Below are 55,373 nucleotides of genomic sequence, written 5' to 3'. Positions count from 1 at the left end.
GCTGACGCAGCGTCCGGATCCGGTCCCGCCGCCCCGTCAGGATCTTGTGCGGGTAGGCCTGGTGCCCGACATCCCACACGATCCGGTCGTCGGGCGTGTCGAACACGTGATGCAGCGCCACCGTCAGCTCGACCACGCCGAGCCCCGACCCGAGGTGACCGCCCGTCACCGACACCGCGTCGATCATCTCCAGACGCACAGCGTCCGCCACCGCCTGAAGCTGGCTCTCGGGAAGCGCGCGAAGAGCAGACGTCTCGTCAAGCCCGTCGAGGATCGAGGTTTCTATCCGTGACACCGAATCAACCTCACGTCCGGAGGGAAGATAAGCGCGCAACTTGTTGCGGCAGATGAATATTTTCGAAAGAGCCACAGATCATCACGACCTCCTGGGCTCAGCCGACATCGAGGGGAGCGACCCCCGCCGCGCGCCCATCGGGCCCCAGCGTGATCGTCTGGATCCGCGCCTCGGCCTTCCGCAGCAGGCCTTCGCAATGCCGCTTCAGGGCCTCGCCGCGCTCGTAGATCGTAACCGACTCGTCCAGGGGCACATCGCCCTTCTCGAGCCGACGTACGATCTCCTCGAGCTGTTCGAGCGCCTTCTCGAACGGCAGATCGAGCCCCTCACCGGACGCATTCGAATCGGTTGTCGCCGCCACGGCGGATCGCGCTGTGGTCATCCCAGGGTACCCCTCATCGTGCCGGTCTAAGCCTGCGCCCGCCCGCCCGACAAGCCCAAGGGGGCGTCAGCTGCTCTATCGGCGTGCAGTTCGTCAAGGGTGGCGTCGTTTCGGCCACACTCGATTCGGCACAATTCTAAGCTGGGCCGAGGCCTGTTCTTCACCCCAACGTGAGAACGAACGGGGTTCCCTCGAACGCATCCGCGCCCCGCCCGATCCCAGCGATGGCGGCCGACATCCGTCCCTCGCGCGCCAGTAGCCGGTCGGCGATGTCTACGAACAGGGCGTTGGGCGTCGCCGACGGCGATGCGGCGCGCAGAGCAAGGGCGATCTCGGCCTCGTCCCGTTCCGGGGACAGAGCGCAGGCGGCGATATAGGCCGCTGCCGTGGAGCGGCTGATCCCGGCATAGCAGTGGATCAGCAGCGGACGCTCCCGATCCCATGAAGCGGCAAAATCGAGGATTCGACGCACATGAACCTCGCCCGGAAGGACATGCCCGTCGAGGGGAGCGACGATGTCACTGACTTCGACCACGCAATGGCGCCCGTCGGCAATACTGTCGGGCCGGTCGATCGCGGTGCCGACCTTCATCAGCGTCATCAGATGGTTCGCCCCGATGCGTTCGAGGGTCTGGGGCAGTTGCGACAGAGGGCAGACGTGAATGTCCGACATCAGAAACCGTGGCTAAGAGACTGAAAACGAGCGAGGAACCGGGATTGCGCCTCGGCGATGGGCCACGGCTCGATCAAGGCCAGCGCCTCAGGCCCCGTTTCGTCGGGGTGGCCGAAGATGGTACCGGCTTCCTCCTCGGAAAAGCCGGCAAGGCGTGTGGCCTCGAGATAGGCCGCGACCGCATCGGCACGCTTGACGAGGCGAACCTCTTCCTCCGTGGGTTCCGCCAAGCCGAAGCGCCGGCGGATCGCCGCCATCAGGCGCAACTCCACGCTCTTGTAGGACGGGCCGATCGCCGCCTTGAACGGCGAGATGATGTCACCGATCACGTATTCCGGGGCGTCGTGCAGCAGGAATTCGAGACGCTGCATCCGGCTCCGGCCGGGCGCCAGATCCGCCCCGAGAGCCTCGACCAGCAAGGCGTGCTGGGCCACGGAAAACGCGTGCGGTCCGGCGGTCTGGCCGTTCCAGCGGGCGACGCGGGCGAGACCGTGGGCGATGTCGGCGATCTCGATATCCTGCGGCGAGGGGTCGAGGAGATCGAGGCGCCGGCCCGACAACATCCGCTGCCAGGCGCGGGGGGCGGTGCTCACCGATCCACCCCCATGGCGGCGCAGGGAGCCTGTCGATGGCAGCCCATCAGATGGTCGTTCACCATGCCCACCGCCTGCATGAAGGCATGCACGATGGTGGGGCCGCAGAAGCTGAACCCTTCTTTCTTGAGGGCGCGGGAGATGGTACGCGAGACCTCTGTCTCGGTGGCGATGCCGGCCCGGTCCGTCGCCCGGCCCTGGATCGGCCTGCCCTCGACGAAGTCCCACAGGAAGCGCGAGAAGCCGGGGCCGCGCTCCTCGATGGCGAGAAAGGCGCGGGCGCCCGCGATGGTCCCGACGATCTTGGCGCGGTTCCGGATGATCCCGGTATCCTGCATCAGCCGCTCGACATCGGCCTGCGTGAACCGTGCGATGGCCTCCGGCTCGAACCCGGCGAAGGCCCGGCGGAAGCCCTCGCGCCGCCGCAGGATGGTGATCCAGGACAGGCCGGCCTGGAACCCGTCGAGGATCAGTTTCTCGTACAAGGCCCGGCCGTCACGCTCGGGCACGCCCCATTCGGTGTCGTGATAAGCGACGTAGACCGGGTCGAGCCCGGCCCACCAGCAGCGCGGGCAGCCGTCGGGATGATGGATCAGGCCTGTGGAATCGTCTGACATGGGATAGAGCGTAATCGGAACGGATCAAGAACGCCAGGAGGCCCGGTCCTCGTCAGAAGCGATCAGGTGCGCATCCCCCCCCGCACGCGGGGAGAGGGCCGCGACGACCCCGTCGTCGGCGCGGCGAGGCGGCAGCCGAAGGTGCGGGGGCTCGGTCCAAGGAGCCTCTTCCGAAATCGCCCCCTCACCGTCGCTCCGGCTTCGCCTCCACTCACCGAAGGCACGACGGGGTGCCTTCGGTCCTCTCCCCGCAAGCGGGGAGAGGTGCGCTCACCGGGTGTCGTTGTCGCCCCCGATCACCCGGCCGGCGCCACCTCCGGGAAGGCGAAGGTGGCGAATGAGGGTTTCTCGACGCCGAGGATCGCCGCAGCGGCGCGCACCGGCTCGCCTGCGGCGACCGCATCGGCGAGGCGGTCGAGACGGAGCATGGCGAGGCCGCGCGCTCCCGACACGCTCCCGATCGTGCCGAGCCCCCGCGCTCCCGCAGTCACCTCCGCGCCGGAGGTCACGGCCTCCCCGTCGCGGGAGATCACCGGAACGATGCGGGTGCGGGCCGTGCCGCGATGCTGCATGCGTGACACGACTTCCTGGCCGACATAGCAACCCTTCTTGAAATCGACACCGCCGAGTTGGTCCATCAGCGCCTCGTGCGGGAAGGCATCGCCATAGGTGAAGTCGCGTCCGCCCTCGGGAATGCCGAGGGCGATGCGGTGGGCGTGGTAATCCGCCTCCGTGGCATCGGCCGAGAACGCACCCTCGGCAAAGACGAGGCGCTCGCCCAACGCCGCGAGGCGTCCGTCGCGCAGGCGCTCGGTCCCGGTGGTGGTTTCGGCCCCGTCCCAGGCGGCGGCGAGCCCCAGGGTCGGATCGACGGCGATCGTCACCTTGGCGCGCAGGCGGTAGAGCGTGAGGCGCTTGGCCAGGGCCGGGGCCTGCTCGGCCGGGCAATCCAGGCGGAAGCCGTCGCCGGAGCGCCAGATCAGGAAATCGAACAGGACCTTGCCCTGCGGGGTCAGCAGGCCGCCGAGGCGCGCTTCATCCGGTTCGAGGGTCTCGATATTGCAGGTCACCACGCCCTGGAGGAAGCTCGTAGCATCCTCGCCCGCGATGGCGATGACGGCGCGGTCCGGCAGCAGGGCGATCGGCATGGCAACTCCTCGAAGGTCATCCTGCAAAGCTCCTCCGGCGCGCATCGTGGCGATGCGCCGGTGGGCCTGGCGGCAGGGCACGGCGTTGCACGCCGCGCGAGGCTGACATAAGCCGCCGCCACCCGTGTCTCAACGCCGTTCAGGAGCGACCCCGATGGACCAGCCCTTCGATCTCCTCCTCACAGGCGGCACGATCGTCAATCACGACGGCGAGCACGCTGCCGATCTCGGCATCAGGAATGGGCGCGTTGCCGCCATCGGCGACCTGAGCCGGGCCGAGGGTGAGCGCCAGGATTGCACCGGCCTGCACCTGCTGCCGGGTGTCATCGACAGCCAGGTCCATTTCCGCGAACCGGGCCTCGATCACAAGGAAGACCTCGAATCGGGCTCTCGCGCGGCGGTGATGGGCGGCGTGACCGCCGTGTTCGAGATGCCCAACACCAACCCGCTGACCACCAGCGCCGAGACCCTGGCCGACAAGGTGGCGCGCGGGCACCACCGCATGCATTGCGACTTCGCCTTCTGGGTCGGCGGCACCCACGAGAACGCCCATGAGGTCGCCACCCTCGAGCGCCTGCCGGGTGCTGCGGGGATCAAGGTGTTCGTCGGCTCCTCCACGGGAGCGCTCCTGGTCGAGGACGATGCCGGCGTGACGGAGATCCTGAAGCGCACCCGGCGTCGGGCCGCCTTCCATGCCGAGGACGAACCTATGCTGCGCGAGCGCAAGGGCCTGCGGGTGCCGGGCGATCCGTCCTCGCACCCGGTCTGGCGCTCGCCCGAGGCCGCGCTGAAGGCGACGCAGCGCCTCGTGCGGATCGCGCAGGAGACGGGTGCCCGCATCCACATCCTGCACATCTCCACGGCGGAGGAGATGGTGTTTCTCGCCGACCATAAGGACGTGGCCAGCGTCGAGGTGACGCCGCACCACCTCACCCTCGACGGGACCGAGGCCTATGCCCGCCTCGGCACCCTGGTGCAGATGAACCCGCCGGTGCGCGACGCCGCGCATCGCGACGGGATCTGGCACGGGCTGACGCAGGGCGTCGCCGACATCCTCGGCTCGGACCACGCGCCGCACCTGCTGGAGGAGAAGGCCAAGCCCTATCCGGATTCTCCTTCCGGGATGACCGGCGTCCAGACGCTGGTCCCGATCATGCTCGACCATGTCGCCAACGGACGGCTGTCCCTCGCCCGCTTCGTCGACATGACCAGCGCCGGTCCGAAGCGCCTGTTCGGCATCAGCCGCAAGGGCCGGCTCTCGGCGGGCTACGATGCCGACGTGACGGTGGTGGACCTCAAGCGCCGCGAGACCATCCGCAACCCATGGATCGCGTCCAAATGCGGCTGGACCCCTTATGACGGCGTCACCGTCACCGGCTGGCCGGTGGGCACGATCGTGCGGGGAAAGCGGGTGATGTGGCAGGGCGAGCTCGTCGGGCCTTCGAGCGGCGAAGCAGTGGTGTTCGACGAGGCCCTGCCGACGAGGTGAGGCCCACGCTCCAAGGCCGACCCGGCCCATAAACGCATCGAGCCGCCCGGACATGCCCGAGCGGCTCGTTTTTGATCATAGGCTCATCGTCAATGGGCCAGGTGCGGCCCCGTAGCGTGTCTCAATGCTGCGGAGCGGTGGTGAAGGCGCCGCCGCGGATGCGCTCGGGAAAACCCTCGGCATAGCGCGCCGTGGCATCCTCGCCATAGGTCATCACCAATTCCTGGAACGCGGCGAACAGGGCCGCCTGCGCCATGCAATCACCGTCGAGACCGTCGAGACAGCCTTCCGCGAACGCTTCCGAGACGTAGCCGAGGGCTACGCGCTTGTCGTCGAGATCGGCCTCGAAGGGCGCGGGGGCGGTGTCGATCTGCATGGCGATAACATCGGTTGCGCCGAAGAATGGCTCGGCGGATGACCGAAACATAGGCTGAGCTTCGCGCGTCGGGAAGCCAAGAATTGCGAAGCGGTTAACGCCGGCGGTCGAATACGACGAATTTCCTTCAGCCTTGCGCGCTGTATCCCAAGCGCAACATCTCCGCCTCATCCTCCGAAACGGCTGGCCAGGGCGTGCGAAAGCCGTTCCCCTTCAGCGACATAGCGGGACGCAGCCTCGGTCGCCGAAGGCGTGCAGGCCCGGTAGGTGAGGGAGTAACCGCGATACCCTCGGTTATACGCCCCGGCGAGGCGGTCCCGCCGGCCGGGCGTCACTCCCTCGGCCTCCATTAACGCCTTCATCCGTGTCGGCCATTCGGCGGCGTCCGGTGCCGCGCAGAGGCCGCGCAGGAAGGAAAGGGAGCCGATGATCTCGGAGAGCCGCATCAGGTCCCGGTCATAGGGAGCCGGCGGCGGCTCGGCGGGGGCAGGGGGCTCCTTGTCCTTCTCGGGGGCCTTCTGCGCGGGTCGCCCTGGGTTGGCGCGCTGCTGAGCCGAAGCGAGATCGGGCATGCCCACCGCGAGGGCGGCGAACAGCAGCACAGGCGACAGGCATCGCCTCACCCACGACACAGCCACGCCCCGTCCTCCGTCGCCCCGAACCTCGTCCGTCAGGCTTACACCGTTTCCCGGCCAAGACGAGGCGCGCGTCGGTCTCATCGTGATTCCGCTTGGCCGCCGAAGCCTGCGACCTGCGCAAAGGCCTCGTCCACCGTGTCCCGCAATCCCGGCGTGGTGGCGAGATCCGCGAGCTCCTCGGGAAGAGCCCAGCGCACGCCGAGAGCTTCGGGACCGGGAGCCGGCTCGCCGCTTGCCCAGAGGGCGGCATGGGGATGGACGACGTAATGATGGCGCACGCGTCCGTCCTCGCCCTTCAGGATGATTTCCGTCGGGGTCAGGGAGCGAACGACCACAGCCGAGACGCCGACCTCCTCGTTCAGTTCGCGCAGGGCGGCCTGCGCCAGGGTCTCACCGGGCTCCACCAGCCCGCCGGGAAGCGTCCAGACTCCGCGAAGGGGCTCGTTGGCCCTGGCGGCCAGCAAGACCCGTCCGTCGCGGATGACGGCGATGGACGCGCCGACAAAGGGACGTGTCGGGAAAAGTCGCCCCTTTGAGCCGTCCTCGCTCGCTGTATCGCTCATGAGGCTCGCCGATTCACGGTTGCGGAGAGATGAGCGCGACCCGGCCGTCGGCAAGGCCGACGAGCAGGCGCGTGCGGGTGCCTTGGCCGATGGCGGCAACGCCAAAGGCGGCAAGGCCGGGCAGGGGAACGCGCTTGACCTCGCGGATGCCGTCCTTCAACGACAGGATCGCCAGGGCGCTCCGATCCGCCACCGGCACAGCGAGTTCCGGGACGCCATCCCCATCGGCATCGACAAGGGCCGACAGATCGGCCCCGCCCTCGCCTGGGGACAGGGTGGTGTAGCCTGGTGCCTCTCCGATCAGGCGAAGGGCTCCACCCTCATAGGCCCAAAGCTGGAGGATGCCGGCCCCGTCCGGAGCCGCCACGGCGACGATACGGGGCTGTCCGGCTTTCGACACGTCGCCGATCGCCGCGAGGGTCAGCGCCTGCCCGCCCGCTCCCGGCTCCTGGACGGGACTTCGGGCAAGGACGGTCCAGGCCTTGTCGGCTTCCGCCGGGGGCTTGCTTACTGCTGCTGCGGTCTTGCCCACAATGGCCAAAGCCGATCCGCCGCTTTGTGCGGTCACCGCGACAACGACCGGCCGACCATCGACGAGGACGGCAATCGGTCGGCGCAGGGCGAAGGCCGCCCCGGCCCCGGCGGCGACGGCGGTGGTCACGATGGGCACGGGCTTCGGGTCGGCGCTCATTCCCACCGGCTGGCGCTCGCGGATGGTGAGCGTGGCCGCGCGTTCGGGCTCGCTGGCATTGGGACGGACGGAATCGGACAGGTAGGCACTGACCGCACCGAGGGTCGCGCGCCGGGTGCCGGGAATGGCGCCGCGCGGCGTCTCGGAAGCGATGAGGCCGTCGATGGCCTCGACACCGAGCAGGGTTGTGGCGACCTTGCCGTCGGCGAGGGTCAGCGCCGCACCGCCCTCGTCGCCCCACAGGACGGCCAGCGGCACATCCTCCACCACCTCGCCCTTCAATCCCTTGGGACGGGCGAGCGGAAGGAAGCCGGAGGTCGCCACCGCAAGGGACACCTCGCTGCCGGGGCCGCGCAGGGCACGCGCCCTGAACGGCAGGTCGAGGATCGTCACCACCGGGTCGGCTCGGACCGGCTGCGGGCTCAGGGACGAAGCGACGAGAAGGGAAACCGCGAGGAGCGCCGAGCGCGCACCTCGTTCAGACATGCTGGCCGCCGTTGATGTGCAACTCGGCGCCGTTCACGTAGGACGAGGCCTCCGTGCAGAGGAAGTAGATCGCCTTGGCCACCTCGTCGGGCGTGCCGAGGCGCCGCTGCGGGATGCCGGCCACGATCTTGTCGGTGCCGGGCGACAGGATCGCCGTGTCGATCTCGCCGGGCGAGATCGCGTTCACCCGCACACCGAGGGGCCCGAAATCGCTGGCCATCTCGCGGGTCAGGCCGGCGAGCGCCGCCTTCGACGTGCCGTAGGCCGCACCGGCGAACGGATGGACGCGCGAGCCCGCGATCGAGGTGACGTTGACGATGGAACCCTTGGCGCGGGTGAGTTCCTGGCAGAGGCCGCGCGCCAGGAGCAGAGGGGCGAAGACGTTGACTTGGAAGACCTTGCGCCAGTCGCCGAATTCCGTGGCGATGGCGCCGAGGCGCTCGCCATTGGCGCCCTTGGGCGAGATGCCGGCATTGTTGACCAGGGCATGGAGCAGGCCGCCCTCATCCGCCAAGCGTCCGGCCACTTCGGCGACGCCGCGCATCGTATCTTCCGGGTCGGAGAGATCGACCTGGAGGTGATCCTCCGGCCCCATCTCCCACGGACAATTCTCCGGGAAGGCGTGACGCGAACAGGTGATCACCCGCCATCCGGCCGCGGAAAAGCGCTTGACCGTGGCGTGGCCGATTCCGCGGCTTGCGCCCGTCAGCAGCATGACGCGGCGGCGTTCATTGCTCGATATGGCCAAAGCCGTTCCTCAGGATTCGGAGGCGGTGGACAGCCGAGATCATCCCGCCGTGCCATGCCAAGGTCTAAGCCGCGGCGGCCGGGAAATCCAGGGTCGATCCCGCGTCGCAGCAAGACTGGAATCGCTCCAGGAAACTCTTGCCGCGAGGGAACCTGTCTGGCGGCGGAACTCCAGCCCTTAAGGATACAGTCTCGCCCCATTCCAGCCGCTGCCGTCCCTGGTGAAGCGGACGCGGTCATGGAGGCGGTAGGGGCCGTCCTGCCAGAACTCGATCGAGACCGGGGCGATGCGGAACCCGGTCCAGTTCTCCGGGCGCGGGACCGGCTGGTCCTCGTAGCGGGCCGACAGGGCGGCAACCTCCGCTTCCAGAGTAGCACGGTCCGTGAGGGGGCGTGACTGGCGGCTAGCATGGGCGCCAAGTCGGCTCTCGCGGCGACGGCTCGCGAAATAGGCATCCGCCTCTTCGAGCGACACGTGGCTCACCGGGCCCCGCGCGCGCACTTGGCGGCGCAGACTCTTCCAATGTAGGACCAGGGCGGCCTGCGGGTTCTGCGCCAGCTCCTCGCCCTTGGCCGAGTCGACATTGGTATAGAAGACGAAGCCGCGCTCATCGACGCCCTTCAGCAGCACCATCCGTACGTCCGGCAGCCCGTCGGAGCCGGCCGTGGCGAGGGCCATGGCGTTGGGATCCTCGGGCTCCGCGCGTTCGGCCTCGCCCATCCAAGTGGCGAACAATGCCCAGGGGTCTGTGGACAGCGTGAAGTCTCCACCGGCCCCGAGGGGGGACGAGGGGGGTGAGACAATGCCGGACGGGGCCGGCTCATCGATCCTTAACCGATCCAAGGCGTAATCCTGTGAGTGAGATCCGGGTCGGGGGCACCGACGTGGGACACGATTTGTCGTCGTTCAAGTCACGTCGTGAGAACAGGTGTAATGCGTCGGAGCGAGAGTAAAGCCCTACCCGCCGTCACCCGTGACGGCGCCGCACCCTGCTTCGCCCGCGTCCGATGCACCGCCATGCTGATGTCGGGGGGCGTGGCGGTGGCCTTGTCGCTCGCCGGCTGCGGCATTCCGATCCTCACTTTCCAAAGTGAGAGCAAGGCGGAACCGGAAGTGACTGTCCCGGAGCCCCTGGTCACGGGAAGCATCGACAAGCGCCCGAAGAGCTTCGGCAACGAGATGAGCGACGAGGATTGGCGCCGGGCCCATGCGGCTCTGGCGGTGGCCCTCGATCCACAGGGCAACGGCCGTCCGGTCAAATGGGACAACCCGGATTCGTCCCTGCGCGGATCGATCAGCCCAACGGGACTTCCCTATGTGGCCAACGAGCTGATCTGCCGCGACTTCCTCGCCTCGGTCATCGCCCCTGTCCGCAGCCGCTTCGTTCGCGGCACCGGGTGCAAGCCTTCAGGGGGAGAGTGGGAATTGACCCGCGTCCGCATGGCGAAAGCGAAAGGGTAGGGGCAAGATCGTCCGCCGCCAGGGATCGTCCGGCGGACCCATGGGTTGACGCCTGGATCGAACCGTCGAATCCTGTCGAACGACCGTTGCAAAGAAGCAACAGCCATTCCACATAGCGGAAGATTTCGACAGGGAGCGGGCATGAGCCCGGCCCCGTGCGGCACCGAGACCGATAACAGACGATGCGCAATCCCTACGACGTGCTGGGTGTGGCCAAGGGCGCCAGCGAGGCCGACATCAAGAAGGCCTATCGCAAGCTCGCCAAGGCCTACCACCCCGACACCAACAAGAACGATGCCAAGGCCAAGGACCGTTTCTCGGAGGCTAACAGCGCCTACGAGATCCTCGGCGACGCGACCAAGCGCGCCCAGTTCGATCGTGGCGAGATCGACTCCGACGGCAGGCCTCGTGCGCCATCCGGCTTCGATGGGTTCGGCGGCTTCGGTGGTGGCCCGGGCGGCGCCCGCTCCGCGGGCTTCGACTTCGAGAGCGCCGCGCGCAGCCGGGCCGGTGGCGGCGGGATCGGCGAGGATATCTTCTCGCACCTGTTCGGCGACACGTTCCGGGGCGGTGCCGGTGGCGGTCCGGGCGCGAGGGGACCGATGAAAGGCGAAGATCTCGCCGCCGAACTCTCCGTGACCCTCGAACAGGTGGCGAGCGAGGAGAAGCTGCGCATCTCCCTCGGCTCACGCGACGTGGACGTGGTGATCCCCAAAGGCGTCGTGGACGGGCAGACCATCCGCCTGCGCGGGCTCGGCAACCCGGGCGGCCCACGCTCCTCGCCGGGCGACGCCCTCCTGACCATCCGCATCCTGCCGCATCCGCGCTTCACCGTGGAGGGGGCGGATCTGCGCACCTCCGTCGACCTCGCCCTCGAGGATGCGATCCTCGGCGGCCCGATCCGCGTGCCCACCCTCACCGGCGCGGTCGAGATGCGTGTTCCGGCCATGACGAGTTCGGGCCGGACCTTCCGCCTAAAGGGCAAGGGCCTGCCGAAGAAGGATGGCACCCGCGGCGATCTGTTCGCCACCACGGCGATCTCGCTGCCCGCGAGCGAGGACGAGAACCTCATCGCCTATGCCAATGCGCGTCGAGCGGCCCGCACCGGCACTGGACAGGCGTAGGCCCGGACTTCCGTCACCGGCGCACCTCCGCTAAGGATGCCTCGGCGCGAGCGCTTCCCCCCAGGTCCGGACGGGTCCGCTCCGGCGCGCGACGGCCTCTCGCTCAGGTGACCCATGGCGGATACGAACCCGGTACACGATCACGTCGGCGGCCTGCTCGCCGGGAAATGCGGTCTGGTGCTCGGTGTCGCCAACAACCGGTCCATCGCCTGGGGCATCGCCAAGAGCGCCCATGCGCATGGCGCTAAGCTCGCCTTCAGCTACCAGGGAGATGCCCTGAAAAAGCGGGTCGAGCCGCTGGCGCGCGAGCTCGATGCCCATGTGGTGGGGCATTGCGACGTCACCGACGGCGCCTCCATCGATGCTGTCTTCGCTGAAGCCGGCCGTGTCTTCCCGCAGGGGATCGACTTCGTCGTCCATTGCATCGCCTTCTCCGACAAGGATGAGCTGACCGGCCGCTATGTCGAGACCTCGGAGGCGAACTTCACCAAGTCGCTGATGATCTCCTGCTACTCGTTCACCGCGGTGGCCCAGCGGGCCGAGAAGCTGATGCCCAATGGCGGCTCGCTCCTGACCCTGACCTATTACGGCGCAGAGAAGTGGATGCCGCATTACAACGTCATGGGCGTCGCCAAGGCGGCGCTGGAAGCCTCCGTGCGCTATCTCGCGGCCGATCTCGGCCCCTCGAAGATCCGCGTCAACGCCATTTCGGCGGGGCCGATCAAGACGCTCGCCGCCTCCGGCATCGGCGACTTCCGCTACATCCTCAAGTGGAACGAGTACAACGCGCCGCTGCGGCGCACGGTGACGATCGAGGAGGTCGGCGAGACCGCGTCCTATCTCATCTCCGACATGTCGCGCGGCATGACGGGCGAGATCCTCCATGTGGATGCCGGCTACCACGTGGTCGGCATGAAGAACCCGGACGCCCCGGATCTGAGGCTCGACAGCAAGGAGTGAGGTGGGCCGCGAGCGCTTCGCGCCGTCCGCCCCGGGCGAGCAGGGCGGAACACCGACCCGGTCCGGGGCCGCTTTCCGCCGAGGCCCCGTCATCGTGAAGACTCGCCCTGACTTCGATGACGCGGCCTCCGCCGGGATCATCACCTCCGACCAGGCACGCGCCCTCGCCGCCTTCTACGCCGCGCAGCCGGGCCGCGGCGCGGCCTTCGATCTCACCCATGTGCTCTGGTATGCCGGCGCCTTGGTGGTCATCGGGGCGATGGGCCTGTTCTCGACCCTAGCCTTCGGGATGATGGGCGGACCGGCCCTCACCGCCACCGCCCTGGTCTACGCGGCGGCCTTCGTCGCCGCCGGGCGGCACCTTCGCATCGCGCACGACCTGCCGGTCCCCGGCGGCCTTTTCATCGCCTGCGCCGTCGCCATGACGCCGCTCGCCGTCTACGGCCTGCAGGAGAGCTGCGGCTGGGGCGAGCAGGGCCGGCCGGGCGCCTATCGCGACGTCTTCGCCTGGATCAAGGGCGGCTGGGTGCCCATGGAAGCGGCGACGCTCCTGACCTCGGCCATCGCCCTGCGTGCTACGCGCTTCGGTTTCATCACGGTGATCGCGGCGGTGGCCCTATGGTTCCTGTCCATGGATATCGGCCTCTGGGCCACGGGGCCGGATCTCGACTGGGAAACCCGCCGGACGATCTCGCTCTGGTTCGGATTCGGCCTCATCGCCTTCGCCTGGGCCGTGGACCTACGCCAGAAGCGGACGGATTACGCGTTCTGGCTCCATGTTGCAGGCATCCTCACCTTTTGGGGCGCGGTGACGTGGCAATTCTCCGACAGCGAGGTTGCGAAGGCACTCTACGCCCTGATGAACGTCGCACTCATCGGCCTCGCCATTTTCCTCTCGCGGCGGATCTACGCGGTGTTCGGCGCCATCGGCGTGGCGCTCTATCTCGGCGATCTGGCGAGCCGGGTGTTCAAGGACTCGCTGCTCTTCCCCTTCGCGTTGTCGCTCATCGGTCTCGGCCTGATCGGCCTCGGTATCCTCTACCAGCGCCATGCCGACAGGATCGGCGGGGCGATGATACGGACGCTGCCGGGATCTCTCCGGCGCTGGCGGCCCGACCACGGCGATAGGGCATGACCAGCTGAGCATGAGAGCCCCAGTCACGCGTCGTCGGCTTCCGCGAACTCTCCCGACAGCTTGAGCCCCTCGATCCAGGTCGCCCCCTCCCGCTTGACCACCCGGCGGGGCGACACGCCGCCCTGCTTTCCGATGGCGTCGGCCAGCCGCTCCGAATGGGTTACCAGCCAGACCTGTGTGCGACGCGACGCGGTCACGATCATCCGTGCCAGGGGATCGAGCAGGTCCGGGTGGAGGCTCGTCTCCGGCTCGTTGAGGGCGATGAAGGGCGGGAGCCGGTAGGCGAGGAGGGCCCCGGCGAGGGCGAGGTAGCGAAGCGTCCCGTCCGACAGCTCGGCGGCCTCGAACACGCGCTTGGGGTAGTCGGGAAAGACCATCCCGAAGCTCGCCTCGCGGCCGGGCGACGGGATGACGAGGCGCGCGCCGGGGAAGGCATCGGCCACCGCCCCGTCGAGATCGACGGTGTCCTCGCGGATGTGCCGGAGGGTGGCGAAGACGGCGGCGAGGTCGGATCCGTCCGACGACAGGGTCGGCGTGGTGACGGCGAGGCAGGGTCGGCGCAGGGCCGAGGCCGCGTCGGTGCGGAAATCGTGGTGGAAGCGCCAATCCAGTAGCGCATGCCGGACGAGATGCAGTTCGGGAAACGCCACCGCGTCCTGAAGTGCCGCGAGCGCGGTTTCGGTGGCGAGGAGACTCGAGCCGAGCGAGCGCTTGCGGCCGTCATCGCCGCGCACGAAGCCGGAAGGCCCGTCACGCTCGAGCATGACCGCCGGCCGCCGGCCCGACAGGACGGTGAGCCGCTCCCGCTTGATCTGCGGTTCGAGCCGGAAGGCGGCTCCCCTGGGGCGGTCCTCCGACTGGGGCACCAGACCGACCTCGATCTCGTATCCGTAGGCGACGGAAGCCGCCTCGTCGCCGAGCTCGACGGACCATCCCACCCGCACCGGCCCCTTGCCGCTGCGTGGTCCGGCCCAGACGACCGAGTCCATCCCGCCTTCCGCCGCGAGATCACGCACCAGCGTGCCGGCGGCGGCGGCCTGCAGGCGTTCGAGCGCCCGGTAGAGGTTGGTCTTGCCGACACCGTTGCCACCGATGAACACGGAGAGAGCTTCCACCGGGAAGCCAATACGCCTGAGGGACCGATACCCGGTGGAGGAGATGTTACGGACGGTGAGCATGGGGCCGCCTTCGCCGAAGATGCGGGGCCAGTCGAAGCGCATGCGGCCATCGCGAGCAAGCGCTCGGGAGGGTCAGGCGGTGCTTGCATCTCCCTGCAGCCGGGGTTTCCAATCTTCCACCTGGCCCTTGTCGAGGCGTCGTGCGGCAAGGGTTCGCCAGGACGTCGACAGGGACGGCAGGGCGGCGATCTCAGCCAGCGCCGCCCGATCGAGCCGGTCGACATAGAAGACCCGCAGCAGCCGCGACAGCGGCCAGTCTGGGTGCGCCCGTTCCACCAGCGCGAGATCGTCTCCCGCCCCGACCGTGCCAGTCTCGATGATGCGGTAATACCACCCGGTCCGCCCGGTCTTCTGCACGCGCACGGCCATGTCGGTCACACCAAACCGGGCGTTCAGCTTCCAGCACGGCTGACGGGCCTGGCTCACCTGGAGCAGGGCGGTACCGGCGCGCCAAAGGTCACCGATGCAGATGTCGGCCTCGGTGAGCCCGTGGGTCGAGAGATTTTTGCCGAAAGCACCCGGCCGCTCGACCAGGGCTGGCGCTCCGGGAAGGTCGGCTCGCCAGGCAGGAGCATGATCGAGCGGATAGTGATGGACAGCCTTCTCCGGCCCGCCATGGTTACGACGATCCGCCTGCTCGTCGCCGTCCAGCCCCTCGAACCCGATCCGCACAAGGCCGGCCGAGGCCGACTTATCGATGCCACTGGGCTTCCCGGTCGGAGCCAGAGGCGCGATGCGCCCCACCAGCACGGCCTCGATCATCACACGCATGGTCACCCCACCGAAATCACCCCCGACAAACCATGAGACAACTTGTTGTCTAATGAATCCTTCGTTGTCCCTCGGTCTTCGATTTGTCAACGGCGCATCGCGTTGCCGACCCGGTGAAAGCCGGTCATGTGGGGGCATGTCGGTCGCACAACGCATCCGGGCGCTTCGACGCCGCAGCCATCTCACCCTCGATGCCCTCGCCGCCCGCGTCGGGGTCCACAAGGGCCACCTGTCGCGCATCGAGCGCGGTCAGAAGGCTCCATCCCTGGCCACGTTGGAGGCCATCGCGATGGGGCTCGGGGCGAGCATGTCCGAACTGTTCGGGGAGAAGGCCGCCGCAGACGACGTGATCGTCGCGCGCGCCGGGGCCAGGATCACGACCCGTGACGCCGGTTATGCGGTTCACGCTCTGCTGCCGGCCGAGGCGGGACGGGCCGCCGCTCTGTACATGGTCGAACCGGGCGAGACGTTCCTCACCGAGGATCGTCCTACCCATGGCGGCCAGGAGATCGCTTATGTCCTGGCAGGGGAGGTCGAACTTGTCGTGGCGGACCGCAGCGTCGCCCTCGGTATCGGCGACTGCGCCACCTACGATGGCGGCCTGCCGCACCGTCTCCGCCGCCTCGGCAGCGCACCGGCATCGGTGCTGGTGATCATTACCGGATGAGGCGACGCAGCGGCATCGTCCCCCTCAATCCGGCACCGTCAGCTCGGCGATGCCCGGCTGAGCGTCCGGATAGCGCGGGTCCATCGCCTCCAGGGTGTTGGCGATGGTGCGGGCGACGAGGAGGTTGCGGTACCATTTGCGGTTGGCCGGCACCACGTGCCAGGGCGCGTGCGGGGTGGAGCAACGGCTCAGGGCATCGGTGAAGGCGCTCTGATAGGCATCCCAGGATTGGCGCTCGACGAGGTCGGCCGCATCGAATTTCCAATGCTTCTCGGGGTCGGCGATCCGCGCCTCCAGGCGCTCCTTCTGCTCGTCCTTCGAGATGTGCAGGAAGAACTTCAGCACGGTGACGCCCGACAGGGTCAGCATCCGCTCGAAATCGTTGATGAGGTCGTAGCGCGGCCGCCATACGTCCTCCGGCTCCAGGGATTTCACCCGCACCACGAGCACGTCTTCGTAATGGCTGCGGTTGAATACGCCGATCATGCCGCGCCCCGGCACCTTGGCGTGGTAGCGCCAGAGAAAGTCGTGGTCGCGCTCCTCTGCGCTCGGGACCTTGAACGACCACACCCGGCACCCTTGCGGGTTCACCCCCTCGAAGACCGAGCGGATGGTGCCGTCCTTGCCACCGGTATCGATAGCTTGAAGCACCACGAGGAGGCTGCGCCGATGCTCGGCATAGAGCCGCTCCTGCAGTGCCTGGATGCGGCCATGCTCGACGAGAAGCGCCTGTTTGGACGCCTCCTTGTCGAGCCCGCCATCGGCATCGGCGTCGATCGCGGCCAGATCCAATGCTTCGCCCGCCTGAACCGTGACGATGCCCGCGGCGGCGCAGGAGGCGATGGAGGCCGTGTCGATCGGGCTCGCGCGGTCGGGATACCGCATCGCCGAACGAGCCCAGGCGGCGGAGGAGGGCGGCTTGTCCGATTCGGGCCGGCGGGCCGGCGGCTTGGGTTTATGTCGACCCATGTCGTCCGATTGGCCCGAATGCCGCTTGCCGCGCTTCTTCGACATGATCACAACTCACCTTATACGATATTCAATCGATGCAGCGGGCACCGCATGGGCGAGCCGCCTCTCCGGGAAGGCGACCCGCCGATGCCCGTAACGCGTGGAGCAACCTTGAGCGCGACAACGATCCGCGGCCTTGGCCGTTCCGGGGCAGCGCGGCACGCCGCCATGGCCGGCCGGCGCGCATGACGGTGTATTTCATCCGGCACGGCCAGACCGACTGGAACGCGGCCGGCCGACTCCAGGGCCAGCGCGACGTGCCCCTCAATGCCACGGGCCTGGGCCAAGCGGAAAGCGTGGCCGAGCGGCTGAAAGCCGTAGCGGGCGACAGCCTCAGCGAGGCCCGGTTCGTCGCGAGCCCGCTCCAGCGCACACGGCAGACGATGGAAGTCCTCCGGGCCCGCCTCGACCTCGGACCGCAGGACTACGCCGTCGATGCTCGGCTGAAGGAAATCAGCTTCGGCACCTGGGAAGGCTCGACCTGGGCCGAGATCCGTCGGCGTGACAGCGGCAGCGCCCTGGCGCGGGACCGCGACCGTTGGGGCTACCGCCCGCCCGGCGAGCATGGCGAAAGCTACGCCATGCTGGTGGAACGGGTGAGACCGGCGATCGCCGAGTTGCAGCGGCCGGCGGTCATCGTCGCTCATGGCGGCGTCGCCCGCGCGATTCTGGTGATCCTGGGCTATGCCAGCATCCGCGAAGCACCCCGGATGGCGATCCGCCAGGGCAGCGTCCTCGTCCTGGACCGGGCCCGCTGGCACTGGGCCTGACGTGCTTTCTCCGTGAAGACCAGTTCTAGGCGGCTCGGCAAACGTGCTAGAGGGCGCGACCACATCGGGGCGCCGCGTTTTCGGCACGATCCGGGCGCCTAACCCGGTCAAAAGGACGGCCTCGCAGCGGCGGGGCCGGCAGCGGAGCATCGGATGAGCAGTCTCGCCGAGACGACCCGGCCTCGGGCGGAGTCGTTTGTGGACAAGGCCGAATGGGGCGAGACCGGGTCGCATAGCGGCGGCGGAGCGCCGGAGCGGAAGGCCGTACTACGCGGGGAGAGCCGCCCGGACCTCATCCGGGACGAGGTTCTGGGAGAAGTCTTTTCCGACAGCGCCCGCCTGCGCCCGGACCATCCCGCCATCATCGACGGCGCGAGCCGGGACGCGGCCGGCCGTCATCCCGCCTTCTCCTATGCCGAGGTCGAGGCTCGCGCGGGCGCCATCGCCCGCGGCCTCGCGCATCGCGGAATCGGCCCCGGCGACGTCGTCGGACTCTGGATGGCGCGGGGACCCGACCTGCTGATCAGCCAGATCGGGATCACGATGTCGGGAGCGGCCTGGCTGCCCTTCGACGCCGAGGCACCGGCCGACCGCGTCGCCGTCTGCCTCGACGATGCGGAGGCGAAGCTGCTCCTGGTCTCGCCCGCCCTTGCGCCCCAGGCGCCGGCGGCCAAGCCGGCCCTGACCCCGGAGGCGCTTCTCGCCGAAGTGCCGGCGGATGCGCCCCGTCCCGACCCGCGCGGCGCCGGCCTGACCCCCGCGCATCCCGCCTACCTGATCTACACGTCCGGCTCGACCGGGGTGCCGAAAGGCATCGTCATCAGCCACGCCAACATCTGCCACTTCCTGCGCTCGGGGAACGCGCTCTACGGGATGCGGCCCGACGACGTGGTGTTCCAGGGCGCCTCGGTGGCGTTCGATCTCTCCATGGAGGAGATCTGGGTTCCCTATCTGGTCGGCGCGACGCTGTTCGTCGCCAGCCCGGCGATGATGGGCGATGTCGAGGCGCTGCCCGACATCCTGACACGGAACCGCGTCACCGTGCTCGACACGGTGCCGACGCTGCTCGCCATGCTGTCACAGACGCTGCCGAGCGTCCGCCTCGTGCTGCTGGGCGGCGAGGCCTTGCCGGAGCCCCTAGTCGCCCGCTGGGCCACGGGATCGCGGAAGCTGTTCAACACCTACGGTCCGACCGAGGCCACTGTCGTCGCCACCGCCGCCGAGATGCGGCCGGGCGAGCCCGTCACCATCGGCGGGCCGATCCCGAATTATTCCGTCTATGTGGCCAGCGAGAGCCTGGACCTGCTCGGCCCCGGCCAGCAGGGAGAACTCCTCATCGGCGGCCCGGGCGTGGCGGCGGGCTATCTCCAGCGGCCCGAGCTGACGGCGGAGAAATTCGTCGCGAACCCGTTCCCCTCCGACGGGACCGACCCGGTGCTCTACCGGTCGGGCGATGCGGTCTCCCTCGATGCGCAGGGGCGGATCGTCTTCCACGGTCGCATCGACGACCAGGTCAAGATCCGCGGATTCCGGGTGGAGCTCGGCGAGATCGAATCCCGCATCCAGGCACAGGCCGGTATCAATCAGGCGGCGGTGGTCCTGCGCCAGGACGATGGCGTCGACCGCCTCGTCGCCTTCTTGATCCCCGAGCGGGGAACGGAATTCGACAAGGCCGCCCTGCGCCACACCCTCGCCGAACAAATGCCGCCCTACATGGTGCCGGGGCATTTCGAGGTGGTGGAGGTGCTGCCGCGCCTGACCTCGGGCAAGGTCGATCGCAAGGCTTTGCGCATCGCGATCCTCACCGTCGCCGACCTGTCGGGCGAGCAGGAGCTGCCCAACAACGAGACCGAAGCGGCGATGCTGGCCGCCGCCAAACAGGTTTTCGGCAACCAGCCGATTCCGTTCGAGGCCGATTTCTTCGCCGATCTCGGCGGCCACTCGCTACTCGCGGCCCGGTTCGTCGGCGCCGTGCGCGAGGCGCCCGCCCTCGCGGCCATCACCCTGCAGGACGTCTATACCCGGCGCACCCTCCGGGCCATGTCGGAGGCGCTGATCGAGCGCACCGGCGGCGTCGGCACCCAGATGGCCGTGCGTGACCTCGGATTCGTGGCGCCGCCGCTCCTGCGCCGCATCCTCTGCGGGACCGCGCAGGCCATCGCCCTGCCATTCGTCATCGCGCTCGCCACGTCGCAATGGCTCGGAATCTTCGTCACCTACCTGCTGCTCACAGGCGGTTCGCTCGGCTTCTTCGGCGAGATCGCTGTGCTGCTGCTGGTTTATATCGGCATCAACGCCGTCACCGCCTGCATCGCGATCAGCGCCAAATGGCTGATCCTCGGGCGCACCAAGCCCGGCCGCTACCCGCTCTGGGGCGTTTATTATTACCGCTGGTGGCTGACGCAGCGGCTGACCCCGCTCGTCCACGTGAAATGGCTCCAGGGTTCGCCCGCCATCGCCATCTACCTGCGACTCCTCGGCGCGAAGATCGGTGCCGATGCCCTCATCTCCGATATCGAGGTCGGCGCGCCCGACCTGCTCAGCGTCGGGGAAGGGGCCTCCCTCGGCGGCCGCCTCGTCATCGCCAATGCCGAAGTGGTGGGCGACGAACTCATCATCGGCACCGTCAGCATCGGCGCCGATGTGGCCATCGGCACGTCCTGCGTCATCGGCCCGGACACGACGATCGGCGATTTTGCCGAGATCGCCGATCTCACCACGATCCCCACCGGCACGGTGGTGGAACGCGCCGAGCAATGGGACGGCTCACCCGGCCGCAAGGTCGGCATGGCCGACCCTTCCGTCCTGCCCGAGGCCGCCCGGGCCTCGCCCCGCCGGCGCGCCGGCTTCCTCGCCGTCTACGCCTTCCTGCTCGCCGCCATCCCGGCCGTGGGTCTGCTGCCGATCTTCCCCGCGTTCTACATCTTCGACCAGCTCAGCGATTCACTCAGCGACATCACCGATATCGACTACCACTGGTATCTGCCGCTGCTGACCTGGCCCACCGCCATGCTGATGACGGCGGGCACGGTGCTCCTCATCGCCGGCATCCGCTGGCTGGTGCTGCCGCGGGTCTCGTCCGGCACCTACTCGGTGCATAGCGGATTCTACCTGCGCAAATGGGCCGTGGCGCTCGCCGCCGAGGTGACGCTGGAGACACTCTCCTCACTCTTCGCCACCGTCTACATGCGGGCCTGGTACCGGCTGATGGGCGCGCGGATGGGGCAGGGGGCGGAGATCTCCACCAACCTCGCCGGACGCTACGATCTGGCGGATGTCGGCGCGCGCAACTTCATCGCCGACGAGGTCGTGTTCGGTGAGGAGGAAATCCGCCGAGGCTGGATGCACATGCATCCCGTGAGCACCGGGGCCCGCGTCTTCGTCGGCAACGACGCGGTAGTGCCACCGGGCGCCGTGATCCCCGACGACATGCTGGTGGGCATCAAGTCGAAGCCGCCCGCCAACGACCTGATGGCGCCGGGGGATACCTGGTTCGGCTCGCCGCCCATCAAACTCCCCTCGCGCCAGAAGGTCGATCTCGGCTCCAACGCGCAGACCTACGAGCCCGGCATCGGGCCGAAGCTCCGGCGCGGCATCTTCGAGGCCTTCTCCACCTCGTTCTCGCCGATGCTGTTCATCACCCTCGCGATCTCGGCCATCGACTTCTACTTCTACCCCGCCATCCTGGCCCAGGACTGGACCGGTCTCGCCGTCAGCTTCGTCGCCGTCAGCGTCGCCATCGCCTTCATCCAGTCCTTCACGGTGATCGGGGTGAAATGGCTGCTCATGGGGGCCTACCAGCCAGGAATGCAGCCGATGTGGTCATGGTGGGCCATGCGCACCGAGGCCGTGGCCGTGCTGTACTGGGGCTTGGCCGGCAAGGTTCTGCTGGAGCACCTGGTCGGCACGCCGTTCCTGCCCTGGATGCTGCGCCTGTTCGGCGCGAAGATCGGCTCTGGCGTCTGCATGCTCACCACCGACATCACCGAGTTCGACTGCGTCACCATCGGCGACTATTCGGTGATCAACCGGACCTCGGCCCTGCAGACGCATCTTTATGAGGACCGGATCATGAAGGTCGGCCGCGTGGTGGTGGGCAAGGGCGTTTCGGTAGGGGCCTTCTCGACGGTCCTCTACGACACCAAGGTCGGCGATTACGCCCGCCTGCGCCCGCTCACCATCGTGATGAAGGGCGAATCGATCCCGGGCCATTCGGAATGGGAAGGCGCGCCGGCAGTGCCGGTGATTCACGCAAAGACGGCGGGGGCCTGACTCGGGGCTTGCTCTTCCCGTTGGACGGTCCGCAAAAAGCTGTAGGATGACGCCATGAACAATATGGCACCTGTTTCACTTCCAAACCTGCAGGGCCTCGTCGGGACGTGGCGGCGGTTCGGCCAGGTCGGTCCCGTCTACGAGATCGTCAGTGTGGGCGATACGCCTGCGGATGGCGATCGGATCTTGCGCGTTCGCGTGCTGGAGACCAGCGAGGAGATCAATTATCGACTCGCTGACGTCTTGGACGATCCCAGAGAGCGCTGATGTTCGCCATCGCGTTCGATCTCGTGGTCGCAGAGGCTCAGACCCATCATCCCAAAGGCGTGTCGCAAGCCTATACTGACATCCGCACCACGCGTTCCGGGCATGGTTTCGATTGGATGCAAGGAAGTCTCTACACCAGCAAGGACGAGGATCTGGCTAAGCTGTTCTCGGCCATCACGGCCCTGAAGGGGCTGAGCTGGTTTCCCCGATCCGTGCGCGACATCAGGGCCTTCCGTGTCGAGCAATGGTCGGATTTCACCGCCTTGATCAAGGGTTAGGCGAAGCCCGGCATGTCTCGGCCGATTGCCGGGCATGACGTTCCTCCGATCGAAAAAAGCCGGCGGAGCTTGGCGCCACGCCGGCTTTTTTAAAGAAAAATCGCTGGCGACGGATCGGTCCCGTCCGTTTGTCTCACCCTACCTGCTCTTTCGGGCCGAGCCTCTTGTCGAGATAGGTGTCGACCGTCTGGGTCAGCTCGTCGACCTTGCCGTCGAAGAAGTGGTTGGCGCCCTCGACCACCTGATGCTCGATGATGACGCCCTTCTGCACCTTCACCTTCTCGATGACCGGCATCACCTCGCGGGCCGGAGCCACGCGGTCCTCGGAGCCGTGCACGAACAGGCCGGAGGACGGGCAGGGAGCCAGGAAGGTGAAGTCGTAGCGGTTGGCCATGGCCGCGATCGAGATGAAGCCCTCGATTTCGGGGCGGCGCATGAGAAGCTGCATGCCGATCCACGAGCCGAACGAGACGCCGGCGATCCAGCAGGCCCGCGCCTCGGGATTGACCGACTGCACCCAGTCGAGCGCCGAGGCCGCATCGGACAATTCACCCGTGCCATGGTCGAAGTTGCCCTGGCTGCGGCCGACGCCGCGGAAATTGAAGCGGAGCGCCGCGAAGCCGCGATTGGCGAAGGTATAGAAAAGATTGTACACGATCTGATTGTTCATCGTCCCCCCAAACTGGGGATGCGGATGCAGCACGATCGCGATCGGCGCGCCCTTCTTCTTGGGTGCCTGGTAGCGCCCCTCGAGACGGCCGGCGGGTCCGGTGAAGATGACTTCGGGCATGGTCTTTCCAAAACTCCTGGCGCCGCTCGCTGAAAGCAACCCATCCTGTCGGCCAACGCGCCTTGACTCGGAGCGCCGCACTCTTAAAAACGCTCTTAGAATAATTCTAGATGATTAGAATAATTCTAAACTGACTCGTTTCCAGAGACTTGGGATCGGTCGCCCCTCGAGGCTCGGCGCTTGGCGAAGACGTGTGGTGCCGGGGCCTTAGCATGATGACGGGGGGCAAAAGCAAGGAAATGTGGGTTCGGGCCTTGACCAACGCATGACTATTTCGCGCGCCTATCTCGATCACAACGCGACATCTCCGGTTCGTCCGGAGGTGGCGGTAGCGGTCGCGCGCGCGCTGGAACTGCCCGGCAACCCCTCGTCGATCCATCACGAGGGCCGTGCCGCCAAGGCTGCGTTGGAGGCCGCGCGCGACCAGGTCGCCGCCCTGATCGGCGCTGGCCAGAGCCGCGTCATCTTCACCAGCGGCGGCACCGAGGCGGCGAATGCAGTCCTGTCGGGCGCTCTGATCAGGACCGGAGCCGCGGCGCCGACACGTCTCCTGATGAGCGCCACCGAGCATGCCTGCGTCGGGGCGGGACACCGCTTCGCGCCCGGATCGGTGGAGATCGTACCGGTTCACCCCTCCGGCCTGATCGACTTGGCCGCACTGAAGCAGGCCCTGGAGCGAGCGCGCGACGAATCGGTGCTGGTCTCCGTCCATGCGGCCAACAACGAGACCGGCGTGGTCCAGCCCCTCGCCGAGATCGTCGCCCTGGCCAAAGCGCATGGCCGTGCCCTCGTCCATAGCGACGCAGTGCAGGCGGTAGGGAAGATCCCTCTCGATTTTGCGGGGCTCGGCCTCGATGCCCTCACCCTGTCCGGACATAAATTCGCCGCGCCGAAGGGCACCGGCGCGATCGTGCTCGCCGAAGGCGTCGCGCTGGATCGGGCTTTCATCCGGGGCGGCGGCCAGGAATCGCGGCAGCGCTGCGGAACCGAGAACCTGCCGGGTCTCGTCGGCCTCGGCGAAGCGGCGCGGATCGCTCGGGTGCATCTGGCCGGCATCGATGCCGACCTCCGAAACGGGACGGAAGCCGCCCTTCGTCGCATCGCCCCGGATACCGTCGTCTTCGGGAGCGGTGCGCCAAGGCTCCCCAATACCCTGTGCTTCGCCGTGCCGGGACTCGATGCGGCAACGGCGCTGATGGCGCTGGATCTCGCCGGAATCGCCCTCTCGTCCGGGTCGGCTTGCTCGTCGGGCAAGGTCGCCCGCTCGACGGTCCTGGCCGCCATGGGCGTGAGCCCCGCGCTGGCTGCGGGGGCGCTCCGCGTCAGTTTCGGCTGGAACAGCGCGGAAAGCGACCGCTCACGCTTCCTCACGGCCTTCGAACGGCTGGTGGGGACCCTATATCAACGGCGAGGGCAGGCGGCCTGAAGCGCCGCCCATCCCAAGCCATCCTCTCGCGAAAACCCCCGGCCCTTGACGCCGGTGTAGGTCAGGAGACGTGCAATGCCTGCAGTGCAGGAAACCATCGACCGGGTCCGCTCGATCGACCTCGACCAGTACAAGTACGGGTTCGAGACCACGATCGAGATGGAGAAGTCCGCCAAGGGCATCTCCGAGGACGTGATCCGCTTTATCTCGGCCAAGAAGGACGAGCCCGAATGGATGCTGGCCTGGCGCCTCGACGCCTACAAGCGCTGGCAGACCATGCAGGAGCCCGACTGGGCGCGGGTCTCCTATGACAAGGTCGATTACAAGGACATCTACTACTACGCGGCGCCCAAGCGCCCGGCGGCGATGTCTCTCGACGAGATCGACCCCGAAATCCTGAAGACCTACGAGAAGCTCGGCATTCCCCTGCGCGAGGTCGAGGTGCTGGAGGGCATCGCCCCCGAGCGCCGGGTCGCCGTCGACGCGGTGTTCGACTCGGTCTCGGTGGCCACCACCTTCAAGGCCGAATTGTCGAAGGCCGGCGTGATCTTCATGCCGATCTCGGAAGCTATCCGCGAATACCCGGACTTGGTGCGGAAGTATCTCGGCTCGGTCGTGCCCGTGACCGACAACTTCTTCGCGACCCTGAACTCCGCCGTCTTCTCCGACGGCTCGTTCGTCTACATCCCGCCGGGCGTGCGCTGCCCGATGGAGCTCTCGACCTATTTCCGCATCAACGAGCGCGACACCGGCCAGTTCGAGCGCACGCTGATCATCGCCGACAAGGGCTCATACGTCTCGTATCTCGAGGGCTGTACCGCCCCGAAGCGCGACGACAACCAGCTTCACGCCGCCGTGGTCGAACTCGTCGCTCTCGATGACGCCGAGATCAAGTACTCGACGGTCCAGAACTGGTATCCGGGCGACAACGAGGGCAAGGGCGGCATCTACAACTTCGTCACCAAGCGTGGCGATTGCCGGGGTGCCAACTCGAAGATCTCGTGGACCCAGGTCGAGACCGGCTCGGCGATCACCTGGAAGTACCCGTCCTGCATCCTGCGTGGCGACAATTCCCGTGGCGAGTTCTACTCGATCGCGGTGTCGAACGGCATGCAGCAGGTCGATTCCGGCACTAAGATGATCCATCTCGGCAAGAACACGACGAGCCGGATCATCTCGAAGGGTATCTCGGCGGGCCGTTCGCAGAACACCTACCGGGGCCTCGTCTCGGCGCACCGGAAGGCGACGGGCGCGCGCAACTTCACCAATTGCGACTCGCTCCTCATCGGCGACCAGTGCGGCGCGCATACCGTGCCGTATATCGAATCGAAGAACTCCTCCGCGCAGTTCGAGCACGAGGCCACCACCTCGAAGATCTCGGAAGACCAGATGTTCTACTGCCAGCAGCGCGGCCTCTCCAACGAGGAGGCGACCGCGCTCATCGTCAACGGCTTCGTCCGCGACGTGCTGCAGCAGCTGCCGATGGAGTTCGCCGTGGAGGCCCAGAAGCTGATCTCGATCAGCCTCGAAGGCTCGGTGGGGTAGGGCGGTTTTTCCCTTCTCCCCTCTGCGGGAGAAGGTGGCCCGCGAAGCGGGCCGGATGAGGGGTGCGCGCGACCCGGAGGGGTCGCCCCCTCTTGCGGGACTTCGTACCGATCCGCCCGCTCCGTAGGCACGCCCCTCTCCTCGGATGGGAAAGGGTCGCTCCGCGTTTCAAGTTTTAGAACGGACTTTGCTGCAATGATCGAAATCAAGAACCTGACCGTCGCCATCGAGGACAAGCAGATCCTCAACGGTCTCAACCTCACCGTGAAGGACGGCGAAGTCGCCGCCATCATGGGCCCCAACGGCTCCGGCAAGTCGACGCTGTCCTACGTCATCGCCGGCAAGGAGGATTATGAGGTCCTCGACGGCGAGATCCTGCTCGACGGCGTGAACATCCTCGAGATGAGCCCCGACGAGCGCGCCGCTTCCGGTGTGTTCCTGGCCTTCCAGTACCCGCTGGAAATCCCGGGCGTCGGCACCATGACCTTCCTCAAGGCGACGCTCAACGCCCAGCGCCGAGCGCGCGGCGAGGGTGAGCTCTCCACCCCCGACTTCATCCGCAAGGTGAACGGCGCGGCGGAGAAGCTTGAGATCAACAAGGAGATGCTCAAGCGCGCCCTCAATGTCGGCTTCTCCGGCGGCGAGAAGAAGCGCATGGAGATCCTCCAGATGGCTCTACTGGAGCCGAAATTCTGCGTGCTCGACGAGACCGATTCCGGCCTTGACATCGACGCCCTTCGCATCGTCTCCGGCGGCGTGAACGCGCTGCGCGCGCAGGGCCGCTCGTTCCTCGTCATCACCCACTACCAGCGCCTGCTCGACTACATCGTGCCGGACGTGGTCCACGTGATGTCGCAGGGCCAGATCGTGAAGTCGGGCGACAAGGACCTCGCCAAGGCGCTCGAGGCTTCCGGCTACGCCGAGTACCGCACGGGCGAGGCCGCCTGATCATGGCCGACATCACCCCGCTCCGCACGGCGGCCGAGACCGCACTGTCGAAACTCTTCGAAGCCACGAAGATGAAATACCCCACGGGCGTGTCCATCGCTCGCGAGGAGGCCTTTCGCTATTTCGAGGCGGTGGGCCTGCCGACCCGCCGGGTCGAGGCGTTCAAATACACCGATCTGCGCTCGGCGTTCCGCGATGCCGCTCACCCGGCCGAGATGCCCTCATCCGACACCGCCAAGGCGGCGGTCGAAGAGGCGAAGGGCTTTGCCGGGATCGAGGCCGTGCGCTTCACCTTCGTGAACGGCCACCTGATCGCAGACCAGTCGGATCTCGGCCGTATCCCGGCCGGCATCACCGTGACTCCGCTCAACGAGGCGCTGACCGTCGGGAACGCGCTTCTGGAGAAACTGACGCCCGTTCGTCAGGCCTCTGAGAACCCGATCTACCAGCTCAACACCGCCTTCCTGGCGGATGGCGCGTTGATCAGCGTGGAGGCCGGCGCCAAGGTCGAGACGCCGCTGCACCTGCGCTTCATCGGCACCGGCACGGAAGCCTACTCGACCGCCACCCGCGTGCTCGTAACGCTGGGCGAGGGCGCGGAAGCGCTCGTGTTGGAGAGCCATGAGGGGCCGGACGGTATCTCATACCAGCCCAACGATGCCATGGACGTGGTGGTGGCCGACAACGCCACCTTCCGGCATGCGCGCCTGAACGCGGAGGGCCGCGACGCCGTGGCCTTGTCGACGCTATCCGTGAAGCTCGGGGCCGAGGCCGCGGTGGAAACCGTGAACGTCGTGGTGGGCGCGGTGCTCTCCCGGCATCAGGTCTACCTGAACTTCGCCGGGGCCGATGCCCGCGCGGTGGTGAACGGCGCGGCCATGCTCAACGGCAAGCAACTCGCGGACACCACCTTCCTGGCCGACCATGCCGCCACCGGCGGCGTCAGCCGCGAGCTGTTCAAGACCGTGGTGGATGGCGAGGCCACGGGCGTGTTCCAAGGCAAGATCATCGTCCAGCAGGCGGCCCAGCAGACCGACGGCAAGATGATGTCGGCCTGTCTCATCCTGTCCGACGAGGGCCAGATGATGAACAAGCCCGAGCTCGAGATCTTCGCCGACGACGTCGCCTGCGGTCACGGTGCCACCTGCGGCGCGCTCGATGAAGATCTGCTGTTCTACCTGATGCAGCGCGGGCTGCCCAAGGCCCAGGCCGAGAGCCTGCTGGTCCAGGCCTTCCTCGGGGCGGCCATCGAGTCGGTCAGCCACGAGGGAGTGCGCGAAGCTCTGGTCGGAACCGTCGAGGCGTGGCTCGCGGCGCGCGGCTGATCGCATTCCGACAGGCCCCTTCCCCCTCGCATCGGGGGGAAGGGTTGCGCGCGCCGGACACCCAACAGGTATCGCCATGAACGCACCCGTCCCGAACACCCCCTACGACGTCCAGGCGATCCGGGCCGAGTTCCCCATCCTGGCCCAAAAAGTCTACGGCCGGCCGCTGGTCTATCTCGACAACGCGGCCTCGTCGCAGAAGCCGCGCGCGGTCATCGACGCCATGGTGAATTGCATGGAGACCGGCTACGCCAACGTCCATCGCGGCCTGCATTTCATGGCGAATGCCGCGACCGAAGGGTTCGAAGGCGCGCGCGAGACCACGCGGCAATTCCTCAACGCCGACTCCACCGACGAGATCATCTTCACCCGCAACGCCACCGAGGCCTACAACCTCGTGGCCTCCTCCATGGGGCTGCTCGGCCAGATCGGGGAGGGGGACGAGATCATCCTCTCGATCATGGAGCACCATTCCAACATCGTGCCCTGGCACTTTCTGCGCGAGCGGCGCGGTGCGGTGATCAAATGGGCGCCGGTGGACGACGAGGGCAACTTCCTCGTCGAGGAGTACGAGAAGCTGTTCACCCCCCGCACCAGGATGGTGGCGATCACCCAGATGTCGAACGTACTCGGCACGGTGACGCCGGCGGCCGAGATCGTCCGCATCGCCCATGCGCACGGGGTGCCGGTGCTCCTCGACGGGGCGCAGAGCGCGGTCCACCAACCCATCGACGTGAAGGCGCTCGATTGCGACTTCTTCGTCTTCACCGGTCACAAGGTCTACGGCCCCACCGGTATCGGCGTGCTCTACGGCAAGAAGGAATGGCTGGAGCGCCTGCCCCCCTATCAGGGTGGCGGCGAGATGATCCGCACGGTGAGCCAGGACGCGATCACCTATAACGATCCGCCGCATCGCTTCGAGGCCGGAACCCCCGCGATCATTGAGGCGGTGGGCCTCGGTGCGGCGCTGGAATTCATGATGGGGGTCGGGCGCGACCGGATCGCGGCGCACGAAGCGTCCCTCCTGGCCTATGCCCAGGAGCGCCTCGGCGCGATGAACTCACTGCGGATGATCGGCACCGCCAAGGGCAAGGGCGGCGTCATCGCCTTCGAGATGAAGGGGGCCCATGCCCACGACATCGCCACGGTGATCGACCGCTACGGCGTCGCCATCCGGGCCGGCACTCATTGCGCCATGCCGTTGCTGACGCGATTCGGCGCGACCTCCACCTGTCGCGCGTCGTTCGGCCTGTATAATACCCGTGACGAAGTGGATGCGCTTGCCGAGGCCTTGGCCAAGGCCGAGATGATGTTCACCTGAGACGAGATCCGGCGGCGAAGCCGCCGCGAGTGCGATTGCGCGCCGCCGCGCCTGCGGCGGTCGTCGCAAGTCGGAGACGATCGATCCGCGGCACTCACCATGAGGACGACACCATGAGCGACGCAGCCATCACCGGAGGGGCCAATACCCCCGCCATCGCCAGCGCCTCGGCGATCCCGCCGGAGGAACTCGACCGCCTGACCGACGATATCGTCGCCGCTTTGAAGAGCGTCTACGATCCCGAGATCCCGGCGGACATCTACGAGCTCGGCCTGATCTACAAAGTCGACATCGCCGATGACCGCACGGTCGCCATCGACATGACCCTGACGGCCCCCGGCTGTCCGGTGGCCGGCGAGATGCCGGGCTGGGTCGAGACGGCGGTCGCCGCCGTGCCGGGTATCCAGTCCTGCAGCGTCACGATGGTGTTCGATCCGCCGTGGGACCAGAGCCGGATGTCCGACGAGGCCCGCGTCGCCCTCGATATGTGGTAGCGCGGTTCAGAGGGGCGGCTCTTCGGCGGCGAGATCCCGGCGCCGCGGGAAGCTCAGCCTGTCAGAGATGTCTGGCAGTGCCAATGCGGCACCGATCGCCGGGAGGGCGATGACGGCCTCCACACCTTCGAAGGTCTCTATCTCCCAGGCGTCCCCCTCACGCGCGTAGAGCAAAGCCTGCGGCTTCAGGGTCTCGACGAGGAGGATGTAGGCGAGGGTCGGATGCCGCTTGTATTCATCCACCTTGCGGGTCTGATCGATGGAGGTGGTTGAGGGCGAAGCCACCTCGACCACCAGCTTCGGCTCCCGCGCCTCGTAGGTATCGGGCACCAGCGTCGCGCACCCGACCATCACTTCTGGACGACGCAAACCTTTGATGCTGGTGCGGATGGCAATATCGGCTGTCATCGGACGGCATGGCTTGCCGCGGAGCTGATTGCCGAGGCTGATGATGATGTTCACCGTCGCCCGGTCGTGCTGCATGCTCGCCCCCGTCATAATCCGGTGCCGCGGCACCGGGTGGCCGTCGACGAGTTCGTAGAGTTCGTCCTGACCGCTTTGCCAATCGAAGAACTCTTCCGGGGTCATGGTCCTCCGCCCCGCGTCCGCCATCGCTCCCTCCGCCTCGCAGTGCGAACGATATCATACCCATGCAGGCCTTGCTGCGTCCCACGGCAGTGGACCGCAGCCTTCGCCATCCTTATCTTAACGGCGTACTGCCATCCTCAACCGCCCGGGCCTTGAACCCGGCTGCCGGAGAGATCTCATGCTCAAGAATTTCAAGGTCCTTTCGCTGACGGATGCGGCGGCGGACCGGATCAAGGCCATCATCGCGGATGCGGACAAGCCGATCGCGGGCCTCCGCGTCGGCGTCAAGAACGGCGGCTGCGCCGGCATGTCCTACACGATGGAATATGCGGAAGGGCGCAACCCCGGCGAGGACATGGTGGAGGATCGCGGGGTGACGGTTTTCGTCGACCCGAAGGCGGTCTTGTTCCTCCTGGGCACCGAGATGGACTTCAAGACGACCAAGCTATCGTCCCAGTTCGTGTTCAACAACCCGAACCAGACCTCGTCCTGCGGCTGCGGCGAATCCGTCGCGATCACGCCGGCCAATCCCGAAGTGCTGCGCGCCTCGGCCTGAGGCCGGGTTGGCCGGGACGCGAGGGTCCGGCCGGCAGAACCGGCTCGGCCTTCATGCGACGGCGGTGAGCACGTCCAAGGCGACGCGGGAATCGTCCACGGTCCGGTTGCGGCCGTCGCGCTTGGCCATGAACATGCATTGGTCGGCGCGTTCGAGGAGCGACACGGCGGTGTCCCCCGGTCGCGAGGTCGCGACCCCGAGGGAGATCGTCACCTTGCCGAGGGACTCTCCCGTGGTCCGCTTCACCAGTTCACGCCCCATCACGCTGGCACGGACCTTCTCGCCGATTGCGACGGCCGCGTTCCGGTCGGTTTCGGGCAGGAGAATCCCGAACTCTTCGCCGCCGAAACGCGCGAGGGTGACACGAGCCTTCAGGTGCTCGCGCATGACGATGGCGACGAGGCGCAGCACTTGATCGCCCGTGAGGTGGCCATAGACGTCGTTGAAGCGCTTGAAGAAATCGACGTCGATGACGATCAGGCTACAGGGAACCGCCTGGTTCGCCGCGGCCTCGACCATCTTGCGCAGACTCTCCTCGAAATGCTTGCGGTTAGACAGCCCGGTGAGCGGATCGGTGAGGCTCTCCAGCCGAGTCGCCTCCAGCGTCTCGCGCAGGGTCTCGATCTCGCTGCGACTCTCGCGCATGCGTGCTTCGAGCGTGCGGTTGTTGGCGGTGATCTCCCGGGTCGTCGCCACGAGCGTCGTAACGATCTCACGGACGCGGGCGCGGTTCTGGTCCGAGACGTCGAGATCGCGCGATAACGCCTGAAGTGACGCGCCATACTGCGCGGTCGATCCGAGGGAGAGGTCCATCACCTCCATGATGCCCTCGATTTCGGCCAGCATGTTCGCGTTCATCCGCTCGGTGGCGGCGACGAGACGGCGACTGTCGACATACGTCTCGTAGAGGGAATCCACATCGGAATCGGAGAGGCTGCCATTCTCCGTGGTCAGCCTCTTGATCGCGTCGTTCATCAGCGGCTGGGTGCCGGACACGTAGGCATACCAGACGGAATAGGCCTGGGGGGTCGCCGAGGAGCCGTAATCCCGCATCAGCACGTTGGCGCGGTCGGACAGTGCGAAGGTTCGCTCCCTGTCACCGTAGCTTCCGTGGCTCATCAACCCGCCTGCTTCCCGAACCGGCATTCAGGATGCTGAATGACGAGATGTTCCCGTTACCCCACTGATGGTGGAGATGCAGTTAAAAGGGCAGGGAACAATTTGTGGCTCGGCGCGTTAGGTCGACTTTTTGATCACGGCCGGGCGCAGGAGGAAGGCGGGCACATGCTCGCCGAGACCGAGCGGCGTATCGCCATCCTCATCGTCTCGACGACGGGGTGACGGACGGCGTTCGTCGCGGCCGCGGTCCGACGAGCCTCGGCGGGAATCTTGACCGCGTGGATCAGGGTTGCGAGCCTCTTGCGGCGGACGAGAAGGCTCGCGCCGGCGCGGTGCCTGGACGATTGCCTCGGGCGTGGGGGACTCGGCCACAGCATCGACCTGTGCGGGCTCGTAACGCCGCGAGGGCTGGCGCTCGCGTGATGAGCGCCGGCCTTCCGACTTGCCGCCTTCCGACTTACCATTCTCGGACTTGCCGCTTTCGGACTTACTTCCCTCGGATCTTCCGCCCTCGCCACCGCGTGAGCGCCGAGCGGAATCCCCGCTGCGTCCGCGATGACGTGTGCGGGTCTCTTCCTCGACCACCACCGGCGAGGGCTCGGCCAGGGTGCCGAGATCGCCCTCAGCCCAGGGGATCGGCTGACCGATCAGGCTCTCGATCGCGGTCACCGACCGTTCGTCGGAGCGGGTGACCAGGGTGAAGGCATGCCCGGCGCGACCGGCACGGCCCGTACGCCCGATCCGGTGCACGTAGTCTTCCGGGTGATGCGGCACGTCGAAATTGAAGACGTGGCTCACCGCGGGAATGTCGAGGCCGCGAGCCGCGACGTCGCTCGCAACCAGCAGCGGAACTTCACCGGAGCGGAATCCATCGAGGGCGACCGTGCGCGCGCGCTGATCCATATCGCCGTGAAGGGCCGCGACGTTGAAACCGTGGCTCGCCAGCGACTTCTGCAGCAGCGCCACGTCGCGCTTGCGGTTGCAGAAGATGATGCCGTTGTTGAGTTCGGCCTCACCGCGGATGAGACGGCGCAGGAGATCGCGCTTCTCGTGCCCCTCCGACCCTGCGGCGACCAATTTCTGCACGATCGTCGTCGCGGTGGAGGCGGGGCGCGCCACTTCGATCCGCTGCGGGTTATGCAGGAACACGTCAGCCAGCCGCTCGATCTCGGGCGGCATCGTCGCGGAGAAGAACAGGGTCTGGCGCGTGAACGGCACCATCTTCACGATGCGCTCGATATCGGGAATGAAGCCCATGTCGAGCATCCGGTCCGCCTCGTCGATGACGAGGAGCTCGACCCCGGTGAGCAGCAGCTTGCCGCGCTCGAAATGGTCGAGCAGGCGGCCCGGTGTCGCGATCAGAACGTCGGCGCCGCGCATCAGCTTGGCATCCTGCTCGGCGAAGGACACGCCCCCGATGATCAGGGCCACGTTGAGCTTGTGGTTGACGCCGTAGCGGTCGAAATTCTCGACCACCTGGGCAGCGAGTTCGCGGGTCGGCTCAAGGATCAGCGTGCGCGGCATGCGCGCCCGTGCCCGTCCATTCTCGAGCAGGGTGAGCATCGGCAAGGTGAAGGCGGCGGTCTTACCCGTCCCTGTCTGGGCGATACCAAGGACGTCACGGCGCGCCAGAACGTGCGGGATGGCTTGAGCCTGGATCGGTGTCGGGTCCGTGTAGCCCGCGGCCGTGACGGCCTGGAGGACCTTGTCGCTCAATCCGAGGTCGGCAAAAGACATATGCTGATGTGAACCGTTGCGCGCAGGAACTCGTAACGATCCGCGCGGAGAAGATCGTCGTGGGCTAGGCTCCACGGTCCGTTCGAAAAGGGTCGTTCGAATACAGGACCAGCCGCGCACACGCGTTGCGGGACACTTAGAGCCTTGAGGTGTCTTGTCAATCGACCACGGGCAAAGCACCGTCGTTTATCCGGTGCATACGGCGTCCTGCGAACGAGAAGCCGAAGAGTCGGGGGTACTGTCAAGCTGGCACACGCCCTGCTTGAGCGAGCGCCGGTAGGACATGGGCTTCGGCCCTCACACGAAGGGGGACGAACTCATGTCACATAGCGCCTCGATCACCGAGCCGGCCGCGTCCGGAGGTGCAGTTCCCGGTTCCCATGCGGATGTGGTGATCAAACCCGGCTACGACGACCGCCTCACCAACGAGGATCTGGCCCCGCTCAGGAAACAGAGCTGGGGCACCTACAACTTTTTCGCTTTCTGGATGTCGGACGTCCACAGCGTCGGCGGCTACATCACGGCGGGCAGTCTTTTCTCCCTCGGCCTCGTGAGCTGGCAAGTGCTGGTCTCGCTGCTCGTCGGCATCCTCATCGTGCAATTCTTCTGCAACCTCGTGGCCAAGCCGAGTCAGGTCACGGGCACGCCCTATCCGGTGATCTGCCGGGCCTCCTTCGGCGTGAAGGGCGCCAACATCCCCGCCATCATCCGGGGCCTCATCGCGGTCGCCTGGTACGGCATCCAGACCTACCTCGCCTCCAGCGCCTTCATGATCGTCGCCTTGCGCTTCTATCCTGAGCTGAAGCCCTATGCCGACGTGGCGCAGTTCGGCTTCGCCGGCCTGTCCAGCCTCGGCTGGGCGGCCTTCATGGCCCTTTGGGTGATCCAGGCCCTCGTGTTCTGGCGCGGGATGGAGGCGATCCGCAAATTCATCGATTGGGCCGGCCCCGCCGTCTACGTCGTGATGATCGCCCTGGCGGTCTACCTCGTGGCCAAGGCCGGCGTGGCGAATGTCGGCCTCACGCTGGGCGAGGTGAAGTACCGGGGCTGGGACGCCCTGCCGGTGATGCTCAATGCGGTCGCACTGGTCGTCTCGTACTTCTCCGGGCCGATGCTGAATTTCGGTGACTTCTCACGCTACGGGAAGTCATTTCCCGCGGTGAAGGCCGGTAATTTCTGGGGCCTGCCGGTGAACTTCATCGGTTTCTCGCTGCTCACCGTCATCACCACTTCTTCGACCTTGCCGGTCTTCGGCCACCTCATCATCGATCCGGTGGAGACGGTGAGTAAGATCGACAACACCTACGCGGTGGTGCTCGGCGCCTTCACCTTCATGACGGCGACGATCGGCATCAACATCGTGGCGAACTTCGTCTCCCCGGCCTTCGATTTCTCGAACGTGGCTCCGCAGCATATCAGCTGGCGCATGGGCGGGATGATCGCGGCCGTGGCCTCGATCTTCATCACTCCGTGGAACCTCTACAACAACCCGGCCGTGATCCATTACACGCTCGACATCCTCGGCGCGTTCATCGGTCCGCTCTTCGGCATCCTGATTGCCGACTTCTTCATCGTGCGGAAGCAGCATGTCGTGGTGGACGACCTCTACACGATGAGCCCGACCGGAACTTACTGGTACGATGGCGGATACAATCGCGCCGCGATCTACAGCGTCATTCCCTCCGCCCTGGTGCCGGTGCTCTGCGCCGTCATCCCGGCCCTGGGAAGCGTGGCGAATTTCAGCTGGTTCATCGGCGTGGCCCTGGGCTTCTCGATCTATGTCGTCCTGATGCGTAAGAGGGCCGCCGCGGCCAAGGCCTGACCGGAGACCGATTCCCTTTGCGCATCCTGCTGATCAACCCCAACACGACCGAAACCGTCACCGATCTGGTCGCCGCGCATGCGCGGCGAGTGGCGGGCGACGCCGTCGAGATCGTGGCGGTGACCGGGCGCTTCGGTGCCCGCTACATCACCAGTCGGGCCGCGTCGGCGATCGCGGCCCATGCCGCCCTCGACGCGCTGGCCGAGCACGCCGAGGGTTGCGACGCGGTCTACCTCGCCTGTTTCGGAGATCCGGGACTCGGGGGCCTGCGCGAGATATCCCCGCTGCCGGTTGTCGGCATGGCCGAGGCCTCGTGCCTCGCCGCCACGGCACGGGAAGGGCGCTTCGCCATCGTCACCGGGGGCGCCCTGTGGGGACCGATGCTGGAGGAGTTCGTGGCGGGGATCGGCCTCTCCGACAAACTCGCCGCCATCCGCACCATCGCCCCCACGGGAGACCGCATCGCACGGGACCCCGAGGCGGCCCTGGCGGATCTGGCCGCCGCCTGCACCACCTGCGCCATCCGCGACGGGGCGGATGTGGTGATCCTCGGCGGAGCGGCGCTTGCCGGCCTTGCCGAACGCATCCAGCCGCATGTGCCGGTGCCCGTCCTATGCTCGGTGGAAGTAGGGACCCGTGCGGTCCTCGCCGCCGCGATCTGCGGCTTGCCGCCGGGCCAGCCGGCGCCGTCCATCGAGAGCATCGGCCTGTCGCCGGCCCTGGCCGAGCGGCTGGCACAGGAGTGACAGAGCTCCGCACCCGCTGATTCCACGTGCCTGACGGCACTTGCGGACAGGCGCAGGATCAGCTTACTTTGCGATACAAAGTTGATCCGGGAGCATCGGATGTCCGATCTCGATAGAGCCCTCGCCGATATCGTGGCGATCCGCGCGCAACTCGCCCGCGGCGACGCCTTCTGCGGGTTCGGACCCTCCGCCATCGCGGCCACGGGCGTCCTCGCCCTCGGCACCACCCTGGCGCAGCATGTCTGGCTCGACGACCCGACCGAACAGCCGCTACTGTTCCTAGGCGGCTGGATCGTCACCGCCCTGGCCTCCGCCGGCCTGATCGGCGCCGAGATGCGAGCCCGTTCGCGTCGCGACCATGCGGGGCTCACCGACACGGCGATCGTGAACGCGGTGGAGCAGTTCCTGCCCGCCGGCGCGGCGGGCGCCTGCCTCGCCCTGGTCCTGGTACAGGTTTCGCCGGAATCCCTGTGGATGCTGCCGGGGCTGTGGCAGATGCTGGTGAGCCTCGGGCTCTTCGCCTCGGTGCGGTCCCTGCCGAAAGGCGTCGCGCTGCCCGGCGCCTGGTACATGGTGGCGGGCCTCGCCGTGCTCATGCTGGCGAGCGCCGACCGCGTCCTCTCACCCTGGACCATGGGACTGCCTTTCGCCGTCGGCCAGTTTCTGATGGCCATGATCCTCTACCGCGCCCGGGAGGACAGTGATGCGTGATGCTCCCTTCGCGTATGACGGCCTCGACCGGGTCATTCACGAGAAGGCCCGGCTCGGCCTCCTCACCTCGCTGATGGCGGCTCCGAAGGGGCTGGCCTTCGGCGACCTTAAGCAACTCTGCGGCCTCACCGACGGTAATCTCAACCGTCACCTCCAAGTGTTGCAGGAGGCCGGCTTCGTCGAGATCAGGAAAGGGCAGGGCAAGAGTCATAGTGGCACCCGACCGCTGACGACCTGCCATCTGACGCCGACCGGCCGGACTCGCTTCCTCGATTACCTCGCCGTCCTCGAACAGGTGGTGCGGGACGCCGCAAAGGCCGCCGAGACGGCGGCCGAGAGCGCGGGCCTCCCCCTCGTCGCGCGTCCGGCCTGACGCCTGGACTCCGTCTTTTTTTGCCAAGGAACTCTGCGATGCAAAGCGAACAGACGCCCGGCCTGCATATGGGCATCATCATGGATGGCAACGGACGCTGGGCCTCGGGGCGCGGACTGCCCCGCGCGCTCGGTCACAAGGAAGGCGTCGAGGCGATCCGCCGGGTCGTGGAGGCGGCGCCGAAACAAGCCATCGGCACCCTCACCCTTTATGCCTTCTCTTGCGACAACTGGAGACGTCCGGAGGCGGAGGTCTCCGCCCTGATGGGGCTGCTCCGGCTCTACCTGCGCAACGAGATCGCCCGTTTGGTCGAAAGCGGCGTACGTCTCAGCGTGATCGGCCGGCGCGACCGCTTGCCCGAGGGACTCGCCGCCGCCATCGGCCGAGCCGAGGCCGTAACACTCGAGGGGAAAGCCCTGCATCTGCGGATCGCCGTCGATTACTCCGCCCGCGATGCCATTCTCGCCGCCGCGCTCGCCAGCGCCAGCAATCCCGGGATGACCCGCACCACCTTCTCGACCCTGGTGACGGGCGATGCCTGTGTCCCCGAGGTCGATTTCGTGATCCGCACCAGCGGCGAGCAGCGGCTTTCCGATTTCCTGCTCTGGGAGAGCGCCTACGCCGAACTTCACTTCACCCGCCGCCATTGGCCTGATTTCGATGCCGGAGACCTCGAAGAAGCTCTCGCCGCCTACCGCAATCGCGACCGCCGCTTCGGAGGGCTGGCTACCGGGTCCGTGGCGGCCTGAAAAGCTGAGCCGACGATTGGCGAGGCAGGAGGCTGAAGGGTCGGGTCAAAGACTACCCTCTCACCCTTCGGCAGGCTGTTTTCCTTGCGATATGATGGTTCGGTCGGCTTGAGCCAGGCATAGCTTCGTCGGCGAGCAGACGGCTCCCTCGACCTTTAGGGCTGCGCTGCCCTCAGACGAAAAAGAGGAAGGCTCCGAAGCTCGCGAGGAAGCCCGCAAGAGACACCGCCGAGAGAACAAGAAATTTGGAGGATGCCCTCGATCCATCGTCGGCTCCGTCCTCGATCGGCGAGAAGGCACGACCCGCAGCCTGCGACGCGCGGATGAGATCGTCGTGGCGCACCATTCTCAAGGCTGCAGACGGCGCCATGTCGCTCTCCCACCGATCGGCTCTATGTGCGGAAACGCACAAACCAGAGATTGGTTCCCAATCCGACCCGTCATCGCCCCGCCATGTCCGGCTCCTAGGAATCCGTCACCTAAGTCACAGGACGAGTTCCACCATGACCGAGCCGCTGCGCACCCGCTCGCAGGCCGCCGAAGACGGCGAGGATGCAGGCACGAATACGAGCGGCAACGCCACGTTCGGCGATGTGGTCGCCGCGCGGTTCGACCGGCGCGACCTCCTGCGCGGTCTCCTCGGGGTCGGCGCCATCGCCGCGGTGGTGACGCCCCGCGCGCTCGCCGCCGCCCCGGCTGCGGCGGCGCAGGGACGGGCGACGCCGTTCCCGTTCAAGGAAATCGAAGCGGGTTCGGACACCCACCATCACGTGGCCGAGGGGCACGATGCCGACATCCTGATCCGCTGGGGCGATCCAGTCCTGCCTGGCGCGCCTGTTTTCGATCCGCGGAACCAGTCGGCGGAGGCCCAGGCCCGGCAATTCGGCTACAACAACGACTTCGTCGGTTATTTCCCGATGCCCGGCGCCGCCGATCCGGCGGCGCACGGACTTCTCGTGGTCAATCACGAATACACCAACGAGGAGCTGATGTTCCCCGGCCTCGGCCGCCAGGATATCAAGACCGTCGCGTTCAAGGGCATGAACCGCGAGCTCGTCGATATCGAGATGGCCGCCCATGGCGGATCGGTGATCGAGGTGAAGCGAACGGACGGCAAATGGGCCGTGGTGCCGAACTCGCCTCACGCCCGGCGCATCACCGCGGAGACGGTGATGACTTTGTCCGGTCCCGCCGCAGGCTCCGACCGGCTGAAGACGACGGCCGATCCTGTGGGCCGTACGGTGAAGGGCATGATCAACAACTGCGCCGGCGGAACCACCCCCTGGGGGACGTGGCTCACCTGCGAGGAGAATATCAACTATTACTTCTCGGGCTCCCTCGCCGAGGGTTCTGCTGAGGCGACCAACCACAAGCGTCTCGGCCTGCCCGGCAACGCCTATGCCTGGGGACGCTTCCACGAGCGCTTCGACCTCTCCAAGGAGCCGAACGAGCCGAACCGCTTCGGCTGGGTCGTGGAAATCGACCCGTTCGATCCCGCCTCCGTCCCGACGAAGCGCACCGCCATGGGCCGGTTCAAGCACGAAGGCGCCGCCGGCATCGTCTCGAAGAGCGGCCGCTACGTGGTCTACCAGGGCGACGATGAGCGTTTCGACTACGTCTACAAGTTCGTGACGGACGCGGCCGTAAATCTCGCCGACCGGCGGGCCAACCGCGATATCCTCGATTCCGGCACGCTCCACGTCGCCCGGTTCGATGCCGACGGACGCGGCGCCTGGATGCCGCTGGTCTTCGGACAAGGCCCCCTGACGACGGAGAACGGGTTCCGCTCCCAGGCCGACGTGGTCATCGAGGCACGGCGTGCCGCCGACCTCCTCGGCGCCACCAAGATGGATCGCCCGGAAGACGTCGAGGCCAATCCGAAGACCGGCAAGGTCTATGTCATGCTCACCAACAACGTGAAACGCAAACCCGACGAGGTGAACGCCGCCAATCCGAGGCCCGACAACCGCTTCGGCCACATCGTGGAGCTGACCCCCGACGAGGGCGACCATGCGGCACCGGGCTTCGCCTGGGAGATCCTCGTCAAATGCGGCGATCCCTCCATCGCTACGGTCGGCGCCACCTTCTCCTCCGCGACGACGAAGGACGGCTGGTTCGGCATGCCGGACAATTGCTCGGTCGACGGACAGGGTCGGCTCTGGGTCGCCACCGACGGGAACTCGCCATCGAAGACGGGCCGGAACGACGGAATCTGGGCCATGGAGACGGACGGGCAGGGACGGGGAACCGGCAAGCACTTCTTCCGGGTGCCCAACGGCGCGGAGATGTGCGGCCCCTACTTCACACCGGACGACACCACGTTCTTCGTCGCCGTCCAGCATCCCGGCGAGGCCGACGAGGAGGATCCGAAGGCCGCTCCCGCCACGTTCGAGGCACCTTCGACCCGGTGGCCGGATTTCGACGATGCGATGCCGCCCCGCCCGGCCATCGTCGCCATCACGAAGCGCGGGGGCGGCCGGGTCGGAAGCTGACCGCTCGGCCTTTCCAGCTGGACACTGGATCCCCCTCCGTCGCCGCTGAATGGCGGCCCTGTCGAACCGGCGTCGTGGAACTCGCCCCCATTGCGCCGCAACTCCTTCAGAGTGCCAGCAGGGGTACGGATAGCGACCGGGGAAAGGGCAGGGCGCAGCGACCGCGCCGGTCCCTCCGAAATCCCGACGACACAGCGTTAAGGGAATCGGCGCAAGCTGTGCAGGAACACGGGGAGAGACCTCCCGCGCCCTCATGGCGGCGCTTCACGTTTCCGTTTCGTTCCTGTATGGTTGGCACATGACTCAGCGCGAGACCTCACGCCAGGCCGTTGCGGCCCCCGCCGTCGGCCGGCCGAGCGATCTGTTCGCAGGCGGCCAGGCGCCGGTTCGCGGTGCCAAGGCTTCCTCCGCCGCCCGAGCGCCCCTCGACAAGGCGCCCATCGAAACAGCCGAGGCCGGCTACGACGCCTCGTCGATCGAAGTGCTGGAGGGGCTGGAGCCCGTCCGGCGCCGGCCGGGCATGTATATCGGCGGCACCGACGAACGCGCCCTGCACCATCTCTTCGCCGAGGTGATCGACAATTCCATGGACGAGGCTGTGGCCGGCCATGCCAGCTACATCGAGGTGGAACTGGAGGCGACGGGCCACCTCGTCATCACCGATAACGGACGCGGTATCCCGGTGGACCCGCATCCGAAATTCCCCGGCAAATCCGCCCTCGAAGTCATCATGACGACGCTGCACGCCGGCGGAAAATTCGACTCGAAGGTCTACGAGACCTCGGGCGGCCTTCATGGCGTCGGCATCTCCGTGGTCAATGCCCTCTCGGACAGCCTCGAGGTCGAGGTCGCCCGCAGCCAGACCCTGTACCGCCAGACGTTCTCGCGTGGCCACGTGCAGGGGCCTCTGGTGGAGGTCGGCCGGGTGCAGAACCGTCGCGGCACCCGGGTGCGCTTCCATCCCGATGCCGAGATCTTCGGAGCTCTGAAATTCGATCCGCGCCGGCTGTTCAAGATGGCCCGGTCAAAGGCCTACCTGTTCGGCGGCGTCGAAATCCGCTGGCGTTGCGCGCCGTCCCTGATCGAGGGGATGGACGACGTCCCGGCAGAGACCGTGCACCGCTTCCCCGGCGGCCTGCGCGATTATCTCGCCCGCGATCTCGAGGGCAAGGAACTCGTCACCGATGCGGTTTTCGCCGGCAAGGTGACGAAGCCCGGTGGCCATGGCTCCCTCGAATGGGCCGTCGCCTGGATGGTGGTGGAGGACGGGGTCTCGCACTCCTATTGCAACACCATCCCCACCGCCGAGGGTGGCACGCATGAAAGCGGCCTGCGCGTCGCCCTGCTGCGGGCGCTGCGCGAACATGCCGAACGCGTCGGCCAGGCTAAGCGCATGACCTCCGTCACAACGGATGACGTCATGGCGACCTGCGCCTCGATGCTCTCCGTCTTCATCCGCGAGCCGGAATTCCAGGGCCAGACCAAGGACAAGCTCGCCACCGTGGAAGCCTCGAGGATTGTCGAGACGGCGATCCGCGACGCGTTCGACCATTGGCTCGCCGCCTCCCCGGCCCAGGCCAACAAACTTCTCGACTGGGTGATCGACCGGGCCGAGGAGCGCCTGCGCCGACGCCAGGAGAAAGAGGTCGCGCGCAAATCCGCGACCCGCAAGCTACGTCTGCCGGGCAAGCTCGCCGATTGCTCGAAGGCCGGTACGGCCGGCTCGGAAATCTTCATCGTCGAGGGTGATTCCGCGGGCGGCTCGGCAAAGCAGGCGCGCGACCGCGCCAGCCAGGCGATCCTGCCCCTGCGCGGCAAGATCCTCAACGTGGCCTCGGCCAGTCGCGACAAGATGGGCGCCAACCAGCTCATCTCCGACCTGACCCAGGCGCTCGGTTGCGGCACGGGCAACAGCTACAAGGGCGAGGATCTTCGCTACGAGAAGGTCATCATCATGACCGACGCCGATGTCGACGGCGCCCATATCGCATCCCTGCTGATCACCTTCTTCTATCGCCAGATGCCCAAGCTCATCGACAAGGGCCATCTCTACCTCGCGATCCCGCCGCTCTACCGCCTCCAGCACGGCGCGAAGACGGCCTATGCCCGTGACGATGCCGATAAGGAGCGGGTCATCAAGACCACGTTCAAGGGTGCCAAGGTCGAGATCAGCCGCTTCAAGGGGCTCGGCGAGATGATGCCGGCGCAGTTGAAGGAGACGACCATGGACCCGAAGAAGCGTACCCTTCTGCGCGTCGCGGTCCTCGACGAGGCACGCGTCTCCACGGGCGACGCCGTGGAGCGGCTGATGGGCAACAAGCCCGAAGCCCGCTTCGCCTTCATCTCCGAACGCGCCGCCTTCGCCGACGAGGCCGTGCTCGACATCTGATGCCGAGTGCGGGTTGAGGCGGGCTGATCGAGGTCTGGCATGAGACAGGGGAAGCACCGCTTCCCCGTCACTGTGCGACGAACCCATACCAACGCAAAAAACCCGGCCGCCAGGCCGGGTTTTTCGTTTGGACGATCCTGAGCCGCGCAGCCCTCGAGAAGGACTGCGCGGAGATTATGGACGATCCTAGTAGGTGCCGAACTTGTAGTTCAGGCCGGCGCGGACGACGGCGAACTCGTCGTCGCGACGACCGCTGCTGATCGACTGCACGACAGCGTTGTTGGCGGCGGTGTTGATGATGAAGGCGCCCTGGTTGCGGGTGCCGCGATCGAGGTTCACGTACAGGCCTTCGACCTTCAGCGTCACAGCGGAAGCGCGGAAGAAGTTGAAGAACGAGTCGGTGGGGAGAGCGTATTCGATACCACCGCCGACGGCGTAGCCGGTGCGGAAGTCGTCGTTGCCCTGGAAGCCGCCGAAGCTACGGTCGGTGCTGCCAGCGCCGTAAGCGAAGCCGCCGGTGCCGTACACGAGGGTGCGGTCGAAAGCGTAGCCGAGGCGACCGCGGACGGTACCGAAGAAGTCGAGGCTGGAGAGGCCACGCGGGTCGTTGATGGCGAAGCCGGGAGCGGCAACGACGCCTGAGTCACGACGCTTGGCGCCGAAATCGAGGTACTGGGCGTCGGCTTCGATACCGACGACCACGCCCGAACCCGGGGTGAACTGGTAGTTGTAACCGATCTGCGCGCCGCCGGAGAAGCCGTCCTGGCTGTCCTTGCTGAACGTGGCGACCTGCGGGGTGCCAGCGGCGGTGAAGCGGCTCGCCACCGGGAAGGAGTTGGGGCCTTCCTTGCCGGCGTCGAAAGCGTAACCGGCGTTGATACCGGCGTAGAAGCCCGTCCACGTGAAGACCGGGACCGGAACGAAGACCGGCGGAGCGGCGCGACGGGGAAGGTCGGCGGCCGAAGCGACAGCAGTCAGGCCGGCGAGAACGGTCGTAGCGAGAAGCAGTCTTTTCATTGTGTGTCTGGTCCTGATGGGCATTAAGCCTGAGCGCTTGTAGGCTTGGTCGGGCGTGAGGTCTGTCGCATTCCTGCAACAACATCCATCGAATACAGCAGCAGCCGTCAACGAAGGGTAAAGGTTAGACCCAGGTGAGGAATTGGGAATCGGCCACGTGTTCTGGCGCACCTGAGGGTATTTCTCCTTCAGAGCGACCGATGATCCAGATCCACCGGTGCGACATCCGCTCCGCACCTTCTACAACCATTTGTTAATCAGAATAATTCTGCATCATTCAGATCAGCAACAATGATCACTGTGATGTTCGCGAGAACGGTGTCCGGCTTTCAAGGGGACGATGCAGCTCCTGCATGGGAGCGGGGCCTGGCAAGTAAATGCAGGATTGGGAGTCGCGCAGGTCCGGCGATCCTGAGACTCGTACCGTAGAAACCAGTTTTCGGGTCGCGGCGACGCCTAGCCAGCATGTCGCGAACGGAGTGATAGTCCCGATCCGGCCTCTCGTCTCCGACGAAACGAACCTTGCGAGCCGTGATCTGAGCGATCCGGGTTTCCCGGCCAGCGCCGTGGCCTATGAGTTCAGAGCCCCGGAGAATGAGGGCGGGGCGATCAACGGTCGATCAGCAGGATCGCACCGGGCTAAAGGATACGTGATGACTCCGCCGACGGCGCAGAGCGCCGCCGGCAAGGGACTCGCCCGGTTTCTCAGGCGGCCGTAACCCAGAGTTCACCCTTGCCGAGGGTGGCGAGATCGCCGGAATAGCGCTTGAGCGCACCCGCCGCGAGGTCGGCATGGGCGGGGCTGAGGGCGCGCAGGGATCGGGCGAGCAGGCGCAAGAACACGAGATCGTGCGTTCCCGTCTCGACGAAACTCGGGCTCAGGGCACCGTGTCCGCCTGCGAGGATCGTCCCACGCCGCATGCCGTAGCCCGGATGGTCACCCACCGAGAGGGCCGCGATCGTGCCTGCGATCATCCGCGATCCTGCATGAGCCCCTGCGGATCCGACCAGGATCAGCCCGCGCCGCATGCGGTCGCCGAGATAATCGCCGGCCGAGCCTCGGATCACCAGCGTGGCGCCGTCGAGCCCGGCCTTGGCGGCATAGACTGCGCCGCCCGCATGATCGCCGGCATCCCCTTCGATGGTGATCGTGCCGCCCTTGGCACCCGATCCGGCATAAGGGCCGGCCGATCCCGTGACCGTCACCGCGCCCGATGCCATGCCTGCGCCGAGGCGCTGGCCGACATCGCCGACGACCCGGATCGAACCGCCGCTGAGCGAGGCACCAATGCTGTCGAAGCGGGATGACCCGCCCTCGATGGTCAGGCTGTCGGAGCCGTCGAGGCTGATCGCGAAGACGTCGCCCAGCGTCAGGCCGCATCGGCTGGTGCCGATGGGGAGTTTCCCCGCCTCGGCCTCGGTCAGGCCGCTCAGGGAGAGCGGATTCACATGAAGGAAATCGAGCCGCTCCGGCGGCTCCTGGCGCAGGGTGAGGGTGCTCATGCCGCTCCAGCCTCGCTCGCCGGCTCCTTCGAGAGCAGGTCCTTCAGGTGATAATGGTGGCGGCCGAGATTGCCGCCGTAATTGCCCGCCGTCACCGCCACGAGCCCGTGCGCGGCACCGGCTTCGGTGGAGGCGTGGAGCGCCGCGCGCATGGATTCGGCCACCGAGCGCGAGGTGAGCCCGTCGATGACGATCTCCAGCACCACGCCGACCTCCGCCGCGAGTTCGGAGCCGGCCCGGCCTTTGAGGGTCGGGCAATAGGCGTCGTTGGTGGAGGCCATCATGCCTTTCGTCCGTGCTCCGACCTTGGAGCCGGAACGGACGATGCCGCCGGGGAAGGGCAGGATCACATCCGCCACCGAGCGAGCGGCATCCACGGCGATCTCCGCGACCTTGAGGGTCTCGGCATGGTTGCGCCCGAGGAACAGCAGGTTGCCGCCGCCCACCGCGCCGTCCACCGCGCGGACGAAATCCTCGCAGAGGAACTCGCCGTCCATCACCGGCACACGCCAGTAGCGCCGCGCCTTGCCGGAGACGGGGTCGGTCAGACGCTTGGCCACCGCGAACCCGTCACCGAAATACCGGATCGCGCCGCCGAGCTTGATCTTGTGAGGCCCGTCGACGCCCGCATAGCAGGCAGTGCCGGGGCAGGTGAGGATGCACTGGCCGACGCGCTTGAGGAGTTGGTCCTTGAGGCCGTTCGGCTCGAAGCCGAACAGCAGCACGCGCACGCCGGGGCGGCCGTCCGGAGTCTCCTCCGGTGAGAGCTCGCAATCGATCCCGGCCTCGGCGCCGCAGCCGATCACCGAGGTAGCGAACCCGGTCATGGTCACGGCGGCGATCATCGCCCATTTGGCGGTGTCGTTGGTGATGATCAGCGCCGTACCGGCGACGTCGAACGCCTCGGCGAAGGTGTCGATCACCGGAATGCCGTTGAGGGTGAGGTCAGCCATGGTCAGTCACTCATCCTCACGCGACGTATCGTCTTCGAGCCCTGCACGATCTTCATGCGCGACATGCCACGTCCTCGAACACGTCGCCCGCGGGGAAGGCCGCGTCCGGCACGGTGAAGCTGTCGAGGCCGGTGCCGAAGCGAGCGTCGAGATAGGCGTCGGCGCGCGTCACCATCGCCTTGTCGGATTCGACGACGAGCTCCAACGTCCGGCCCGAACGCCAGTTCACGATCTCGCCATCCTCGACGATGACCTCGCCGTCCTTCAGGACGAGTCGGGCACGGGCGAACATCGCGGTCCGGTTCTTGTCGTCCCGGTAGATCGCGACATCGGCGCGGGCGCCCTCACGGAGATGGCCGCGATCGGCGAGGCCGAGGAGCTTGGCCGGGCCGGACCGCGTCAGCTGGGCGATCTCGGAGAAGGAATATTCCCGCTCGATTCCGCACAGGCCGGACCGCTCGGCGATGACCTTGTGCAGGCCGGCGATCTCACGGTCGCGCTCCTCCTTGTCCATCAGCAGATGGATGATCCGCGGATATTCGGTGAAGGGGCCGCCATTGGGATGGTCGGTGGTGAGGATGGTGCGCTCCGGATCGCCCGACAGCAGCATCAATTCGAGGCCGATCGCCCATTGCAGGGAGCTGACCGGGCCGCGCGGCTTGTACAGGAACGGCACGATGCCGCCGCCTTCCGCGTCACCTGCTGTGATGATCCACTTCTTCGGGTTCGCGCCCTTGCGGCCGGCGAACTGGCGGATCACGTCCAGCGAGATCGTCACGGTCTGGCCGAAGGCGACCTGGCCCACGTCGAACGTAGCGTTGGGGTGCCGCTCCATCGCCTCCGTGATTCGCTCGGCCGCAGAGCGGAAGCCGCCGGTGGCCGGGTTGGCGGGATCGGCCGCGCCATAGGCATAGAATTGCGCATGGGCGAAGTGGATACGCCGTCCCTCCGCCGCTTCCATCGTCGCCACGAACGAATCGTCGGCGCCGGGAATGCCGAGATTGTTGGCATGGACGTGGAGCGGGTGCGGGACACCGATCTCCTCCACCGCGTCGAGGAGGGCGTTCATGATCTTGCGGGTGGTGAGCCCGTAGACCGGGATCTCCTCGTCGAGGCTGAGATTGAGCATCCCGTCCTTGAAGGCCGAGGCGCCTCCCGCATTGATGCACTTGACGCCGAGGCCCCGCGAGGTCGCCACCGAGAGGGCGACGAGGTCCCGCACCGCCGCCTTGCCCTCGCGCTGGCGCAGCAATTCGAGGAGCTGGTCGTCGTTGCCCATCACCGTAAGGGCGCCGCGGTCGAGCAGCGGGATGTCGGCGAGTTCGAGCTGCGTCGCGAGCGCGTTGGTCGGCGGCATCGCCGGCTCGACGGCGACGGTGTAGCCCATCCGCGCGTAATTCGCGCCGATCCAGGCGGCGGAGCCGCCGGCATGAGCGAAGGGATGGCCTTCTGGCGCGGCCTCGCTGGCATAGAGATCGGGCAGCAGCAGGCGGCTCATCACCACGTTGCCGCCGGCGATATGCGAATGCACCTCGACGCCGCCCGCCATCACGACGCAGCCGGAAGCATCGATGGTCCGGTCGGGCTTGCGCTCGGAGGCGGCGACGACATGGCCGTCCTCGATCCAGACATCACCGATACCGTCGCGGCCGGCGGTAGGATCGACGACCCGGCCGCCCTGGATCAGGATCAGCATGAGACGCCCTTCTTCTGCGTGAGGCGATCTTGGATGGCGGCGAGCACGCCGGCCGCCGTGAGGTCGGCCGGTTGGCCGACGGGGGGCGAATAGGTGATCGCCGCGCGACGCTCGTTCCACAGGGCGCCGCCGGCGGTCTCGCCGGGCACTCCCACCGCGATGACGATGTCGGCGACGTCGCCGGTAGCCTCGGGGCTACCCTCGCCGACAATAGCGATGGTCGGCAGGCTGCCGAGCCAGTCCGGGCGTGGGGCAGGGATGGCGGCGAGCCACAGGGCGGCATCGACTTCGCCGGCGGCCACCTGGCGCGCGCTATCGAACCGCCAGGGATCGTGCTCGGGCAGGTCGCGTCCGAAACCGACCCGCGGCGGCTGGCCGGTGGTCCAGGAGGCGAGCTGGGTCACGGCACGCCCCTGGAACCCGTCGGAGATGGAAAGCGCGAAGAAACGCGTCAGGTCGTTGAGGTCGCGGACCAGACCCTGCAGCATCTCCACGCCGAGCTCACCGAGCTCGGCCGCATCGTAGAGAACGACGCCGTATTGCGCGGTCGTAAGACGACGGGCGAGGTCGGCAAAGGCCGCTTCGCCGGAGAGGTTGCCCTTCACGTAAGCGCGCAGATGCGCCACCGAGACGGCGAGCCCGCCGGTATCGGCGGGATAGGCCACGTGCCGGGTGGCACCGTTGCCGGGACCGCCGAGGGAGAGCAGCGTCCGCTCGGAGCCGGCGGCGCGGCCGCGCACCGGCGCGGAGGAGGCGACCTCCTGCACGATCGGGCGGTCCCACGGCCGAAGGCCGACGACCAGTACGGCATCGGCCCGGCCGATCGCCTCGGCCGGCGTCGTGTTGAGGTTACCGAACTGACTGAGAGGACCGAGCTCCGCATAGAGTCCGTCGCCACCGGCGGGATCGACGGAGGCGCCGATCAGTCCGGCCAGATGATAGGCCGCCCTCACCGCGCTCGTATCCGCACTCAACCCCGTGACGATCGGGGTCTTCGCTGTGGCGAGGAGCGTCGCGGCGGCCTCCACCGCCGCGCTCACGTCCACCGCACCACCCTTTACCCAGGCAGCCATGCCTTCACCTTGGAGAACGAGGGCCCGGCACGCGCTGTGTTCAGCGTCGCGCACGGCGGGACTGCGCCAGTCCATTCCTAGTGGGCCGGCACGTTTGCATCGCGGAGACGTCGCAAGCAACCCCCCACGCTCGCCGCTTCGGGGCAATCGCATGGAGGCAATGGCGATCGCGATGGCGGGCGGTGCTTGCGAGCGGTCGGCCCTCCGTGGGAGAAGCCGGCAACCGGGCCGTCGTCTCGAGCGCGGTTTTGCTCCCGCCACCGACCGACGGGACGAGGATGCGGCTGACATGCGCCAGGACGGGAGCGTGTCACGATAAAGGAGCTCGCCGTGGACCGGATCGCCGACGAACGGCCTCTCAGCCAGGAAGCGGCGACACGCGGCGCGGTCCGGGTGCATGCACCCGCGCGCCTGCATTTCGGGTTTCTCGATCTTCATGGCGGCCTCGGCCGGCGCTTCGGGAGCATCGGCCTCGCGGTCGACGCCCCCTCCATCGATCTCACCGCGAGGCCGGCGGCGGCGCTCCGGGTGGACGGGTTCGAGGCCGGGCGCGCCAGGGGCTATGCCGAGGCGGCGGCGCGCCATCTCGGCATCGCAGGGCACGCCGCCTTGCAGGTGGACCAGGCGATCCCCGCCCATGCCGGTTTCGGCTCGGGCACGCAGCTCGCGCTGAGTGTCGCCGCGGCGCTGGCCGCCCTCGACGGCCGCCCCTTCTCGCCCGACGCCTTTGCCGATGCCCTCGACCGTGGCAACCGGTCCGGCGTGGGCCTCGCCGCCTTCACCCAAGGCGGGCTGATCGTCGACGGGGGCCGAGACGCCAGCAATGGCCCGCCGCCCCTGATCGCACGTCTCGCCTATCCTGAAGCGTGGCGGGTACTGCTCATCCTCGACGAGGGCATGACGGGAGTGCATGGCACCCGTGAGGTCGAGGCTTTCCGTGACCTGCCACGCTTCCCGGAAGCGCAGGCGGCCGAGATCTGCCGCATCGTGCTGATGCAGGTGCTGCCCTCCGTCGCCACGGCGGAGCCCGAAGGATTCGGGGCCGGCATCACCACCATCCAGCGGTTGATCGGCGACCACTTCGCGCCGCATCAGGGAGGGCGCTATGCGAGCCCCGCCGTGGCGGAGGCCCTGGCGGCGATCGCCGCCAGAGGGGTGGCCGGCTACGGCCAGAGTTCATGGGGGCCGACCGGCTTCGCCCTCCTGGCGTCGGAGGCCGAGGCCCAGGCGCTCAAGGCCGACCTCGAACGTCCCGGTTCCTTGCGCTTCGTGATCGCGCGCGGACGCAACAGCGGCGCCTCGGTCACGCGACTTTAAGGGAACCTGGCGCATGAGCGACGCTTGACCATGCCGGCCCAGGCCGGTTCTGGATGTAGACGTGAAAGAAACCATGCGAGAGGCGACCCCGCGAGGGAGTCGGACACTTGCGGAGGAGACAGACGATGGCCCGTTCGATTCTGCATATGCTGACGCCCCTCAAGCATATGAGCCCGTTCGACGTGAACATGGCTGTGGATGCTGGCTTCGAGACGATCGCGACCTATACGGACGTCACCCTGCCGGACGTGACCTCCCTGGTGCAGGATTCGATCTTCTCCCGCTCGCCCCAGGACGGTACGCGCACCAGCATCTTCATCGGCGGCAAGAATGCCGAGGACGCCCTCGACATGATGGACCGGGCGAAGAAAGCCCTGGTACCGCCCTTCGCCAATCACATCGTGGCCGATCCGGCCGGGTCCTTCACCACCGGTGCCGCCATGGTCGCCGAGGTGACCCGCGCCCTCAAAGCGAAGTTCGGCACCGACCTGAAGGGCAAGCGCATCGTCATCTTCGGCGGAGCCGGCGTCGTGGCTTATGTGGCGGCGGTGATCGGCGCGCTGGAAGGCGCCAAGACCGTTCTCGTCGGGCATGATGGCGAGGAGCGTGTCAGCAAGATCGCCTTCACGATGAAATGGCGATTCGGCATCGATGTCGGCGCCGTGGACGGCTCGACCGGCGATGCGCGCCGCGCCGCCATCGCCGAGGCCGACGTGATCCTCTCGGCCGGCCCGGCCGGCATTCCGATTTTGTCCGCCCAGGATCTCGAATCCGCGCCGAAGCTGCTGGTCGCCTCCGACGTGAACGCAGTACCGCCCGCCGGCATCGCCGGAATCGACGTGAACGCCAAGGACGTGGCGCTGCCCACGGGCAAGGGTATCGGCATCGGCGCGCTCGCGGTCGGCAACGTCAAGTATCAGACCCAGTCGCGCCTGTTCCGCCAGATTCTCGCTGCCGACGAGCCCCTCTGCCTCGATTTCCGCGACGCCTACAAGGTCGCCGTCGAGGTGGCCGGCTGACGGGCACTCGTCCGCTCGCTCGATCCTACCCATGACCTCATCCTGAGGTGTCCGCGAAAGCTGGCCTCGAAGGAGGTCTCCAGCTCCCGCCGAGCAAACTGGAAGCCTCCTTCGAGGCCTTCGCTTCGCTCGTCGCTTCAGGATGAGGCAGGGTGGTGGGAGCAGCGTAGGAGTGATCCAAAGCGATCGCCGCAATGGCAGCATCATCCGAACGGCGTCCGTCCCAGGGTGACGCACTTCTCATCGCCGCCCAGTCCGGGCGCGCCCTGGCGCAGGCCGCGCGCAGGGCGGGCCTGCGCCCCTATGTCCTCGACCTCTTCGGCGATGCCGACACCCGCGCCCTCACCGAAGGCTATCGCCCCGCCGAGGGCCGTTTCGGCGAAGGGCTGACGGGGGAGGGCGTTCTGGCCGAGCTCGATGCCCTGGCCGCCAAGACGGACAAGCCACCGATCGGACTGGTTCTCGGCAGCGGCTTCGAGACCGCCCCGGACCTGATGGAGGAACTGGGCCGGAGCCACAGGCTGCTGGGGGCCACGCCCCGCTCGGTCCGGGCCCTGAAGGATCCGTTCGCCTTCGCCGCCCTCTGCGCGCGGCACGCGATTCCCCATCCCGAAGTGACACGGGACCTTCTGGCTGACCGATCGGGCTGGCTGGTCAAGCGTGCCGGCGGGTCCGGCGGCAGCCATATCCGCCCCGCGGGCATGGGCCGGGCCCCACCCGGCGCCTACTTCCAGAGACGCGTCGATGGAACAGCCCATGCGGTCGCCTTCCTGGCCGACGGGCGCGAGGTGGCGATCCTGGCGGTGACCGAGCAATGGAGCGCGCCGTCTGCCTTACGCCCCTTCCGCTATGCCGGTGCGCTGGAACGGGCGGCCCACGAGCCGCCTTTCCTGGCCGCCCCCGCCCTCGACGCGATCACGGCGGCGATTGGTAGCCTCGTCGCCGCGACGGGGCTTCGCGGCCTCGCCAGCGCCGACCTCCTCGTCTCCGAGGCGGGATGGTGGCTCACCGAGATCAACCCGCGCCCAGGAGCCACGCTGGACATCCTGGACCGACGCGACACGCCACTGCTGACCGCGCATATCGACGCGAGCCTCGGCGTTTTGCCGCGAATCGAACCAGCACCGGTGGATGCGGCGGCCACGGAAATCTGGTACGCGGCAGCCGGCTACGCGCCGATGCCGCCCCTCGACTGGCCGGATTTCGTTCGCGACCGCCCACAATCCGGCGCCCCCGTGGCACGCGATGCACCGTTATGCACCGTGTTCGCCCAAGGTCCGGACTCGGCCGCCACCCGAGACCTATTGCGTGTCCGGGCCGCCAATCTGCGGACCCTGCTCGCCCCGACGGAGGAAGCCCGATGACCACCCATCCCCCCGCCACGCTCCGGACTACGCCGAGCCTGAACGCCCTGTCCGCTCCCCTCGTGGAGAAGCTGGTAGCGGACGCCGAGGCCCTGCGCCTTGCCGTCACCACCGAGAACGGCGCGCGCATGGTCGATGCCGGCGCCACCGTGCGCGGCTCCATCGAGGCCGGACGGCGCATCGCCGAGATCTGCCTCGGCGGCCTCGGCACCGTCTCGATCGTTCCCACAGGACCGATCGCGTCCTGGCCCTATTCCGTCGTGGTGCATTCCGCCGATCCGGTTCTGGCCTGCCTCGGCAGCCAGTATGCCGGCTGGTCGCTTGCCGACGAGACCGGGGATTCCGGTTTCTTCGCCCTGGGTTCCGGCCCCGGCCGCGCCGTCTCGGTGGTGGAAGACCTCTATAACGAGCTCGGCTACCGTGACACGGCCAGCCGGACCGCCCTGGTGCTCGAAGCCGCCGGCGGACCGCCCGCCTCCGTCATAGCCAAGGTCGCCGAGGCCTGCGGCCTGTCGGCCGAGGCCCTGACCTTCATCTACGCACCGACCCAGTCGCTGGCCGGCTCGACACAGGTCGTCGCCCGCGTCCTCGAAGTCGCCCTGCACAAGGCCCATACCGTGGGCTTCGACCTGCACAAGATCGTCGACGGCATCGGCTCGGCCCCGCTCTCGCCGCAGCATCCCGACTTCATCCAGGCCATGGGCCGCACCAACGACGCCATCATCTATGGCGGCCGGGTGCAGCTCTTCGTCGAGGCCGACGAGGCGGATGCCAAGCAGCTGGCCGAGCAGCTTCCCTCCACCACCTCCGCCGATCACGGGGCGCCCTTCGCCGAGATCTTCGGCCGGGTGAACGGCGATTTCTACAAGATCGACGGCGCGCTCTTCAGCCCGGCTGAGGTCATCGTCACCTCGGTGACCACCGGCAAGAGCTTCCGCGGTGGCCGGCTGATGCCGGAACTGGTGGAAGCCTCCTTCAGCTGAGGCCCATCACGCAACCCTCCCCCCCTCCGCGGGGGAGGGTGGTCGCGGAGCGACCGGGAGAGGGGAAGCCCTGTCCGGAACCGGCGCTCCCCTCTCCCGACCCGCTTCGCGGGCCACCCTCTCCCGCAAGGGGGAGAGGGATCGACGTCGAGGTTGCGAACAACATGCGCATCGGGCTCGCGGCCGATAACGGCAACTGGCACAAGGCCCGATTGAGGGCCGCCCTGGAACATCTCGGCGCCGAGCCGGTGCTGTTTTCGCTCGCCGACGTGGCGGTGGTCACCGGCGCGGGTGAGCCGCTCCGGGTACCGGGCTTCTCCGACGGGTTGCCCGACGGCGTCCTCCTGCGCACCATCGCCGGGGGTACCTTCGAGGCCACCACCATGCGGCTCGGCGTACTCCACGCCCTCGTCGCATCCGGGGTCACGGTCTGGAATTCCCCCGGTGCCATCGAGCGCTCGGTGGACAAGGCCATGACGAGCCTCCTCGTCGCCAGGGCGGGCCTGCCCACTCCCGACACGTTCGTCTTCTCCAGCCGCGAGGCCGCCGCCGCCTGCGTCGCCCGCCAGGCGGGACCGGGCCGGCCACTGGTGCTCAAACCGCTCTTCGGCTCACAGGGCGAGGGTTTGCAGCTCATCGAACGGCCGGAAGACCTGCCCGCCGAGGAGGCCGTGTCGCGGGTCTACTATCTCCAGCGCTACATCGCGCGGAACGACGGCCTCTG

Annotated in this window: 54 protein-coding genes (2 of these 54 running past the window's edge); 29 read left to right on the top strand and 25 right to left on the bottom strand. The window is 67.3% G+C overall.

The features are described 5' to 3' along the window. From dxs to ygfZ, 6 genes are all read right to left on the bottom strand, one after another. A protein-coding gene (gene dxs / locus ACYQML_RS19340; RefSeq protein ID WP_311275273.1) for a 1-deoxy-D-xylulose-5-phosphate synthase crosses the window boundary here: on the bottom strand, positions 1 to 295 show its beginning. Its footprint begins 1,691 nt before the window's first position; only the first 295 of its 1,986 coding nucleotides appear in the window; its start codon is at positions 293 to 295; its stop codon lies off the left edge, out of view. Between the two features lie 97 nt (positions 296 to 392). Further along, positions 393 to 677: an exodeoxyribonuclease VII small subunit gene (locus ACYQML_RS19335; RefSeq protein ID WP_056423887.1), complete on the bottom strand. Its 285-nt coding sequence runs from the start codon at positions 675 to 677 to the stop codon at positions 393 to 395. Positions 678 to 837: 160 nt separating this feature from the next. Continuing rightward, a complete protein-coding gene (locus ACYQML_RS19330) occupies positions 838 to 1,350 on the bottom strand; it encodes a tyrosine phosphatase family protein (protein ID WP_056423891.1) in 513 nt (170 codons plus the stop codon). Then, positions 1,350 to 1,913, bottom strand: coding sequence for an HD domain-containing protein (locus ACYQML_RS19325; RefSeq protein WP_461235754.1), 564 nt, complete (start codon positions 1,911 to 1,913; stop codon positions 1,350 to 1,352). The genes ACYQML_RS19330 and ACYQML_RS19325 overlap by 1 nt, the downstream gene beginning before the upstream one ends. A 26-nt stretch (positions 1,914 to 1,939) precedes the next feature. Next, positions 1,940 to 2,560, bottom strand: coding sequence for a DNA-3-methyladenine glycosylase I (locus ACYQML_RS19320; RefSeq protein ID WP_461233742.1), 621 nt, complete (start codon positions 2,558 to 2,560; stop codon positions 1,940 to 1,942). A gap of 296 nt (positions 2,561 to 2,856) precedes the next feature. After that, a complete protein-coding gene (gene ygfZ / locus ACYQML_RS19315) occupies positions 2,857 to 3,708 on the bottom strand; it encodes a CAF17-like 4Fe-4S cluster assembly/insertion protein YgfZ (protein WP_419952589.1) in 852 nt (283 codons plus the stop codon). Between the two features lie 154 nt (positions 3,709 to 3,862). On the opposite strand from ygfZ, the gene ACYQML_RS19310 reads away from it, so the two are divergent. Further along, positions 3,863 to 5,197 (top strand): dihydroorotase, encoded by a 1,335-nt coding sequence (locus ACYQML_RS19310; protein WP_461233741.1) that lies wholly within the window; start codon positions 3,863 to 3,865, stop codon positions 5,195 to 5,197. Between the two features lie 121 nt (positions 5,198 to 5,318). Here ACYQML_RS19310 and ACYQML_RS19305 read toward each other — a convergent pair whose 3' ends face one another. The 6 genes from ACYQML_RS19305 to pdxH all read right to left on the bottom strand — a co-directional run bounded on the left by ACYQML_RS19305 (position 5,319) and on the right by pdxH (position 9,542). After that, positions 5,319 to 5,573, bottom strand: coding sequence for a hypothetical protein (locus tag ACYQML_RS19305; RefSeq protein ID WP_056424475.1), 255 nt, complete (start codon positions 5,571 to 5,573; stop codon positions 5,319 to 5,321). 167 nt (positions 5,574 to 5,740) lie between these two features. Next, a complete protein-coding gene (locus tag ACYQML_RS19300) occupies positions 5,741 to 6,145 on the bottom strand; it encodes a TIGR02301 family protein (protein ID WP_244478123.1) in 405 nt (134 codons plus the stop codon). Positions 6,146 to 6,288: 143 nt separating this feature from the next. Continuing rightward, positions 6,289 to 6,774 (bottom strand): NUDIX hydrolase, encoded by a 486-nt coding sequence (locus tag ACYQML_RS19295; protein WP_461233740.1) that lies wholly within the window; start codon positions 6,772 to 6,774, stop codon positions 6,289 to 6,291. 13 nt (positions 6,775 to 6,787) lie between these two features. Then, complete coding sequence (locus tag ACYQML_RS19290; protein ID WP_461233739.1) at positions 6,788 to 7,951, bottom strand: hypothetical protein; 1,164 nt, start codon at positions 7,949 to 7,951, stop codon at positions 6,788 to 6,790. Continuing rightward, complete coding sequence (locus ACYQML_RS19285) at positions 7,944 to 8,666, bottom strand: SDR family NAD(P)-dependent oxidoreductase (protein ID WP_056423904.1); 723 nt, start codon at positions 8,664 to 8,666, stop codon at positions 7,944 to 7,946. Before ACYQML_RS19285 ends, ACYQML_RS19290 begins: the two co-directional genes overlap by 8 nt. A 210-nt stretch (positions 8,667 to 8,876) precedes the next feature. Beyond that, complete coding sequence (pdxH, locus tag ACYQML_RS19280; RefSeq protein WP_405030602.1) at positions 8,877 to 9,542, bottom strand: pyridoxamine 5'-phosphate oxidase; 666 nt, start codon at positions 9,540 to 9,542, stop codon at positions 8,877 to 8,879. A gap of 90 nt (positions 9,543 to 9,632) precedes the next feature. Between pdxH and ACYQML_RS19275 the strand changes: the two genes are divergently transcribed. The 4 genes from ACYQML_RS19275 to ACYQML_RS19260 all read left to right on the top strand — a co-directional run bounded on the left by ACYQML_RS19275 (position 9,633) and on the right by ACYQML_RS19260 (position 13,379). Next, positions 9,633 to 10,160 carry an RT0821/Lpp0805 family surface protein gene (locus ACYQML_RS19275; RefSeq protein WP_405030601.1) on the top strand — a complete coding sequence of 176 codons (528 nt, stop codon included), beginning with the start codon at positions 9,633 to 9,635 and terminating at the stop codon, positions 10,158 to 10,160. 182 nt (positions 10,161 to 10,342) lie between these two features. Further along, positions 10,343 to 11,284, top strand: coding sequence for a DnaJ C-terminal domain-containing protein (locus tag ACYQML_RS19270; protein WP_056423910.1), 942 nt, complete (start codon positions 10,343 to 10,345; stop codon positions 11,282 to 11,284). 114 nt (positions 11,285 to 11,398) lie between these two features. After that, entirely contained in the window at positions 11,399 to 12,244 is an 846-nt protein-coding gene (gene fabI, locus ACYQML_RS19265) for an enoyl-ACP reductase FabI (protein ID WP_018043432.1), read from the top strand. Positions 12,245 to 12,338: 94 nt separating this feature from the next. Continuing rightward, positions 12,339 to 13,379, top strand: coding sequence for a hypothetical protein (locus ACYQML_RS19260; protein ID WP_461233738.1), 1,041 nt, complete (start codon positions 12,339 to 12,341; stop codon positions 13,377 to 13,379). A gap of 23 nt (positions 13,380 to 13,402) precedes the next feature. Here the strand turns inward: ACYQML_RS19260 and ACYQML_RS19255 are convergent, their stop codons facing one another. Continuing rightward, complete coding sequence (locus ACYQML_RS19255; RefSeq protein WP_461235753.1) at positions 13,403 to 14,557, bottom strand: AAA family ATPase; 1,155 nt, start codon at positions 14,555 to 14,557, stop codon at positions 13,403 to 13,405. 72 nt (positions 14,558 to 14,629) lie between these two features. Further along, positions 14,630 to 15,328: an MOSC domain-containing protein gene (locus tag ACYQML_RS19250; RefSeq protein WP_461233737.1), complete on the bottom strand. Its 699-nt coding sequence runs from the start codon at positions 15,326 to 15,328 to the stop codon at positions 14,630 to 14,632. Between the two features lie 136 nt (positions 15,329 to 15,464). On the opposite strand from ACYQML_RS19250, the gene ACYQML_RS19245 reads away from it, so the two are divergent. After that, complete coding sequence (locus ACYQML_RS19245; protein ID WP_461227593.1) at positions 15,465 to 15,995, top strand: helix-turn-helix domain-containing protein; 531 nt, start codon at positions 15,465 to 15,467, stop codon at positions 15,993 to 15,995. 24 nt (positions 15,996 to 16,019) lie between these two features. Here the strand turns inward: ACYQML_RS19245 and ACYQML_RS19240 are convergent, their stop codons facing one another. After that, positions 16,020 to 17,009, bottom strand: a complete 990-nt coding sequence (locus ACYQML_RS19240; RefSeq protein WP_461233736.1) for a polyphosphate kinase 2 family protein — start codon at positions 17,007 to 17,009, stop codon at positions 16,020 to 16,022. A 182-nt stretch (positions 17,010 to 17,191) separates the two neighbouring features. On the opposite strand from ACYQML_RS19240, the gene ACYQML_RS19235 reads away from it, so the two are divergent. From ACYQML_RS19235 to ACYQML_RS19220, 4 genes are all read left to right on the top strand, one after another. Beyond that, positions 17,192 to 17,776, top strand: coding sequence for a histidine phosphatase family protein (locus ACYQML_RS19235; protein WP_461233735.1), 585 nt, complete (start codon positions 17,192 to 17,194; stop codon positions 17,774 to 17,776). A gap of 153 nt (positions 17,777 to 17,929) precedes the next feature. Beyond that, on the top strand, positions 17,930 to 22,048 hold the full coding sequence (locus tag ACYQML_RS19230; protein WP_461233734.1) for a Pls/PosA family non-ribosomal peptide synthetase: 4,119 nt from the start codon (positions 17,930 to 17,932) through the stop codon (positions 22,046 to 22,048). A gap of 54 nt (positions 22,049 to 22,102) precedes the next feature. Then, on the top strand, positions 22,103 to 22,315 hold the full coding sequence (locus ACYQML_RS19225) for a DUF5397 family protein (RefSeq protein WP_461233733.1): 213 nt from the start codon (positions 22,103 to 22,105) through the stop codon (positions 22,313 to 22,315). Continuing rightward, a complete protein-coding gene (locus ACYQML_RS19220; protein ID WP_461233732.1) occupies positions 22,315 to 22,593 on the top strand; it encodes a virulence factor in 279 nt (92 codons plus the stop codon). The genes ACYQML_RS19225 and ACYQML_RS19220 overlap by 1 nt, the downstream gene beginning before the upstream one ends. 133 nt (positions 22,594 to 22,726) lie before the next feature. Here ACYQML_RS19220 and ACYQML_RS19215 read toward each other — a convergent pair whose 3' ends face one another. Further along, on the bottom strand, positions 22,727 to 23,383 hold the full coding sequence (locus ACYQML_RS19215) for an alpha/beta hydrolase (protein WP_056423924.1): 657 nt from the start codon (positions 23,381 to 23,383) through the stop codon (positions 22,727 to 22,729). Between the two features lie 265 nt (positions 23,384 to 23,648). On the opposite strand from ACYQML_RS19215, the gene ACYQML_RS19210 reads away from it, so the two are divergent. From ACYQML_RS19210 to ACYQML_RS19185, 6 genes are all read left to right on the top strand, one after another. Continuing rightward, a complete protein-coding gene (locus tag ACYQML_RS19210) occupies positions 23,649 to 24,809 on the top strand; it encodes a cysteine desulfurase family protein (RefSeq protein WP_461233731.1) in 1,161 nt (386 codons plus the stop codon). Positions 24,810 to 24,884: 75 nt separating this feature from the next. Continuing rightward, on the top strand, positions 24,885 to 26,354 hold the full coding sequence (gene sufB, locus ACYQML_RS19205; protein ID WP_056423928.1) for a Fe-S cluster assembly protein SufB: 1,470 nt from the start codon (positions 24,885 to 24,887) through the stop codon (positions 26,352 to 26,354). A 195-nt stretch (positions 26,355 to 26,549) separates the two neighbouring features. After that, positions 26,550 to 27,302 (top strand): Fe-S cluster assembly ATPase SufC, encoded by a 753-nt coding sequence (gene sufC, locus ACYQML_RS19200; RefSeq protein WP_056423930.1) that lies wholly within the window; start codon positions 26,550 to 26,552, stop codon positions 27,300 to 27,302. Positions 27,303 to 27,304: 2 nt separating this feature from the next. Beyond that, a complete protein-coding gene (gene sufD / locus ACYQML_RS19195) occupies positions 27,305 to 28,627 on the top strand; it encodes a Fe-S cluster assembly protein SufD (RefSeq protein WP_461233730.1) in 1,323 nt (440 codons plus the stop codon). A gap of 76 nt (positions 28,628 to 28,703) precedes the next feature. Next, positions 28,704 to 29,948, top strand: a complete 1,245-nt coding sequence (locus ACYQML_RS19190) for a cysteine desulfurase (protein WP_056423934.1) — start codon at positions 28,704 to 28,706, stop codon at positions 29,946 to 29,948. 113 nt (positions 29,949 to 30,061) lie between these two features. After that, complete coding sequence (locus ACYQML_RS19185) at positions 30,062 to 30,442, top strand: SUF system Fe-S cluster assembly protein (protein WP_056423936.1); 381 nt, start codon at positions 30,062 to 30,064, stop codon at positions 30,440 to 30,442. A 6-nt stretch (positions 30,443 to 30,448) separates the two neighbouring features. On the opposite strand, the gene ACYQML_RS19180 is transcribed toward ACYQML_RS19185, so the two are convergent. Next, entirely contained in the window at positions 30,449 to 31,030 is a 582-nt protein-coding gene (locus ACYQML_RS19180) for a Uma2 family endonuclease (protein ID WP_461233729.1), read from the bottom strand. A 178-nt stretch (positions 31,031 to 31,208) separates the two neighbouring features. Here ACYQML_RS19180 and ACYQML_RS19175 point away from each other — a divergent pair, with 178 nt between their 5' ends. Continuing rightward, positions 31,209 to 31,586, top strand: a complete 378-nt coding sequence (locus ACYQML_RS19175) for a HesB/IscA family protein (RefSeq protein WP_056423941.1) — start codon at positions 31,209 to 31,211, stop codon at positions 31,584 to 31,586. 51 nt (positions 31,587 to 31,637) lie between these two features. Here the strand turns inward: ACYQML_RS19175 and ACYQML_RS19170 are convergent, their stop codons facing one another. Next, positions 31,638 to 32,705, bottom strand: a complete 1,068-nt coding sequence (locus ACYQML_RS19170; RefSeq protein ID WP_207412044.1) for a GGDEF domain-containing protein — start codon at positions 32,703 to 32,705, stop codon at positions 31,638 to 31,640. A 117-nt stretch (positions 32,706 to 32,822) separates the two neighbouring features. After that, positions 32,823 to 34,442 carry a DEAD/DEAH box helicase gene (locus ACYQML_RS19165; RefSeq protein ID WP_461233728.1) on the bottom strand — a complete coding sequence of 540 codons (1,620 nt, stop codon included), beginning with the start codon at positions 34,440 to 34,442 and terminating at the stop codon, positions 32,823 to 32,825. A 319-nt stretch (positions 34,443 to 34,761) separates the two neighbouring features. Here ACYQML_RS19165 and ACYQML_RS19160 point away from each other — a divergent pair, with 319 nt between their 5' ends. The 5 genes from ACYQML_RS19160 to ACYQML_RS19140 all read left to right on the top strand — a co-directional run bounded on the left by ACYQML_RS19160 (position 34,762) and on the right by ACYQML_RS19140 (position 38,843). Continuing rightward, complete coding sequence (locus tag ACYQML_RS19160; RefSeq protein ID WP_461233727.1) at positions 34,762 to 36,264, top strand: NCS1 family nucleobase:cation symporter-1; 1,503 nt, start codon at positions 34,762 to 34,764, stop codon at positions 36,262 to 36,264. A gap of 17 nt (positions 36,265 to 36,281) precedes the next feature. After that, complete coding sequence (locus ACYQML_RS19155) at positions 36,282 to 37,010, top strand: aspartate/glutamate racemase family protein (RefSeq protein WP_461233726.1); 729 nt, start codon at positions 36,282 to 36,284, stop codon at positions 37,008 to 37,010. Between the two features lie 99 nt (positions 37,011 to 37,109). Next, positions 37,110 to 37,721, top strand: a complete 612-nt coding sequence (locus ACYQML_RS19150) for a hypothetical protein (RefSeq protein ID WP_461233725.1) — start codon at positions 37,110 to 37,112, stop codon at positions 37,719 to 37,721. After that, a complete protein-coding gene (locus ACYQML_RS19145) occupies positions 37,714 to 38,094 on the top strand; it encodes a transcriptional regulator (RefSeq protein WP_461233724.1) in 381 nt (126 codons plus the stop codon). The genes ACYQML_RS19150 and ACYQML_RS19145 overlap by 8 nt, the downstream gene beginning before the upstream one ends. A gap of 38 nt (positions 38,095 to 38,132) precedes the next feature. Beyond that, a complete protein-coding gene (locus tag ACYQML_RS19140) occupies positions 38,133 to 38,843 on the top strand; it encodes a di-trans,poly-cis-decaprenylcistransferase (protein ID WP_461233723.1) in 711 nt (236 codons plus the stop codon). A gap of 172 nt (positions 38,844 to 39,015) precedes the next feature. On the opposite strand, the gene ACYQML_RS19135 is transcribed toward ACYQML_RS19140, so the two are convergent. Next, on the bottom strand, positions 39,016 to 39,213 hold the full coding sequence (locus tag ACYQML_RS19135) for a hypothetical protein (RefSeq protein ID WP_461233722.1): 198 nt from the start codon (positions 39,211 to 39,213) through the stop codon (positions 39,016 to 39,018). A 133-nt stretch (positions 39,214 to 39,346) separates the two neighbouring features. Here ACYQML_RS19135 and ACYQML_RS19130 point away from each other — a divergent pair, with 133 nt between their 5' ends. Further along, positions 39,347 to 41,335 carry a PhoX family protein gene (locus ACYQML_RS19130; protein ID WP_461233721.1) on the top strand — a complete coding sequence of 663 codons (1,989 nt, stop codon included), beginning with the start codon at positions 39,347 to 39,349 and terminating at the stop codon, positions 41,333 to 41,335. A 298-nt stretch (positions 41,336 to 41,633) separates the two neighbouring features. After that, positions 41,634 to 43,724, top strand: coding sequence for a DNA topoisomerase IV subunit B (parE, locus tag ACYQML_RS19125; RefSeq protein ID WP_244478116.1), 2,091 nt, complete (start codon positions 41,634 to 41,636; stop codon positions 43,722 to 43,724). Between the two features lie 186 nt (positions 43,725 to 43,910). Here the strand turns inward: parE and ACYQML_RS19120 are convergent, their stop codons facing one another. The 5 genes from ACYQML_RS19120 to ACYQML_RS19100 form a co-directional block, all read right to left on the bottom strand. Further along, a complete protein-coding gene (locus tag ACYQML_RS19120; RefSeq protein WP_056423958.1) occupies positions 43,911 to 44,741 on the bottom strand; it encodes an outer membrane protein in 831 nt (276 codons plus the stop codon). A 705-nt stretch (positions 44,742 to 45,446) separates the two neighbouring features. Next, positions 45,447 to 46,244 (bottom strand): formylmethanofuran dehydrogenase subunit C, encoded by a 798-nt coding sequence (locus ACYQML_RS19115; RefSeq protein ID WP_461233720.1) that lies wholly within the window; start codon positions 46,242 to 46,244, stop codon positions 45,447 to 45,449. Continuing rightward, the gene (gene fhcD, locus ACYQML_RS19110) at positions 46,241 to 47,197 is read right to left on the bottom strand and encodes a formylmethanofuran--tetrahydromethanopterin N-formyltransferase (protein ID WP_419952569.1); all 957 of its coding nucleotides are present in this window, start codon (positions 47,195 to 47,197) and stop codon (positions 46,241 to 46,243) included. Before fhcD ends, ACYQML_RS19115 begins: the two co-directional genes overlap by 4 nt. Positions 47,198 to 47,249: 52 nt before the next feature. Continuing rightward, entirely contained in the window at positions 47,250 to 48,893 is a 1,644-nt protein-coding gene (locus tag ACYQML_RS19105) for a formylmethanofuran dehydrogenase subunit A (RefSeq protein WP_056423966.1), read from the bottom strand. Continuing rightward, positions 48,887 to 49,966 carry a formyltransferase gene (locus ACYQML_RS19100; protein WP_461233719.1) on the bottom strand — a complete coding sequence of 360 codons (1,080 nt, stop codon included), beginning with the start codon at positions 49,964 to 49,966 and terminating at the stop codon, positions 48,887 to 48,889. Before ACYQML_RS19100 ends, ACYQML_RS19105 begins: the two co-directional genes overlap by 7 nt. Positions 49,967 to 50,296: 330 nt before the next feature. On the opposite strand from ACYQML_RS19100, the gene ACYQML_RS19095 reads away from it, so the two are divergent. The 5 genes from ACYQML_RS19095 to ACYQML_RS19075 all read left to right on the top strand — a co-directional run. After that, positions 50,297 to 51,283, top strand: a complete 987-nt coding sequence (locus tag ACYQML_RS19095; RefSeq protein ID WP_207412036.1) for a beta-ribofuranosylaminobenzene 5'-phosphate synthase family protein — start codon at positions 50,297 to 50,299, stop codon at positions 51,281 to 51,283. A gap of 125 nt (positions 51,284 to 51,408) precedes the next feature. Next, complete coding sequence (locus tag ACYQML_RS19090; protein WP_056423972.1) at positions 51,409 to 52,302, top strand: NAD(P)-dependent methylenetetrahydromethanopterin dehydrogenase; 894 nt, start codon at positions 51,409 to 51,411, stop codon at positions 52,300 to 52,302. Between the two features lie 194 nt (positions 52,303 to 52,496). Next, on the top strand, positions 52,497 to 53,666 hold the full coding sequence (locus ACYQML_RS19085) for an ATP-grasp domain-containing protein (RefSeq protein WP_461233718.1): 1,170 nt from the start codon (positions 52,497 to 52,499) through the stop codon (positions 53,664 to 53,666). Then, a complete protein-coding gene (mch, locus tag ACYQML_RS19080; protein ID WP_056423976.1) occupies positions 53,663 to 54,649 on the top strand; it encodes a methenyltetrahydromethanopterin cyclohydrolase in 987 nt (328 codons plus the stop codon). Before ACYQML_RS19085 ends, mch begins: the two co-directional genes overlap by 4 nt. Positions 54,650 to 54,813: 164 nt before the next feature. Continuing rightward, positions 54,814 to 55,373 carry the 5' portion of an ATP-grasp domain-containing protein gene (locus ACYQML_RS19075; protein ID WP_461233717.1) on the top strand. The gene runs 355 nt beyond the window's last position, so the window shows 560 of its 915 coding nt (coding positions 1–560); it begins with the start codon at positions 54,814 to 54,816; the stop codon falls past the right edge of the window.

This window comes from Methylobacterium sp. CM6244, from assembly GCF_054817885.1.
Note: the sequence above shows the minus strand (reverse complement) of the source record. Positions and strands in the feature narration are given on the sequence as shown.

Excerpts from the sequence above, each read along its gene's own strand:
- ACYQML_RS19220 (WP_461233732.1), top strand. The coding sequence starts at position 22,315 with ATGTTCGCCATCGCGTTCGATCTCGTGGTCGCAGAGGCTCAGACCCAT.
- ACYQML_RS19085 (WP_461233718.1), top strand. The coding sequence starts at position 52,497 with ATGGCAGCATCATCCGAACGGCGTCCGTCCCAGGGTGACGCACTTCTC.
- ACYQML_RS19135 (WP_461233722.1), bottom strand. The coding sequence starts at position 39,213 with ATGGCGCCGTCTGCAGCCTTGAGAATGGTGCGCCACGACGATCTCATC.
- ACYQML_RS19270 (WP_056423910.1), top strand. The coding sequence starts at position 10,343 with ATGCGCAATCCCTACGACGTGCTGGGTGTGGCCAAGGGCGCCAGCGAG.
- sufD (WP_461233730.1), top strand. The coding sequence starts at position 27,305 with ATGGCCGACATCACCCCGCTCCGCACGGCGGCCGAGACCGCACTGTCG.
- ACYQML_RS19180 (WP_461233729.1), bottom strand. The coding sequence starts at position 31,030 with ATGACCCCGGAAGAGTTCTTCGATTGGCAAAGCGGTCAGGACGAACTC.
- ACYQML_RS19250 (WP_461233737.1), bottom strand. The coding sequence starts at position 15,328 with ATGCGTGTGATGATCGAGGCCGTGCTGGTGGGGCGCATCGCGCCTCTG.
- ACYQML_RS19150 (WP_461233725.1), top strand. The coding sequence starts at position 37,110 with ATGTCCGATCTCGATAGAGCCCTCGCCGATATCGTGGCGATCCGCGCG.
- ACYQML_RS19245 (WP_461227593.1), top strand. The coding sequence starts at position 15,465 with ATGTCGGTCGCACAACGCATCCGGGCGCTTCGACGCCGCAGCCATCTC.
- ACYQML_RS19230 (WP_461233734.1), top strand. The coding sequence starts at position 17,930 with ATGAGCAGTCTCGCCGAGACGACCCGGCCTCGGGCGGAGTCGTTTGTG.
- ACYQML_RS19300 (WP_244478123.1), bottom strand. The coding sequence starts at position 6,145 with ATGCCCGATCTCGCTTCGGCTCAGCAGCGCGCCAACCCAGGGCGACCC.
- ACYQML_RS19140 (WP_461233723.1), top strand. The coding sequence starts at position 38,133 with ATGCAAAGCGAACAGACGCCCGGCCTGCATATGGGCATCATCATGGAT.
- ACYQML_RS19225 (WP_461233733.1), top strand. The coding sequence starts at position 22,103 with ATGAACAATATGGCACCTGTTTCACTTCCAAACCTGCAGGGCCTCGTC.
- ACYQML_RS19305 (WP_056424475.1), bottom strand. The coding sequence starts at position 5,573 with ATGCAGATCGACACCGCCCCCGCGCCCTTCGAGGCCGATCTCGACGAC.
- ACYQML_RS19310 (WP_461233741.1), top strand. The coding sequence starts at position 3,863 with ATGGACCAGCCCTTCGATCTCCTCCTCACAGGCGGCACGATCGTCAAT.
- ACYQML_RS19235 (WP_461233735.1), top strand. The coding sequence starts at position 17,192 with ATGACGGTGTATTTCATCCGGCACGGCCAGACCGACTGGAACGCGGCC.
- ACYQML_RS19215 (WP_056423924.1), bottom strand. The coding sequence starts at position 23,383 with ATGCCCGAAGTCATCTTCACCGGACCCGCCGGCCGTCTCGAGGGGCGC.
- ACYQML_RS19210 (WP_461233731.1), top strand. The coding sequence starts at position 23,649 with ATGACTATTTCGCGCGCCTATCTCGATCACAACGCGACATCTCCGGTT.
- sufC (WP_056423930.1), top strand. The coding sequence starts at position 26,550 with ATGATCGAAATCAAGAACCTGACCGTCGCCATCGAGGACAAGCAGATC.
- ygfZ (WP_419952589.1), bottom strand. The coding sequence starts at position 3,708 with ATGCCGATCGCCCTGCTGCCGGACCGCGCCGTCATCGCCATCGCGGGC.
- ACYQML_RS19090 (WP_056423972.1), top strand. The coding sequence starts at position 51,409 with ATGGCCCGTTCGATTCTGCATATGCTGACGCCCCTCAAGCATATGAGC.
- ACYQML_RS19170 (WP_207412044.1), bottom strand. The coding sequence starts at position 32,705 with ATGAGCCACGGAAGCTACGGTGACAGGGAGCGAACCTTCGCACTGTCC.
- ACYQML_RS19190 (WP_056423934.1), top strand. The coding sequence starts at position 28,704 with ATGAACGCACCCGTCCCGAACACCCCCTACGACGTCCAGGCGATCCGG.
- fhcD (WP_419952569.1), bottom strand. The coding sequence starts at position 47,197 with ATGGCTGACCTCACCCTCAACGGCATTCCGGTGATCGACACCTTCGCC.
- ACYQML_RS19160 (WP_461233727.1), top strand. The coding sequence starts at position 34,762 with ATGTCACATAGCGCCTCGATCACCGAGCCGGCCGCGTCCGGAGGTGCA.
- ACYQML_RS19330 (WP_056423891.1), bottom strand. The coding sequence starts at position 1,350 with ATGTCGGACATTCACGTCTGCCCTCTGTCGCAACTGCCCCAGACCCTC.
- fabI (WP_018043432.1), top strand. The coding sequence starts at position 11,399 with ATGGCGGATACGAACCCGGTACACGATCACGTCGGCGGCCTGCTCGCC.
- ACYQML_RS19285 (WP_056423904.1), bottom strand. The coding sequence starts at position 8,666 with ATGCTGCTGACGGGCGCAAGCCGCGGAATCGGCCACGCCACGGTCAAG.
- ACYQML_RS19295 (WP_461233740.1), bottom strand. The coding sequence starts at position 6,774 with ATGAGCGATACAGCGAGCGAGGACGGCTCAAAGGGGCGACTTTTCCCG.
- ACYQML_RS19130 (WP_461233721.1), top strand. The coding sequence starts at position 39,347 with ATGACCGAGCCGCTGCGCACCCGCTCGCAGGCCGCCGAAGACGGCGAG.
- ACYQML_RS19115 (WP_461233720.1), bottom strand. The coding sequence starts at position 46,244 with ATGAGCACCCTCACCCTGCGCCAGGAGCCGCCGGAGCGGCTCGATTTC.
- ACYQML_RS19320 (WP_461233742.1), bottom strand. The coding sequence starts at position 2,560 with ATGTCAGACGATTCCACAGGCCTGATCCATCATCCCGACGGCTGCCCG.
- ACYQML_RS19175 (WP_056423941.1), top strand. The coding sequence starts at position 31,209 with ATGCTCAAGAATTTCAAGGTCCTTTCGCTGACGGATGCGGCGGCGGAC.
- ACYQML_RS19100 (WP_461233719.1), bottom strand. The coding sequence starts at position 49,966 with ATGGCTGCCTGGGTAAAGGGTGGTGCGGTGGACGTGAGCGCGGCGGTG.
- ACYQML_RS19325 (WP_461235754.1), bottom strand. The coding sequence starts at position 1,913 with ATGTTGTCGGGCCGGCGCCTCGATCTCCTCGACCCCTCGCCGCAGGAT.
- sufB (WP_056423928.1), top strand. The coding sequence starts at position 24,885 with ATGCCTGCAGTGCAGGAAACCATCGACCGGGTCCGCTCGATCGACCTC.
- parE (WP_244478116.1), top strand. The coding sequence starts at position 41,634 with ATGACTCAGCGCGAGACCTCACGCCAGGCCGTTGCGGCCCCCGCCGTC.
- mch (WP_056423976.1), top strand. The coding sequence starts at position 53,663 with ATGACCACCCATCCCCCCGCCACGCTCCGGACTACGCCGAGCCTGAAC.
- ACYQML_RS19275 (WP_405030601.1), top strand. The coding sequence starts at position 9,633 with ATGCGTCGGAGCGAGAGTAAAGCCCTACCCGCCGTCACCCGTGACGGC.
- ACYQML_RS19335 (WP_056423887.1), bottom strand. The coding sequence starts at position 677 with ATGACCACAGCGCGATCCGCCGTGGCGGCGACAACCGATTCGAATGCG.
- ACYQML_RS19120 (WP_056423958.1), bottom strand. The coding sequence starts at position 44,741 with ATGAAAAGACTGCTTCTCGCTACGACCGTTCTCGCCGGCCTGACTGCT.
- ACYQML_RS19240 (WP_461233736.1), bottom strand. The coding sequence starts at position 17,009 with ATGTCGAAGAAGCGCGGCAAGCGGCATTCGGGCCAATCGGACGACATG.
- ACYQML_RS19145 (WP_461233724.1), top strand. The coding sequence starts at position 37,714 with ATGCGTGATGCTCCCTTCGCGTATGACGGCCTCGACCGGGTCATTCAC.
- ACYQML_RS19165 (WP_461233728.1), bottom strand. The coding sequence starts at position 34,442 with ATGTCTTTTGCCGACCTCGGATTGAGCGACAAGGTCCTCCAGGCCGTC.
- ACYQML_RS19290 (WP_461233739.1), bottom strand. The coding sequence starts at position 7,951 with ATGTCTGAACGAGGTGCGCGCTCGGCGCTCCTCGCGGTTTCCCTTCTC.
- ACYQML_RS19255 (WP_461235753.1), bottom strand. The coding sequence starts at position 14,557 with ATGCTCACCGTCCGTAACATCTCCTCCACCGGGTATCGGTCCCTCAGG.
- ACYQML_RS19185 (WP_056423936.1), top strand. The coding sequence starts at position 30,062 with ATGAGCGACGCAGCCATCACCGGAGGGGCCAATACCCCCGCCATCGCC.
- ACYQML_RS19105 (WP_056423966.1), bottom strand. The coding sequence starts at position 48,893 with ATGCTGATCCTGATCCAGGGCGGCCGGGTCGTCGATCCTACCGCCGGC.